Origin of the sequence: Klebsiella sp. WOUb02 (assembly GCF_050058015.1) — a bacterium.
Classification (GTDB): Bacteria; Pseudomonadota; Gammaproteobacteria; order Enterobacterales; family Enterobacteriaceae; genus Klebsiella.
Map to the genome: position 1 here is coordinate 1 of NZ_CP170109.1, position 55,434 is coordinate 55,434.

60 protein-coding genes and 6 pseudogenes (1 of these 66 only partly in view) are annotated in these 55,434 nt (G+C 53.8%); 33 read left to right on the forward strand and 33 right to left on the reverse strand.

The genetic code is table 11. From position 1 onward, the window contains the following. Window positions 1–30 precede the first annotated feature (30 nt). The 6 genes from tnpC (ABOC21_RS06365) to ABOC21_RS06390 all read right to left on the reverse strand — a co-directional run bounded on the left by tnpC (ABOC21_RS06365) (window position 31) and on the right by ABOC21_RS06390 (window position 6,643). Window positions 31–1,644 (reverse strand): IS66 family transposase, encoded by a 1,614-nt coding sequence (gene tnpC / locus ABOC21_RS06365; protein ID WP_426812645.1) that lies wholly within the window; start codon window positions 1,642–1,644, stop codon window positions 31–33. A 20-nt stretch (window positions 1,645–1,664) separates the two neighbouring features. Beyond that, window positions 1,665–2,012, reverse strand: a complete 348-nt coding sequence (gene tnpB / locus ABOC21_RS06370) for an IS66 family insertion sequence element accessory protein TnpB (RefSeq protein WP_426811792.1) — start codon at window positions 2,010–2,012, stop codon at window positions 1,665–1,667. Next, window positions 2,012–2,425 (reverse strand): transposase, encoded by a 414-nt coding sequence (locus ABOC21_RS06375; protein WP_426811791.1) that lies wholly within the window; start codon window positions 2,423–2,425, stop codon window positions 2,012–2,014. The genes tnpB (ABOC21_RS06370) and ABOC21_RS06375 overlap by 1 nt, the downstream gene beginning before the upstream one ends. Window positions 2,426–2,523: 98 nt before the next feature. Beyond that, a complete protein-coding gene (locus tag ABOC21_RS06380) occupies window positions 2,524–4,737 on the reverse strand; it encodes a peptidase domain-containing ABC transporter (RefSeq protein WP_426812646.1) in 2,214 nt (737 codons plus the stop codon). Further along, window positions 4,737–5,990 carry an HlyD family secretion protein gene (locus tag ABOC21_RS06385; RefSeq protein ID WP_426812666.1) on the reverse strand — a complete coding sequence of 418 codons (1,254 nt, stop codon included), beginning with the start codon at window positions 5,988–5,990 and terminating at the stop codon, window positions 4,737–4,739. The genes ABOC21_RS06380 and ABOC21_RS06385 overlap by 1 nt, the downstream gene beginning before the upstream one ends. A 2-nt stretch (window positions 5,991–5,992) precedes the next feature. Beyond that, on the reverse strand, window positions 5,993–6,643 hold the full coding sequence (locus ABOC21_RS06390) for a CPBP family intramembrane glutamic endopeptidase (RefSeq protein ID WP_426812647.1): 651 nt from the start codon (window positions 6,641–6,643) through the stop codon (window positions 5,993–5,995). Window positions 6,644–6,659: 16 nt separating this feature from the next. Between ABOC21_RS06390 and ABOC21_RS06395 the strand changes: the two genes are divergently transcribed. Then, a complete protein-coding gene (locus ABOC21_RS06395; RefSeq protein WP_426812648.1) occupies window positions 6,660–6,911 on the forward strand; it encodes a hypothetical protein in 252 nt (83 codons plus the stop codon). Here ABOC21_RS06395 and ABOC21_RS06400 read toward each other — a convergent pair. Beyond that, entirely contained in the window at window positions 6,876–7,277 is a 402-nt protein-coding gene (locus ABOC21_RS06400; RefSeq protein ID WP_426812649.1) for a hypothetical protein, read from the reverse strand. The two genes, ABOC21_RS06395 and ABOC21_RS06400, sit on opposite strands and share 36 nt — an antisense overlap. Before the next feature lie 320 nt (window positions 7,278–7,597). On the opposite strand from ABOC21_RS06400, the gene ABOC21_RS06405 reads away from it, so the two are divergent. From ABOC21_RS06405 to ABOC21_RS06425, 5 genes are all read left to right on the forward strand, one after another. Then, complete coding sequence (locus tag ABOC21_RS06405) at window positions 7,598–8,545, forward strand: IS30 family transposase (protein WP_426812650.1); 948 nt, start codon at window positions 7,598–7,600, stop codon at window positions 8,543–8,545. A gap of 315 nt (window positions 8,546–8,860) precedes the next feature. Further along, the gene (locus ABOC21_RS06410; RefSeq protein WP_426812651.1) at window positions 8,861–9,727 is read left to right on the forward strand and encodes a ParA family protein; all 867 of its coding nucleotides are present in this window, start codon (window positions 8,861–8,863) and stop codon (window positions 9,725–9,727) included. Continuing rightward, complete coding sequence (locus tag ABOC21_RS06415) at window positions 9,727–10,761, forward strand: ParB/RepB/Spo0J family partition protein (protein WP_426812652.1); 1,035 nt, start codon at window positions 9,727–9,729, stop codon at window positions 10,759–10,761. Before ABOC21_RS06410 ends, ABOC21_RS06415 begins: the two co-directional genes overlap by 1 nt. Continuing rightward, window positions 10,758–11,195, forward strand: coding sequence for a hypothetical protein (locus tag ABOC21_RS06420; RefSeq protein WP_426812653.1), 438 nt, complete (start codon window positions 10,758–10,760; stop codon window positions 11,193–11,195). The genes ABOC21_RS06415 and ABOC21_RS06420 overlap by 4 nt, the downstream gene beginning before the upstream one ends. After that, window positions 11,192–11,515 (forward strand): hypothetical protein, encoded by a 324-nt coding sequence (locus ABOC21_RS06425; RefSeq protein ID WP_426812654.1) that lies wholly within the window; start codon window positions 11,192–11,194, stop codon window positions 11,513–11,515. Before ABOC21_RS06420 ends, ABOC21_RS06425 begins: the two co-directional genes overlap by 4 nt. A 37-nt stretch (window positions 11,516–11,552) precedes the next feature. On the opposite strand, the pseudogene umuC reads toward ABOC21_RS06425, so the two are convergent. Together umuC and umuD are read right to left on the reverse strand one after the other, a co-directional pair. After that, window positions 11,553–12,829: pseudogene (gene umuC / locus ABOC21_RS06430) on the reverse strand (translesion error-prone DNA polymerase V subunit UmuC). Between the two features lie 14 nt (window positions 12,830–12,843). After that, window positions 12,844–13,299, reverse strand: a complete 456-nt coding sequence (gene umuD, locus ABOC21_RS06435) for a translesion error-prone DNA polymerase V autoproteolytic subunit (protein WP_426812655.1) — start codon at window positions 13,297–13,299, stop codon at window positions 12,844–12,846. Between the two features lie 139 nt (window positions 13,300–13,438). Between umuD and ABOC21_RS06440 the strand changes: the two genes are divergently transcribed. From ABOC21_RS06440 to ABOC21_RS06450, 3 genes are all read left to right on the forward strand, one after another. Then, complete coding sequence (locus ABOC21_RS06440) at window positions 13,439–13,957, forward strand: ClbS/DfsB family four-helix bundle protein (RefSeq protein WP_426811961.1); 519 nt, start codon at window positions 13,439–13,441, stop codon at window positions 13,955–13,957. An 18-nt stretch (window positions 13,958–13,975) separates the two neighbouring features. Continuing rightward, window positions 13,976–15,196, forward strand: a complete 1,221-nt coding sequence (locus ABOC21_RS06445) for an ISL3 family transposase (RefSeq protein ID WP_426811960.1) — start codon at window positions 13,976–13,978, stop codon at window positions 15,194–15,196. Between the two features lie 445 nt (window positions 15,197–15,641). Then, window positions 15,642–16,430 carry a DUF1281 domain-containing protein gene (locus ABOC21_RS06450; protein WP_426812656.1) on the forward strand — a complete coding sequence of 263 codons (789 nt, stop codon included), beginning with the start codon at window positions 15,642–15,644 and terminating at the stop codon, window positions 16,428–16,430. Here the strand turns inward: ABOC21_RS06450 and ABOC21_RS06455 are convergent. Genes ABOC21_RS06455 through ABOC21_RS06465 form a run of 3 tightly spaced genes read right to left on the reverse strand, consistent with a single transcriptional unit; the run spans window position 16,373 to window position 17,362 of the window. Continuing rightward, entirely contained in the window at window positions 16,373–16,807 is a 435-nt protein-coding gene (locus ABOC21_RS06455) for a helix-turn-helix domain-containing protein (protein WP_426812657.1), read from the reverse strand. The genes ABOC21_RS06450 and ABOC21_RS06455 overlap by 58 nt on opposite strands. Continuing rightward, window positions 16,758–16,895, reverse strand: coding sequence for a hypothetical protein (locus tag ABOC21_RS06460; RefSeq protein WP_426812672.1), 138 nt, complete (start codon window positions 16,893–16,895; stop codon window positions 16,758–16,760). The genes ABOC21_RS06455 and ABOC21_RS06460 overlap by 50 nt, the downstream gene beginning before the upstream one ends. Next, a complete protein-coding gene (locus ABOC21_RS06465; protein WP_426812608.1) occupies window positions 16,892–17,362 on the reverse strand; it encodes a transposase in 471 nt (156 codons plus the stop codon). The genes ABOC21_RS06460 and ABOC21_RS06465 overlap by 4 nt, the downstream gene beginning before the upstream one ends. A gap of 30 nt (window positions 17,363–17,392) precedes the next feature. On the opposite strand from ABOC21_RS06465, the pseudogene ABOC21_RS06470 reads away from it, so the two are divergent. Together ABOC21_RS06470 and traX are read left to right on the forward strand one after the other, a co-directional pair. Then, a pseudogene (locus tag ABOC21_RS06470) lies at window positions 17,393–19,241 on the forward strand (conjugative transfer relaxase/helicase TraI domain-containing protein); the annotation flags it as partial. Between the two features lie 124 nt (window positions 19,242–19,365). After that, window positions 19,366–20,088 (forward strand): type-F conjugative transfer system pilin acetylase TraX, encoded by a 723-nt coding sequence (traX, locus tag ABOC21_RS06475; RefSeq protein ID WP_426812667.1) that lies wholly within the window; start codon window positions 19,366–19,368, stop codon window positions 20,086–20,088. Here traX and ABOC21_RS06480 read toward each other — a convergent pair. Continuing rightward, window positions 19,990–20,298 (reverse strand): annotated as a pseudogene (locus tag ABOC21_RS06480) (transposase zinc-binding domain-containing protein); the annotation flags it as partial. The gene traX and the pseudogene ABOC21_RS06480 sit on opposite strands and share 99 nt — an antisense overlap. Window positions 20,299–20,696: 398 nt before the next feature. Here ABOC21_RS06480 and mrkA point away from each other — a divergent pair. From mrkA to ABOC21_RS06555, 15 genes are all read left to right on the forward strand, one after another. Continuing rightward, window positions 20,697–21,305, forward strand: a complete 609-nt coding sequence (gene mrkA / locus ABOC21_RS06485; RefSeq protein ID WP_426812658.1) for a type 3 fimbria major subunit MrkA — start codon at window positions 20,697–20,699, stop codon at window positions 21,303–21,305. Between the two features lie 221 nt (window positions 21,306–21,526). Continuing rightward, on the forward strand, window positions 21,527–22,228 hold the full coding sequence (locus ABOC21_RS06490; protein ID WP_426812659.1) for a fimbrial biogenesis chaperone: 702 nt from the start codon (window positions 21,527–21,529) through the stop codon (window positions 22,226–22,228). 11 nt (window positions 22,229–22,239) lie between these two features. Further along, on the forward strand, window positions 22,240–24,726 hold the full coding sequence (locus ABOC21_RS06495) for a fimbria/pilus outer membrane usher protein (protein ID WP_426812660.1): 2,487 nt from the start codon (window positions 22,240–22,242) through the stop codon (window positions 24,724–24,726). Continuing rightward, the gene (locus ABOC21_RS06500) at window positions 24,717–25,712 is read left to right on the forward strand and encodes a fimbrial protein (RefSeq protein ID WP_426812661.1); all 996 of its coding nucleotides are present in this window, start codon (window positions 24,717–24,719) and stop codon (window positions 25,710–25,712) included. The genes ABOC21_RS06495 and ABOC21_RS06500 overlap by 10 nt, the downstream gene beginning before the upstream one ends. Before the next feature lie 78 nt (window positions 25,713–25,790). Beyond that, window positions 25,791–26,378 carry a fimbrial protein gene (locus tag ABOC21_RS06505; RefSeq protein WP_426812668.1) on the forward strand — a complete coding sequence of 196 codons (588 nt, stop codon included), beginning with the start codon at window positions 25,791–25,793 and terminating at the stop codon, window positions 26,376–26,378. A gap of 41 nt (window positions 26,379–26,419) precedes the next feature. Next, window positions 26,420–26,653, forward strand: a complete 234-nt coding sequence (locus ABOC21_RS06510) for a TraX family protein (RefSeq protein WP_426812669.1) — start codon at window positions 26,420–26,422, stop codon at window positions 26,651–26,653. Between the two features lie 170 nt (window positions 26,654–26,823). Further along, the gene (locus tag ABOC21_RS06515) at window positions 26,824–27,420 is read left to right on the forward strand and encodes a fertility inhibition protein FinO (RefSeq protein WP_426812662.1); all 597 of its coding nucleotides are present in this window, start codon (window positions 26,824–26,826) and stop codon (window positions 27,418–27,420) included. 13 nt (window positions 27,421–27,433) lie between these two features. Continuing rightward, window positions 27,434–27,793: a DUF6404 family protein gene (locus ABOC21_RS06520; RefSeq protein WP_426812663.1), complete on the forward strand. Its 360-nt coding sequence runs from the start codon at window positions 27,434–27,436 to the stop codon at window positions 27,791–27,793. A 578-nt stretch (window positions 27,794–28,371) separates the two neighbouring features. After that, the gene (locus tag ABOC21_RS06525; RefSeq protein ID WP_426812664.1) at window positions 28,372–29,025 is read left to right on the forward strand and encodes a hypothetical protein; all 654 of its coding nucleotides are present in this window, start codon (window positions 28,372–28,374) and stop codon (window positions 29,023–29,025) included. A gap of 81 nt (window positions 29,026–29,106) precedes the next feature. Further along, on the forward strand, window positions 29,107–29,595 hold the full coding sequence (locus ABOC21_RS06530; protein ID WP_426812665.1) for a phospholipase D family protein: 489 nt from the start codon (window positions 29,107–29,109) through the stop codon (window positions 29,593–29,595). Between the two features lie 152 nt (window positions 29,596–29,747). Next, a complete protein-coding gene (locus tag ABOC21_RS06535; RefSeq protein ID WP_426812627.1) occupies window positions 29,748–30,002 on the forward strand; it encodes a replication regulatory protein RepA in 255 nt (84 codons plus the stop codon). Window positions 30,003–30,235: 233 nt separating this feature from the next. Beyond that, the gene (gene tap, locus ABOC21_RS06540; protein ID WP_342122744.1) at window positions 30,236–30,307 is read left to right on the forward strand and encodes a RepA leader peptide Tap; all 72 of its coding nucleotides are present in this window, start codon (window positions 30,236–30,238) and stop codon (window positions 30,305–30,307) included. Further along, window positions 30,300–31,163 (forward strand): incFII family plasmid replication initiator RepA, encoded by an 864-nt coding sequence (repA, locus tag ABOC21_RS06545; RefSeq protein ID WP_426812628.1) that lies wholly within the window; start codon window positions 30,300–30,302, stop codon window positions 31,161–31,163. Before tap ends, repA begins: the two co-directional genes overlap by 8 nt. A 978-nt stretch (window positions 31,164–32,141) precedes the next feature. Then, a complete protein-coding gene (locus ABOC21_RS06550; protein WP_426812629.1) occupies window positions 32,142–32,603 on the forward strand; it encodes a ProQ/FINO family protein in 462 nt (153 codons plus the stop codon). Further along, entirely contained in the window at window positions 32,590–33,192 is a 603-nt protein-coding gene (locus ABOC21_RS06555; RefSeq protein ID WP_426812630.1) for a DUF2913 family protein, read from the forward strand. Before ABOC21_RS06550 ends, ABOC21_RS06555 begins: the two co-directional genes overlap by 14 nt. Window positions 33,193–33,197: 5 nt before the next feature. Here ABOC21_RS06555 and ABOC21_RS06560 read toward each other — a convergent pair whose 3' ends face one another. From ABOC21_RS06560 to ABOC21_RS06600, 9 genes and pseudogenes are all read right to left on the reverse strand, one after another. Beyond that, the gene (locus ABOC21_RS06560) at window positions 33,198–34,121 is read right to left on the reverse strand and encodes an Rpn family recombination-promoting nuclease/putative transposase (RefSeq protein ID WP_426812631.1); all 924 of its coding nucleotides are present in this window, start codon (window positions 34,119–34,121) and stop codon (window positions 33,198–33,200) included. Between the two features lie 190 nt (window positions 34,122–34,311). Beyond that, window positions 34,312–34,662, reverse strand: coding sequence for a YfbU family protein (locus ABOC21_RS06565; RefSeq protein WP_426812632.1), 351 nt, complete (start codon window positions 34,660–34,662; stop codon window positions 34,312–34,314). Beyond that, window positions 34,622–34,867: a hypothetical protein gene (locus ABOC21_RS06570; RefSeq protein WP_426812633.1), complete on the reverse strand. Its 246-nt coding sequence runs from the start codon at window positions 34,865–34,867 to the stop codon at window positions 34,622–34,624. The genes ABOC21_RS06565 and ABOC21_RS06570 overlap by 41 nt, the downstream gene beginning before the upstream one ends. A 647-nt stretch (window positions 34,868–35,514) precedes the next feature. Continuing rightward, window positions 35,515–35,829 carry a TonB family protein gene (locus ABOC21_RS06575; RefSeq protein WP_426812634.1) on the reverse strand — a complete coding sequence of 105 codons (315 nt, stop codon included), beginning with the start codon at window positions 35,827–35,829 and terminating at the stop codon, window positions 35,515–35,517. Window positions 35,830–36,312: 483 nt separating this feature from the next. After that, on the reverse strand, window positions 36,313–37,527 hold the full coding sequence (locus ABOC21_RS06580) for an IS91 family transposase (RefSeq protein ID WP_426812635.1): 1,215 nt from the start codon (window positions 37,525–37,527) through the stop codon (window positions 36,313–36,315). Between the two features lie 78 nt (window positions 37,528–37,605). Further along, window positions 37,606–37,878: a hypothetical protein gene (locus ABOC21_RS06585; RefSeq protein ID WP_426812636.1), complete on the reverse strand. Its 273-nt coding sequence runs from the start codon at window positions 37,876–37,878 to the stop codon at window positions 37,606–37,608. 169 nt (window positions 37,879–38,047) lie between these two features. Continuing rightward, complete coding sequence (locus ABOC21_RS06590) at window positions 38,048–38,671, reverse strand: hypothetical protein (protein ID WP_426812637.1); 624 nt, start codon at window positions 38,669–38,671, stop codon at window positions 38,048–38,050. A 69-nt stretch (window positions 38,672–38,740) separates the two neighbouring features. Next, window positions 38,741–38,843: pseudogene (locus tag ABOC21_RS06595) on the reverse strand (transposase); the annotation flags it as partial. A gap of 65 nt (window positions 38,844–38,908) precedes the next feature. Beyond that, a complete protein-coding gene (locus tag ABOC21_RS06600; RefSeq protein WP_426812638.1) occupies window positions 38,909–40,111 on the reverse strand; it encodes a hypothetical protein in 1,203 nt (400 codons plus the stop codon). A gap of 394 nt (window positions 40,112–40,505) precedes the next feature. Here ABOC21_RS06600 and ABOC21_RS06605 point away from each other — a divergent pair, with 394 nt between their 5' ends. From ABOC21_RS06605 to ABOC21_RS06625, 5 genes are all read left to right on the forward strand, one after another. Further along, on the forward strand, window positions 40,506–41,072 hold the full coding sequence (locus tag ABOC21_RS06605; RefSeq protein ID WP_426812670.1) for a recombinase family protein: 567 nt from the start codon (window positions 40,506–40,508) through the stop codon (window positions 41,070–41,072). Between the two features lie 353 nt (window positions 41,073–41,425). Continuing rightward, entirely contained in the window at window positions 41,426–41,839 is a 414-nt protein-coding gene (locus ABOC21_RS06610) for a transposase (protein WP_426811791.1), read from the forward strand. Next, window positions 41,839–42,186, forward strand: a complete 348-nt coding sequence (tnpB, locus tag ABOC21_RS06615; RefSeq protein WP_426811792.1) for an IS66 family insertion sequence element accessory protein TnpB — start codon at window positions 41,839–41,841, stop codon at window positions 42,184–42,186. Before ABOC21_RS06610 ends, tnpB (ABOC21_RS06615) begins: the two co-directional genes overlap by 1 nt. Window positions 42,187–42,206: 20 nt before the next feature. Beyond that, on the forward strand, window positions 42,207–43,820 hold the full coding sequence (gene tnpC, locus ABOC21_RS06620) for an IS66 family transposase (protein ID WP_426811793.1): 1,614 nt from the start codon (window positions 42,207–42,209) through the stop codon (window positions 43,818–43,820). A gap of 72 nt (window positions 43,821–43,892) precedes the next feature. Beyond that, on the forward strand, window positions 43,893–44,675 hold the full coding sequence (locus ABOC21_RS06625) for a nucleotidyltransferase domain-containing protein (RefSeq protein WP_426812639.1): 783 nt from the start codon (window positions 43,893–43,895) through the stop codon (window positions 44,673–44,675). Window positions 44,676–44,803: 128 nt separating this feature from the next. On the opposite strand, the gene ABOC21_RS06630 is transcribed toward ABOC21_RS06625, so the two are convergent. From ABOC21_RS06630 to ABOC21_RS06670, 9 genes and pseudogenes are all read right to left on the reverse strand, one after another. Further along, entirely contained in the window at window positions 44,804–45,247 is a 444-nt protein-coding gene (locus ABOC21_RS06630) for a hypothetical protein (protein WP_426811780.1), read from the reverse strand. Further along, window positions 45,240–46,463 (reverse strand): MFS transporter, encoded by a 1,224-nt coding sequence (locus ABOC21_RS06635; protein WP_426812671.1) that lies wholly within the window; start codon window positions 46,461–46,463, stop codon window positions 45,240–45,242. The genes ABOC21_RS06630 and ABOC21_RS06635 overlap by 8 nt, the downstream gene beginning before the upstream one ends. Window positions 46,464–46,487: 24 nt before the next feature. Further along, entirely contained in the window at window positions 46,488–48,347 is a 1,860-nt protein-coding gene (locus ABOC21_RS06640; protein ID WP_426812640.1) for a TonB-dependent siderophore receptor, read from the reverse strand. Further along, window positions 48,233–48,916: a hypothetical protein gene (locus ABOC21_RS06645; protein WP_426812641.1), complete on the reverse strand. Its 684-nt coding sequence runs from the start codon at window positions 48,914–48,916 to the stop codon at window positions 48,233–48,235. The genes ABOC21_RS06640 and ABOC21_RS06645 overlap by 115 nt, the downstream gene beginning before the upstream one ends. 145 nt (window positions 48,917–49,061) lie before the next feature. Then, window positions 49,062–50,051 (reverse strand): FecR family protein, encoded by a 990-nt coding sequence (locus ABOC21_RS06650; protein WP_426811784.1) that lies wholly within the window; start codon window positions 50,049–50,051, stop codon window positions 49,062–49,064. After that, window positions 50,041–50,556 carry an RNA polymerase sigma factor gene (locus tag ABOC21_RS06655; RefSeq protein ID WP_426811785.1) on the reverse strand — a complete coding sequence of 172 codons (516 nt, stop codon included), beginning with the start codon at window positions 50,554–50,556 and terminating at the stop codon, window positions 50,041–50,043. Before ABOC21_RS06655 ends, ABOC21_RS06650 begins: the two co-directional genes overlap by 11 nt. A gap of 289 nt (window positions 50,557–50,845) precedes the next feature. Beyond that, entirely contained in the window at window positions 50,846–51,268 is a 423-nt protein-coding gene (locus tag ABOC21_RS06660) for a YidB family protein (RefSeq protein WP_426811834.1), read from the reverse strand. Window positions 51,269–51,278: 10 nt separating this feature from the next. After that, window positions 51,279–51,734 (reverse strand): peptidoglycan-binding protein LysM, encoded by a 456-nt coding sequence (gene lysM, locus ABOC21_RS06665; protein ID WP_426811786.1) that lies wholly within the window; start codon window positions 51,732–51,734, stop codon window positions 51,279–51,281. Window positions 51,735–51,937: 203 nt separating this feature from the next. Next, window positions 51,938–52,295 (reverse strand): annotated as a pseudogene (locus ABOC21_RS06670) (hypothetical protein). A gap of 414 nt (window positions 52,296–52,709) precedes the next feature. Here ABOC21_RS06670 and ABOC21_RS06675 point away from each other — a divergent pair. Next, entirely contained in the window at window positions 52,710–53,123 is a 414-nt protein-coding gene (locus tag ABOC21_RS06675) for a hypothetical protein (protein ID WP_426811788.1), read from the forward strand. A 23-nt stretch (window positions 53,124–53,146) separates the two neighbouring features. Here the strand turns inward: ABOC21_RS06675 and ABOC21_RS06680 are convergent, their stop codons facing one another. Further along, window positions 53,147–53,593 carry a regulatory protein RecX gene (locus ABOC21_RS06680; protein WP_426811789.1) on the reverse strand — a complete coding sequence of 149 codons (447 nt, stop codon included), beginning with the start codon at window positions 53,591–53,593 and terminating at the stop codon, window positions 53,147–53,149. Between the two features lie 375 nt (window positions 53,594–53,968). After that, window positions 53,969–54,915 (reverse strand): annotated as a pseudogene (locus ABOC21_RS06685) (IS30 family transposase). Between the two features lie 314 nt (window positions 54,916–55,229). Between ABOC21_RS06685 and ABOC21_RS06690 the strand changes: the two are divergent. After that, window positions 55,230–55,434, forward strand: partial view of a hypothetical protein gene (locus ABOC21_RS06690; protein ID WP_426812642.1) — the beginning only. The gene runs 368 nt beyond the window's last position; the window shows 205 of its 573 coding nt (coding positions 1–205); its start codon is at window positions 55,230–55,232; its stop codon lies beyond the right edge, outside the window.

Here is a 55,434-nt window from a genome sequence, read left to right on the forward strand (position 1 = left end):
AAGCGCCCCATAATGAACGTGGCGTAAGGATTATTTTACGGAGGATAGGTTCCAGGGCAGCAGCTCATGTACCCGGTTTGAAGGCCAGTCGTTGATCTTGCTTATCACCTCGCACAACCAACCTTCCGGCTCCACACCGTTCAGTTTGCAGGTGCCAAGCAGGCTGTAGATGATGGCTGCTGCCTCACCCCCGTTGTCAGAGCCGAAGAACAGGTAGTTCTTTCTGCCAACCGCCACCGCGCGCAGCGCGTTTTCTCCGATGTTATTGTCGATTTCCACCTGACCGTTACGGCAGTACTCATTCAGGGCGTGCCACTGTTTCAGTATGTACGCGAACGCCTTCGCCGTCTCCGCGTGAACCGACAGCGTCGTCATTTGCGCCTCTATCCACTCGTGCAGCGATGTCATCAGCGGAACCGACCGTGCTTTTCTTATCTGCAGCCGTTTCCCGGCCGGGCTGCCGCGTATTTCCGCCTCGATGGCATACAACGCACCTATACGGTTCAGCGCTTCATTCGTCATTTCTGTCGGGCGTCGAACATGCTCATCGTGGATTTTCCTTCTGGCATGCGCCATGCACGCTGCTTCTCTGATGTGCCCGGACTCATACAGCGTGTCGTAAGCACCGTACGCATCTGCCTGAAGCACGCCTCTGTACCCTGAGAGATGTCGCTGAGGATGTTCCCCCTTACGGTCCGCTGAGTACGAGAACCAGACTGCCGGCGGTTCTGGCACCCCGGCGTTACGGTCATCCCGGACGTAGACCCACAGCCGACCGGTTCGCGTTTTACCACTCCCGGGCTCCAGCACCCTGACCGGCGTGTCATCAGTGTGCACCTTGCCAGCCTGCATAACGTACTGGTTGAGCGCCTCATGCAGCGGACGAAGCCGGTTGCCCATCATCGCGACCCAGCGGACCATCGTGTTACGGCTCAGCGCCAGTCCATGACGGGCGTAGATTTCTGTCTGCCGGTACAGCGGCGTATGCTCCACATATTTTCCGACCAGGATGCGGGCCAGCAGGCTGCTGCCCACACGACTGCCTTCTACCGGCTTTGCCGGGAGCGGGGCCTGCACGATAACGTCGCACCGGCTGCACGCCAGCTTCGGTCGGACCGTTTCGATGATTTTAAAGGCGGTTTTGATGATCTCCAGTTGCTCAGAGAGAGTTTCTCCCATCACCTTCGACTCTCCACCACATGACAGGCAGACGCTGGTCGCTGGCAGTAAGGTCTGTGTTTCCCGAGGCAGGTCGGCTGGCAGCGGTTTTCGGGCGGTGTGGCGGGTGGGTTTTTCTGGCGTCGTTTGCGACACGACAACACTATCTGCTGGTATATCCGGTACCGGCTCGTTGCCATTCAGGCAGGTTTTTGCCGCCTCCAGTCGGCTTTCCAGCTCTGACAACCGTTTCTCTGCCTGGCGGATTTTGTTTTCCAGCTTATTACGGCTCTTTTCCGAACTCTGACCGAACAGCATTCGCCGTAGTTTATCCAGCTGTGCTTTCAGGCGGTTGATTTCCTGCTCATAACCCGCCACCTGGCCTGCATACTGGCGCAACCGGGTCTGCTGGTCGTTCAGCATCGCCCGCTGTTTACGCAGCATGGCTTTTAACTGGTCGATATCGTCAGGGAGTTCATTTTTCATACACCCGACATTACAACAGGTTACACCCGCAGGCCAGGACGTTGTGATGACTGTGGATGTTTCCAGTTGAGGCCTTCCAGCAGCATAGCCAGTTGCGCCGGGGTCAGATGGATCTTCCCGTCGCTGACAGCGGGCCAGACGAAGTGTCCACGCTCAAGACGTTTGATGAACAGGCACAGACCATCCTCATCGGACCACAGTAGCTTTACCATATCACCACGGCGCCCCCGGAAGATGAACAGGTGGCCGCTGAATGGGTCCTCGTTGAGGACATTCTGCACGCGGGAGGCCAGGCCGTTGAAGCCGTTTCTCATGTCGGTAACGCCCGTCACCAGCCAGATGCGGGAACCCGCAGGAAGGGATATCATCAGCCACCTCTCTTCAGTTCGCGAACCAGAGCCGACAGCATGGCCGGGGTGAGGTTGCCGGACAGCTTCAGGCGTGCACGGCCGATACTGACCTCACAGCATTGCCCGGCATCCGGTGGCAGGCTTTGCGCTGATGCTGCCGGGAGCTCGGGCAGCGCGGGTCGTGAGTATTCGGTGGTCACAACAGGAACGATATCGTCACTGATAATGGCCGGTGCTGGGGGTGTATCAGATGGCTCATCAACCAGATGACGATAGCGCTGACGCCAGGTGAACAGCAGGTTGTCATTAATCCCGTTCTGGCGGGCAAGCCGTGCCACGCAGGCACCGGGTTGCAGTGATCGCTGAACCAGGTCGAGTTTGAACGGCATGGAGTAGGTAGCCCGCTGGCGTGGGACTGTCGGTTGGGTCATTTGTGATAGAGTCCATTTAAAAATTAAGTGGACTCTATCATCACCGGATTAAAGGTACGTCGACAGACGTCGTTGCCGGGGCGCTTACCTTCCATTCGTTAAGGTTGATTTTTGAACTGCCTGTCATCAGTAAGATCACAACCTAGATCGGCATCATCGATGGTGTGCTTGTGCTCCAGCTCCGTAAAGAATCCGTCTGCCAGATACAGAACACGATCTGCAGATTTTATGGTTTCCGGACGATGGGCTATCAGCAGGACAGGAAGCCCCAACTGACGTAATGTCTGGCTTATACGAATTTCGCTCTCAACATCAAGGTGGCTGGTCGCTTCATCCAGTAAAAGAAATCCCGGTTTCTTGTACAACGCCCTTGCCAGCAGAATACGTTGTTTTTGCCCTCCGGAAAGCCCTCCGCCGGTTTCACCTATCAGCGTCTGATATCCCATCGGCATTGCCATAATATCGTTGTCGATAAATGCCAGTCTGGCGCACTGGATCATTCGTTCAAAATTGCGGTCTTCACTGAAAAAAATAATGTTATCGGCAACAGAACCTCTGAAAAGATGGTCATCCTGCAGTACGGTACCGATCCGCTGACGAACCTGAATATAATCCGGGTGCGTATGCAGTATACCAAATGTTCTGATCTTGCCTTCATCAGGGATGTGGATACCAAGGATAAGCTTCACCAGCGTCGATTTACCACATCCGGATTTACCTGTGACAGCGATCACTTCTCCGGGATGGAGTGTCAACGACACCCCGCGGATTATCGGGGTATTCCCACCTTTGTGGCTGAATGTAATGCACTCAAGGAAAAGCGGAGAAGGAGCATCTTCAGCCATCTCGCTCCGGAATACAGAAGGAAAGAGCAAAGTGTCGTTGTGCTCACGAAAAGACCGTTGTTGATGGCCTTCCGTCGGGGTAAGTACAATATCAGCCAGACGTTCGTTGTAGACATCAAGCATACGCCACGAAAAAAACTTATCGGTCAGGCTACTGATACTGGATGAAAAACGCATCTGGTAGGACAAATAAGCAACCAACATACCGACAGTGAAGGTGCCATTCAATACTTCCCCGGCGCCTTTCCACAAAATGATTGCCGATACCACGCTGCCGGTAAGGGTGTGAGCAATGTCATAGCACATCAGCAGACGGCTCTGTCGCAACTGCGTATTTCTGCGCGCGACGTTAAGGTTCAGCCAGGCGGCTTCACGATGCGCTGTCACGCCGTTAATTCTCAGGCTCAGGATCCCATTGAGGGTTTCAAGAAAATGTCCGGATTCCCTGGCACCTGCATCCCAGGCATCTTCTGCTGACTGTCGAAGGGAGGGATACCACAAAGCCCTCAGCACACCGTAGATAATGGCTGCAAGTACGGCTATCAGCGTCATTTCCGGACTGTACAGCAGCATCATGCAAAGTGCAGTCAGCACGAGTAACACATCCAGAATACCTTCCAGAACCTGAGTGGTCAGCGCCTGCTGGATGGTATCCACTGCCTCAAAACGGGCATTGATACTTCCCTGACTTCGTGCATCAAACCAGGACAGAGGGAGATGAACCAGATGATGGAAAACCCGTGCTGTCCACTGCATGTTAAAATTGACGGACAGATTAATACTGGCCCACTGGCTGGTCAGTGACAGCAACATCTGGGTCAGTGACAGCAGCAACAACGCAATAATAATGACGGTCAATAAACTCCGGTCAGCGGCAACCAGTACTTCATCAATCACCAATTGATTGAGAAGCGGGCTTCCCAGTGTCAGGATTTCCAGTGCCAGAGCAAAAACGATAATTCGCAACATTGACGGCAACAGACCCGGGGTCTTACCTGTCAGCTGGGACAGATGGATTTTTTTTCTTTCATCCCGGGCGGTAAAATCACTGGCTGGCGTCAGTTCCAGCGCGACACCAGTGAAATGTTTTCCTGCATCCTGCAGGGATAATGATACTTTTCCCTTGTCCGGATCGTGAATGACCAGCCTGCTCCCGCGAACTTTATGGAGTACGACGAAATGATTCATGTTCCAGTGAAGGATGCATGGGAGAGAAAGGGAGCTCAGGTCTTCAGGCTCCAGCCGGACTGCCCGGGAGGACAACCGGATACCAGCCGCACATTCAATCAGTCTCTGCAGGGTCATCCCCTGAGTACTGATACTGAAACGTTCGCGCAGTGTGGGTAAGTCCGTTTGCAGACCATGCCAGCATGCCATCATGACCAGACACGCCAGACCACATTCCGCTGACTCTGTCTGTCGGATGAGGGGAAGCTGTTTTCTCCCGGTCCATTTAAGTTTATCCATTACAGTTTTCCTTTCAGGCTCCAGAGTGGCTCGGTCAGCCACTCCCACAAATGGCGGGTATCCAGGCTGACATCCCCCTCAAGGGTCATGCCGGGTCGCAGGGGTTCTTTTTTTCCATAAGCCAGAATAAAGGGACTCTCAGGTTCGACGATGACGCGGTAGTGCCCTTCATTCTCCTTCCAGGTCACAGGGGATACGGAGAGTAAATCAGAAGGGGTCAGCGTAGTACGACTTATCTCACAGATAGTGCCGTACTGAACGCCAAACTTCTGAAAGGGGAAGGCAGCGAACCGTAGTGCAACACGCTGCCCCGGTTGAATAAAACCGGCGTTCTGACTGGTTGCATAGAGTTCTATCTGCAGACGAGAATTATCAGGTACAAGAGTCATGACTGGTTCAGATGCTCTGACAGACTGTCCCTGTCTGACCAGCACGGCAGCAACGGTTCCGGATACCGGTGACGTCAGCGTAAAGTTCTCCTGTCCGGCCAGTTCGTCCTGCTGTTGCCAGATCTCCTGCAACTGCCTGTCCAGCTCAGCTTTCCGGCTTTCCCCCTGAACGATGAGATGATTAAGGTCGTCTTCAGCGGCCTCAATTGCAGTGTGTAGCTGCAGAAGACCCTGACGCTGATCCTCAACGTTTTGCTGTGCCGTAGAAACATCAATTTGCTTTTGCTTGTATTCGATATCTGATATGTAATGCGTGCCAGCTAGCTTTTTATAGCGCTCCATGACGGACACGACCAGCAAAGCCTGATGCCCGGCAAGCGACAGGCGCTGCTCCGCACTTCTAATCTGTGGTTTCAGGGAGGCAATTCGCTGTTTTATGGCCTGCTGCTGCTGACTGTTGTCACGCAATTCCAGAGCCTGCTGAGAAGACAGCATGGCATACTGAGTCTTCAGGGACATGCTCATGGCAGCCAGCGTACCTGTGCCCTGTCCGTTGTAATGCTCGCCGCTGATATGGTAGAGAGGCTCACCGGCGGCTACGTGCTGACCTTCTGAAACACCCTGTCGGGTGACGTATCCGGCATATTGCGGTGTGATTTTTACCAGTCCTGATGAAGGCATCACGATACCTGTAAGATGAGCCTTGCGGGTATAACTACCATAATAAACGAATAATGCGACGCTCAGAAATATGAATAATGTAGCAATGGCGCATACTGAAATGCCAAATGAAGCGGGTAAGACAATATCTCCATACTCGTTATCACTGTGATGTTTTAATGCTTCCCCCCTGAATATACTCATGGTTATAAAATATTTTGAATGTTTAATAATATAACGAAAGCATTCATACATAAATGTATTAACATAGGATAAAAAAGAGATCTGCTTTTTATTCTAAGCCCAAATAACAACATTGATATAACAAAAAGGATTATCTGATCCAGAACATTATAATACTGTCCATGCATTAGGCAAAAAAACAAAGATGTTACCACACTAGGAATGATCAGATTCTTTCTGTAAATTGAGCATGCAACCCCGAAGGCACAAGCTCTGTAGACGATCTCTTCATAATAGGGTACGACCAGTGTCATTACTAAAATTGTTATCCAGTTTATCTGTGATGGTTCGTAATTATATAAATAGTCTCTGTAGCAGTAAACAGCTAACTGAATCAAAAGAATTACAAGAAGTGAGATGACTGAGAATTTAAGCGTGGCAGAATCCGCTTCTATTTTTATTCTACACTCAAAAAATCTCCTCAGATAAAATAAATAAACAAAAGTTGAAATTAAAATCTCTGCAATGAACACAATTGAAAATGCAATATCCAGCCCAACATAATACTGCGTAACGGCTGGTGATAATGTTACAAAAGTTGATGTAACAACCACTACCAGGAAAATAATAGCGCTGTGTTTGCTATATACAAACTGACTTGAGCGTTCATCCATTACAAGGCGTCACTTTATGAAGGTGGTTATTTTTGCTAAAACTATATCTGTAAATTTAGCAGTGGAAAATAAGGTGAGCAAGGTAATTACTATTTTTGAAAAACCCTCAGGTAACGAAAACCAGGATAAATCAATAATGGAGGAACCACTTAGTAGCGCAAAACCCAGTAATAAACTTAATATGAAAGACAATATTTTAACAACCATTGTAGTATCCTCCGTTGATACTTACTTATCGACTACAAGTACCACCGACGTTACTTCCTGAACAATGACTGGAACCAGCTTTATTTCCACCTCCGTTGCCATTTCCTCCACCGGAGAGACACTGGCCGTCAACTGCTCCACCAATAGTTCCTCTGGCCATTCCTACAACACCACCTTTGATGGCACCACCAACCATTCCACTAAAGACAGCATTACCACACTTAACTGTGCTCGGGTCACTGTAAATATGTGTAGGTGCATTTCTTCCCAGTGAGTTGCGGGGTCCAGAACCATTACCACGAGGCCCGTCACCATAATTACCGTTTCCATTTCCGCCACTGACTAACGCAATCTCGTCAAAACTCAATTCTCTGATATTTGACATAAAAATCCCTCTTATAAATTTAAACATAAAGTGCTTTTTCACTATCACATAGCTGGAATGTATGCATAAAGTGAATTTATGTAAATAAATGTAAGGATGAACTATTAACTGACTGAGCTGAGCTTGTATTTTTTAATGCGTATTGATTTTAGTCGCTGACTTATCACGATGACATGTCTGGATTCGGCAAACCAGTGGAGTGCTGTAGCCGGTCCGGGTTACCACGAACATTATTGATGATGCCCGCGGGTCCCAGCTGCGCGAATTCAGATAATAAGTGCAACGCTCGGTCATGTGGATGGAGGGACGGTTAGCTGCCGATAAGCTATCCTGCTCTTCCGACCAAAGATGAGCGAGTCACTATGAAATATCAGCAGCTAACCGAAGGGTTACGATACCAGATAGCCCTGTTGTGTGAAGATAAAGTGAGTCAGGCAGAGATTGCCCGCCGCTCAGGCGTGAGCAAATCAACGGTCTCGCGGGAACTGCGTCGTAATCGTTCTGTAGATGGCTACCAGCCAGCGGCAGCACAGAAGCTCAGTACCTGCCGCCGTAAAGGGGCCGGCAAACGCAGGATGCACGAGGATACGGTCTTCTTTGTTGAGGCTGCGCTAAACTGGCTGTGGAGTCCGGAACAGATCAGCGCCGTTGGCCGTATCATCGGCATGCCGGTTAGTCACGAGTGGATTTACCAGCATGTTCAGGCTGATAAAGCCAGTGGCGGCGAACTATACAGGCTCCTCCGGCAGGGTAAACGCCGCTATCGCAAAGGCTATGGTAAAAAGCGAAGTCCGATACCTGACGCCGTATCCATCGAGCAGAGACCGGCCGTTGTTGATGCTCGTACCCGACCGGGTGACCGGGAAGCGGATCTGGTTCCGGGTAAACAAGGCACCGGAGCCATCGTGACGCTGGTCGAGCGTAAAAGCCGTATTTATCTGACGAAAAAGGTGTTTTCGAAAGATTCAGCCGAAGTGGCCACAGCCATTATCTCGATGCTGAGCGGCTACAAAGATGTCTGCCATACCATCACGTTCGACAATGGCGGGGAGTTTACTCAGCACAAAGAGATCGCAGCGGCCCTGGAAACGGAAACCTACTTCGCTCACCTCTATGCTTCGTGGGAACGTGGGCTGAATGAGAATACCAATGGGCTGTTGAGGCAGTTTATCCCCAAAGGAACTGACCTGACAGCAGTGACGGATGATGAGCTCCGCAAGTACCAGGGAGCACAGAACAGCAGGCCACGAAAATGCCTCGAATTCCGGCAGCCTTCAGTGGTCTTTGCAGAGTTAAGAAAGGCGGCTTAGCGTTGCACTTCGAACTTGAATCCGCCCGTTGCACTTATTATCTGAATTCGCGTAGTAACTAAATTGTGATTTCGTATGCGAAATCTATTGCGTATCATTATTGATATTCTAATATTTCTCTGTATACTGTTTGTTTTGTCACTAAAGCACGACAACAAACGCAGTCGCAGATAGCTGCTTCTGCATCTGGCGAAACGCCTGACTCACAGGAGTGTGTATGAAATACCGCAAGCTCACCTCATTTCTGAAATACTCTCTCACGCCGTGCCGCCTCTTCTCAAACATTTCGCATGCGAAATGTTAAGGACTTGTTACATGACACTGAAAATTGGACCTGTCGGCAAACTTATCGTTGTATGTAGCCAGAAGGGCGGAATTGTTAAATCGCAGTCATCCAGTGAAATTGCACATGATCTTCGTAAAGCAGGTTTCCGTGTGCTTGAAATTGATATGGACTGGACAACCGGTCTGACGGAGAGAGCTTTCCCCGACAACTTACCTTATGAGATAGAACGAGAACCTTTAAGTAACAGTTTTACACCCGGGGAGGCGAATACATATCAGCTGTTCTTTCCGGACACTGAGGTTCGACCTATTGAGCTTCCTGGTGGGCGCTTCTTTATTGGTGCTACTAGTGAGCTTAATGAAATTAACTATCGCAATAGCGACTGCATGTTCGACTTCAGAGACCGTATTGAAGAACTGAAGAAACAGTTTGATTTTATTATTGCAGATTCAGCACCATCATATTCAAACGTTATGATCGCAGCGCATATGTCATCTGATTACCTTCTGATCCCTACCCTGTTAGAGAAGCAGTCCCGTAATGCCGTTGGTAAACAGCTTACTTATATGCAGAAAATTAAGCGGAACTATAATCCTTCGCTGCAGTTCATGGGGACTTATGTGACCCAGACACAGGTGAAAAATTATAGAAAGACGCTTAAAGAAGGATATCTGGGGCCTATTGATACACTGAACCTGAATCTTCTCATCGAGATCCTTCAGGAAAAAGGCTATTCCGAAGAATACATTCTCGCCTATATTTCCTTCGTACCTGCAGCAGCAAAAGAAGCGATCGAGCTTGGTCTCTCCTTTGATGAATATGACCCTAAGTGCCTACCAGCAATCCAGTATAAAGAACTTACCCAGAAAATTATTCTGCTCGCAGGAGGTAAGTAATGGCCAAGAAACCGTTTATGAAACGGCTCCAGGCGCAGCAGGAAATGAAAAAAAATGCTGCTGTTGTCTCTGATATTGAACATGTCATTACAAATAAACAGCCAGATGAACAGAGCCATGATATAGCAGCGCACCAGATTATGGCAGATATCGCCCGCCCGGATATCGAACCTGATGGACAGATAATCCGCGTCGATATAAATCTGGTTTATGCTGAAGAACAAGTGCGACCTGAAGAAGACTTCGAGGAAGAGGTTATCGATGGTATGTCTGATACTTTCGAAACTATAGGGATGCTGACCCCTCCTCGTTGTTATCCTCGCGACAGACGTGGATACCAGATATGGTTAGGCGAAACGCGTGTTCGTACTGCTCGCAAACGGGGTGATACCCATATTGATATTTATGTTGGAAAACCACCGCGTGAAAGAAAAGAACGCATCCTCGGTCAGCTTATTGAAAACCTTCAGCAGTCTGGTTTGAAACCATTAGCGACGGCAAAGTCGTTCTATGAACTCAAGCATCAGTTCAATATGACGGGTGAGCAGATCGCAAAAACGATGGGTAAACCTACCTCATTTGTGAGTAAACACCTTCGTCTCATTGATGCACCGGAAAATGTCACCGCCCTTCTTCGGGATAAAGTCACATCTGATATTGATCTGGCTTACACGCTGATCCAAGTAAATGAAAAGTCTCCCGAAGATGCCGAGAGGCTTATCGTGGCTGCGAGGGAGTATGGTATTTCACGCGCGCAGGTTAAAGCTGTTCTTGATGAAGTTAAGAATAAAAGAAAAGGTGAGATTTCGCATGCGAAATCTAAGGCTCAGAACAAAAAGCCAGCTAAGTCTTTGGATAACAATTCAGGTGTAAAAATCTGGCAGGTTGTTGTCGAGATAGAAGGTCAGCAAGGGGTAATAATGACTGACCACGCGCCAGAAGAAGATGGTTATGTGTGGGTGAAACTGGAAATTGGTGAGATTTCAGTTGAAGCTTCTGAGCTACGCGTCAAGGGGTTGCAGTCTCTGTTATGAAATCAACCCCGTTCACCGAAATGGCCACGGCATTCCGTGGCAAAATTGTCCGCCTCTGGGCGCAGCGAAATCCCGGAACCCAATCCGAAACTGCAGTTGCATTAACAGAGGCGGCTATCAATCTTGGATACATTACAAGAAGCAGACCCGTACCCGGAGCGGCGATACTCTCATGGACCTCAACCCCGGATGAAACTCCGTTGTGGGCGGCTCAGACGGCGTTAACGTTGATGCTCTACATCGGCTGGAAGCCAGAAAGTAACCAGGACTGGTGTGGAATGACGGCGCTGATATTCAGAGCTAATCGTACACTTTCGCTTGAGCGGCTTGTCGCTTCCTTGCCAGAGAGCATAGACAGGAAAACTGCTACCGGATGGTTCGTGGCTGCAATCGAAGAGGATGCCCACTACCGTTCCAACAGGAAATCCAGATGACCTTTCAAGATCTTGAAGCTTGTATCGCAGGTTCTGGCAGACGTTCTATCGCTTCAGCGTTAATCGCTTTTATTCTTGATGCACTTGATGTCGGACAGGACGGAGTTGATCTTGATACGTTTCAGAGCCACACGCGCTTCGTTCGCAATAATGTAACCACGGTAGCCAGCTATCTTCAGCTACATGGGATTATCCATGTACTGTATTACCGTGATGGTGCAGCTGAACGTCAGTATGAGTTCGTTAATAATTACGGCCGGTGGGCAAAGCAGCACTACCGTCTTTCTCAGGCTATTATTCAGCTGCATCGACGTGAATAAATAAAAAGATTTCGCATGCGAAATCTACGATGGTAGCTCATTTTATGACGGCAATCGGCAGTTCGTTCCACCGGGTTGTATATGCAGGCGAAAGCATCTCTCTTTTCATCTGCCAGCCGGTATCCACACCCTGACCCGCAAACCACACTTTCCCGAGCCCGGACTGGTTGATGCCGTCCAGCACCTTCATCAGCCGGGCGCTGTCCGGTCGCGGGCGGTCTTCACTGAACAGGTTCAGCTGGCTGACGCCGTTCGGGGTGAAGTCATCGAGCATCACGCCGGCCTTCATGTAACGGTGTCCTTCCTGCCAGATACGGTCCAGTGAACGCATGGCTACAGCGAGAATATCCCGGGTGTCCTGCGTGGGCAGCGTCAGCTTTTCGCCGGCGCTGTTGCCGTAGAAAGCCTCATTCACCGCGTGAGGAGAGGTGCGGATGAACACGCTGATGTGGCGGCAGAACTGCCGTTCGCCACGCAGTTTCTCTGCCGCCCGGGCGGCATACTGGCACAGGGCCTGCTGCATGGCGCTCTTCGTGGTGATGCGTTCGCCAAAGCTGCGGGAGCAGACTATCTGCTGTTTTGACGGCGGCAGCTCTTCAAGCGGAATACAGGACTCGCCGTTGAGCTCCCGCACGGTCCGCTCCAGCACCACGGTGAAGTTTTTACGGATAAACGCCGGATGGGTGCGCGCCAGTCTGCAGGGCGGTCTCAATCCCCATTGTGTTCAGCTTTTTGCCGATTTTCCGGCCCACACCCCAGATTTCCTCCACCGGCTGCCGGGCCAGCAGGGCTTCCGTGCGTTTCGGGTTGCCGGGCGTCAGCGCCAGCACGCCCCGGAACTGCGGCCACTCCCTGGATGCCCACTGCGCGGATTTGGCGAGCGTCTTCGTGGGACCCATGCCGACGCCCACGGTGAGACCGGTGATACGCAGGACATGGTCCCGCAGCCGGCGGCCGAAGTGCTCAAAATCCTCGCAGCCGTCAATCCCGGTCAGCTCCAGAAACATCTCGTCGATGCTGTACTGCTCGACCTTCGGCGTCATTTCCTCAAGGGCAGACATCACGCGCTGCGACATCGAATGATACAGCCCGTAGTTCGAACTGAAGATATGCACCTTCTCCGGGAAAGGGGTGTCCTTTATCTGAAACCACGGCACCCCCATTTTTATGCCCAGAACCTTCGCTGCGGCACTTCTTGCAATCACACAGCCGTCATTGTTACTGAGCACCACCACCGGTTTACCGCGTAAATCCGGGCGAAACAGGGCCTCACAGACTGGCATAGAAGCTGTTGACGTCCGCCAGTCCGAACATGGTCAGCGCCATCGTCATGTCCTCGCCCGCGTGCTGTGAAAAAACCACGTCACCACGCCGAGCAGCTGCAGTTCAGCCGGGTAAATAACCGGATACGCCGGATTCATCGGCAGCAGGGCAGGGCGGGGCAGCAGCTGCAGACGTTTGACGGTGAAGGCCCCGTCGACTTCCGCAATCACGATATCCCCCTCAGAGGGCGTCTCTGCCCGGTCAACCACCATCACGTCGCCGTCATACAGGCCCAGACCTTCCATGCTGCTGCCGCTGGCGCGCACGAAGAAGGTCGAGGCCCGGCGGCGGATGCAGAGGGCGTTCAGGTCCAGCTCATCCTCCACGTAATCAGCGGCCGGCGAGGGAAAGCCGGCGGCGCAGGTGTCAGCGAACAGCGGGATGGCCAGCTCAGGACTTCGGTCGGCCGGGCGCAGCAGGGTCAGGGCAGGGGTTTCTTCCGGGGTGGCGTGGCGTTTCATCAATACCTCACATCATTACCACAAATGACTGTATGTATATGGGTCTTCCCCTGTTGTGGTGGGTGGTACATAATTGATTGATTTTCAAACACCACACAGTGCCTTTATGGTGTCTCTTTTTACATGAGAGGGAATTCTTATGAGTGTGCCGCAAACAAAAGCTGAACTGCTTTTAGCTATTGATAAAAATTTTAGTAAATTAATTAGTTACCTCAACGCAATCCCACCAGAAATTACTTCAGATAAATCAATGGATGGACACGCCAAAGGAACGGAGATGAGTGTTCGTGATCTCGTTTCGTATCTGCTTGGATGGAATGCTCTTGTTGTAAAGTGGATCACTTCTGATGCTAAAGGTCTGCCTGTCGATTTTCCAGAAACTGGCTATAAATGGAATCAGCTTGGTCTTCTTGCTCAAAAATTTTACTCAGATTACAGTAAGTTAAGTTATGGATTGTTAGTGGCTGAACTTCAGACTGTAAAAAAAGAGATTGTGAACCTTATTGATGATCGTACCGATGATATTTTGTATGGAAGACCATGGTACACAAAATGGACGATGGGGAGAATGATCTCATTTAACACATCTTCGCCTTACGCCAACGCTAATGGAAGATTAAGAAAGTGGGCAAAAAATAATAATATCAGTTTGAAGTAAGCATCAGAGTGAAATTATATGGACGAAAAATCTCTCTATGCCCATATCCTTAACCTGACTGCTCCATGGCAGGTTAAATCCCTTATCCTCGATGAAAAGGCAGGTTTCGTTACTGTTACAGTCGGCATCGCTGAAAATACTCAGTTAACCTGTCCGACCTGCAGGAAATCCTGTTCTGTTCACGATCACCGACATCGTAAATGGCGCCATCTTGATACCTGCCAGTTCATGACATTAGTAGAAGCCGATGTTCCCCGCGTTATGTGCCCGGAGCATGGCTGCCAGACTCTGCCTGTACCGTGGGCAGGTCCCGGCAGTCGGTACACGCTGCTGTTCGAATCGTTCGTGCTCTCATGGCTAAAAATCAGCACCGTTGATGCGGTCAGGAAACAACTTAAACTTAGCTGGAATGCCGTTGACGGCATTATGACGCGCGCGGTTAAGCGCGGCCTGTCCCGGATTAAAAAGCCTTTATCAGCGCGTCATATGAATGTAGACGAAGTCGCCTTTAAAAAAGGGCATAGGTATATAACCGTGGTATCTGATCGCGACGGACGGGCGCTGGCATTAACCGATGATCGTGGCACAGAGAGTCTTGCCAGCTATCTCCGTTCGCTCACTGACAGTCAGTTGCTGGCCGTCAAAACACTCTCGATGGACATGAATGCGGGCTATATAAGAGCAGCGCGTATCCATTTACCCAATGCGGTCGAGAAAATCGCCTTCGATCGCTTCCATGTGGCCAAACAACTGGGCGAAGTGGTTGATAAAACCCGCCAGAATGAACATCCGCACCTCCCTGTTGAAAGTCGTCGTCAGGCAAAGGGGACGCGCTTCCTGTGGCAGTACAGCGATAAGTGGATGACGGAATCCAGGCAGGAGAAGCTGGTATGGCTGCGCGCACAGATGAAGCTGACGAGCCAATGTTGGGCGCTGAAAGAGCTGGCAAAGGACATCTGGAACAGCCCCTGGAGCGAGGAAAGACGGAATGACTGGCAGAGATGGCTGGCGCTGGCGGCTAACAGTGATGTTCCCCTGATGAAGAACGCGGCTAAGACGATAGGGAAAAGGCTGTACGGCATCCTGAATGCCATGCGGCATGGAGTCTCAAACGGAAACGCGGAGGCGCTGAACAGCAAGATCAGATTACTGAGAATAAAAGCCAGGGGATACCGCAACCGAGAGCGCTTTAAGCTGGGAGTAATGTTCCACTACGGGAAGCTGAATATGGCGTTCTGAGCTTTCCCACCATGATCGGGGAAGACCCATGTATATACAGTATCGGAAATTTACTCCCCTGTTGCAAGTCCCGCCCGGATGCCTGCGGACAGGTGCCTGATACCCGGGTGGATTCTGTTTGCCGGCGACGTGAGAAAAGGCTGTCGCTGCGCGCCGCTGTGGCCGGCGTACCGGCTTCGCCTGTCGCCGGGGTGGCGCTGACGCGCCGGAGGGTAAACCGTCACCGCCTGTGGGCTGCGCCGTGACTTCACGTTAGCCGGGGCGCTTCCCGGTCAAGGGTGCGTTTCACCTCTGTCGTCACCCGTTCCCCGCCGTGCGCGGGACATTCAGTCCGCTCCGGCGGCGCATGCGGCTTCCTCCTTCGCCCGTTGCCCGGTCCGCTCGCGGCCCGGCTGCGGTGTCGTCACGGCGCAGGAGCCGGAAACCCATTAACCGGGGAGTGATTATGCCGAACTGGTGTGCAAACAGGCTGTGCGTGACGGGGCGCAGCGAAGACATTGAGCAGGTCAGGGTGCTGACGGAAGGCGGACGTTATGCGTCATACGCGCGCGCGGCGGCGCAGGGCGTGCAGCTGTTTCTGGCGGGCTGCGCGGGCATGCTGAAAACCACGGAAGTGATGGCGTATCTGCCATATCCGGGGCTGACAGCTACAGGGCCGGGTGATGACACCCCGGAGAACCGCGCCTTCACGCAGTGGCTGGAGCACCTGCAGGCGGGTACGGCGCTGACGGATGCGGCGTGCGACGACCTGCATGCCCTGTGGCTGGCTGGCGGCCTGCGCGACCGGCGCCGGGATGACCTGACGGATGCGCAGCAGGAGTGCATCGCGGCCATGTTTACCGGACAGCGCCACGACGGGTACGGAAGTTTCTCCGCCACTTCCGTGCAGGCGTGGTGGGATGCGGTCTGTGACGGACTGCCGGGTCTGAAGGCGCAGCCCCTTGACCTGATGATGGTGCTGCCGTCGCGTCTGGATGTGGAAATCAACGGCTTTAACGGGCGTCTGCTGGACGGGGTGCCGTCCGGTTACAGCTGGTACGTGGAACGTTATGGCACCAAATGGCCGTGCGGATATGACCTGACGGTCTGTGACGGTGGTGCGGACTGGCTGTCGGTGGATTTCGACACCCCGTGGGCACCCCCGGCGGAAGCGGTGATGGCCGCACTGAGCGAGCGCTACGGCGTGACGGTGGAGCACTGGTATGCGGAGCAGGGTTGCGACTTCTGCGGGTAGAACCAGTGGCCCGCCGTCAGCGACTTCAGCCACGTGATGTCCCACGACCAGACCTGGTTCGGCGCTGTTGCCTTCCAGGTCGACAGCGGCCTGCTTTGTGGAGCCTGCTGACGTCCCCGGTGACTGACTTCGCCGTAACGCCGCAGTACCCGGTAAAACGTCGATTCACTGGCGATGTAACGACCTTCATCGGCCAGCACCGGGACGATTTGTGCCGGTGGCAGACTGGCGAACCGGGGTTCATGACAGACAGCCAGCACCAGCTGCTCCTCTTCAGCGCTGAGCCTGTTCTTCGGCACCGGCCGGGGGGCAGCGGGACGCCGGTCATCAGAGACTGCGTTGCCAGCGCTGGCGAGTCCGTTCGCTGATACCCACACACTGACAGGCTGCGTGCTGCCGGGCGCCGGCATCAAGGGCTTCCTGCACCATGGACATCAGCTGTAATCTGTCGGCCGCGGGTGTCATTCGTCCTCGCGTTCTTCGGCGAAGAACGCCTTCAGCTTTTTTTCCAGAATGAGCAGCGCCGCGGCTTCAGCCAGCGCCTTGTCCTTGCGGGCTATTTCACGGTTAAGTTGCTGAATTTCTTTTTTCTGCTTTTTAATCAAGGCTCTTTCTTCACGCTGACCGGGCTGCATAAATTCGTCCCTCCACTGCTGAATTTGCTCAGGATAAAGACCTTTACGGCGACAGTATTCAGCCACAGCATGAGCAGAAAGCGGTGCGGTTTCAACGAGAACGGCAAAGCGGGCGTCCTGCGACCATTCTGGCGTTGACTGACTTTCCGCTACACGAACGCCAGCCTGAGTACGCCAGGCATAAAGCGTATTGGCCGGGATCCCCTCAGAACGGGCTAACTGAACGACCGGTTGATTATGTGGCGGCATCATTCTGGCGATCAGAGCGGCTTTACGCTCAGGTGAATAAGTGTTCATTATTGTCCTCTCCGGCCCCCGGAAATTTTTCTGTCAGAGGCGACAACTACCCTGACATGGGGGGATATCCACGGGGCGCTGACCACGATTGAGCAGGTCTCGCCGGTTCAGGTGCCGCGACGCGACGGGGCATGGGTGCCGGAGGGCTCCGTGGTGGAATTCGGCGCGGAAAAAGAGAAAGCGATACAGACGGCATCGGATAAGGGGCAGTTGCTGCCTGACGGCAAACCGGTCTCGCTCTATGACGCCATCGTGAAGGACTACACCGGACGCACCCCGGAAGCGCAGGACCGGACGCTGATTATCACCCACCTGAATGCCGACCGCCGGGCGCTGAACAGTCTCATCCACGATGAGCGGCAGCGTAACGGTGAGACGGGCAGGGAGTCGGTCACCCTGCCGGTACTGGTCACGGCCAACATCCGCGACGGGGAGCTGCGCAAAACCGCCACATGGGCGGCCCATAAGGATGCGGTGGCGCTGCTGGATAACGTGTATCACCGGGTGGTGGCCGTCGATAAGGAAAACCAGCTTGTCACCCTGCGGGACGGCGAGGGGCATCAGCGGCTGCTCTCGCCGCGTGAGGCCTCAGCGGAGGGCGTCACCCTGTACCGGGAGGAGACCATCACGGTCTCTGCGGACGACCGGATGCGTTTCAGTAAAAGCGATGCTGAGCGCGGGTATGTGGCCAACAGCGTGTGGGCGGTGAAATCGGTGTCAGGTGACAGTGTCACCCTGTCGGACGGACGCAGCACCCGCACGCTCAGCCCCGCTAAGGACAATGCCCAGCGGCATATCGACCTGGCCTACGCCATCACCGCCCACGGCGCGCAGGGGGCCAGCGAGCCGTTTGCCATCGCGCTGGAGGGGGTGGAGCAGGGAAGAAAACAGATGGTGGGCTTTGAGTCGGCGTATGTGGCGCTCTCGCGGATGAAACAGCATGTGCAGGTGTACACCGACAGCCGGGAGGGCTGGACCACCGCCGTGACAAACTCAACACCGCAGGCCACCGCCCACGACATTCTGGCTCCGCGCAATGACCGGGCGGTGAGGGTGGCGGAGCAGCTGCTGCGTCAGGCCCGGCCGCTGACCGACACCGCTGCCGGGCGCGCCGCGCTGCAGCAGGCCGGTCTGGCGCAGGGCAGCCCGACCGGGAAGTTTATCGCGCCCGGTAAAAAGTACCCGCAGCCGCATGTGGCGCTGCCGGCGTTTGATAAAAACGGTAAAGCGGCCGGGGTGTGGCTGAGTCCGCTCACCCGCGCGGACGGGCAGGCTGCAGGGTATCGGGGGTGAAGGGCGCATGCTGGGCAATGACGAGGCGCGCTTTGTGGCGCTGCAGGGCAGCCGCAACGGCGAAAGCCTGCTGGCGGACGGGATGCAGGACGGCGTCAGGGTGGCCCGCGACCATCCGGACAGCGGGGTGGTGGTGCGGCTTGCCGGCGAGGACCGGCCGTGGAACCCCGGCAGCCTCACCGGCGGGCGGGTGTGGGCTGACCACACCGCACAGCCTCCGGCGGGGGCCACAGGTGAGCTGCCGCTGCCGGCGGAGGTGCTGGCGCAGCGGGCGGCGGAAGAGGCACAGCGGCAGGCGACGGAGAAGCAGGCGGCGCAGACCGCGAAGGAGATGGCCGGCGAGGGACGCGAAACAGATGAGCAGGCCGGGACAATCCGGGAGGTTATCGGCGACGTGGTCCGGGGGCTGGACGGTCAGAAGACACCGGACAGAAACATCACGCTCCCGGATGACCCGCTCACCCGCCGGCAGGAGACGGCGGTGCAGCAGGTGGCCTCAGAGCACCTTCAGCGCGAGCGGCTGCAGCAGACGGAGCGCGAGATGGTGCGCGACCTGCAGCGGGAGAAAACCCTCGGGGGCGACTGACGCGCCTGCGGCCTGTCAGCAGCGGCCGTCTCCCCGGCGGTCAGCCGGGCACCCCGCCGCCGCGCGGATATCAACACACAGCAGAAGGACTGATTCGGTGAGAACAAAAACGCAGACTACGTGGATGATGGCGGCCGACCGGCGGCTGCAGCAGATACTGACCCCGACACCGGGGCAGACTGACATGATAAAAACGGTGGCACTGGTGCTGATGGTCATCGACCATGCCGGCCTGCTGCTGGTCGGAGATAATGAGGTGATGCGCCTGCTGGGGCGGGGATGTTTTCCGCTGTTCGGTCTGGTGTGGGGGATGAATCTGGCCCGGCACGGCGACATCCGGCAGTCGCAGCTGAACAGTCTGTGGTGGTGGGCGGTGGTGGCGCAGGGGCCGTTTCTGCTGCTGGGATTTCCGTGGTGGCAGGGGAATATCCTGTTCGCCTTTGCGGTGACCGGTCAGGCGATACGCTGGTTCAGCCTGCGCACGCGCAACGACATGCTGCTGGCGGTGGCACTGGTGGTGGCATGGCTGCCGCTGTCGGCGGCGAGCTACGGCATTGCCGCGGTGTTCATGCTGATAAACAGCTGGCGGGTGTGCCGGGCGGAGAACATCACGGAGCGGGTGGGCTACGCCGTTCTGTGGGCGGTGATGGTGCTGCTGATGAATCCCGGGGATGCGCTGCAGTCCGTGGGCGGACTGGCCATCGCGGTGCTGGCGCTGGCGGTGTGTACGGACACCGGAAAGGCGCTTAAAGGTAATGTGCTGCCAGTCGCAGTCGGGAAGGATATGACTCTGCCGGGCTACCCACTGCTCAGTGGCTTTGAAGCCGCAGGAGCTGCAGGCCTTTGATTTGCAGCTCTGGCAGAAAAAGCGGGAATGGGTGCAGTCCGGTGATGCACAGCAGAAGCGGCGTACGCCCATGGTCGTGGTGCCGCAGGCGAGCATGCGTTCTACGCAGAGGCGGGTCCAGGGAGTGACGCGGTCACTGAATTTTCCGAGAAACGAATTCCAGCCGTCATCGACGGTGAAGAGCAATTTTGCGGGGCGTGGAATATACATGCTGCAGAGTATAAAACGGGGTTCAGGGCATGCAAAGCCCCGGAACCGCGAAGCGGTGACGCTCGCCCTGTAAGGGCGCTACTGTTCAATGTAAATAACAATGGCTTCGTTTCTTGCTATCAATCCAACATAATTAATAATTGCGTCCTATTTGTTACATTGATTAACAGTTTGTGAACATATGTATATTGTCAGCGAAAAATAGCATTCTTTGACGCCGGCAGCCTCGACGAATTCTTTCATTGAATTCGTTCCTGACGCCTTAAATATTGCGGCCTCCGGTCAGTCGAAGTTTCTATTAACAGTTGCACAAGTGAGCATCGCAAATCGCTTCTGACTTTTGTGCGTATTAACTGTTTGCTCATTGATACTTAATTCACTCTGACAAGGAAATGGCAATGAAAAAGGTTCTTCTCTCTGCTGCAATGGCAACTGCGTTTTTTGGTATGGCTGCGGCAAATGCTGCTGATACCAATGTAGGCGGCGGTCAGGTTAATTTCTTCGGTAAAGTTACCGACGTATCTTGTACTGTTTCCGTAAACGGCCAGGGCAGCGATGCGAACGTTTATCTGTCACCGGTGACTTTAACGGAAGTTAAAGCTGCCGCGGCGGATAGCTATCTGAAACCGAAATCTTTTACCATCGATGTTTCTGACTGCCAGGCTGCTGACGGCACCAAACAGGATGATGTCAGCAAGCTGGGCGTAAACTGGACCGGCGGTAACCTGCTGGCGGGCGCAACCGCTAAACAGCAGGGCTACCTGGCTAACACCGAAGCCGCCGGCGCGCAGAATATCCAGCTGGTTCTCTCCACCGACAACGCCACCGCGCTGACCAACAAAATCATCCCGGGCGACAGCACCCAGCCTAAAGCGGCCGGTGATGCCTCTGCCGTTCAGGATGGCGCGCGCTTCACTTACTACGTCGGCTACGCGACCAGCACCCCGACCACGGTTACCACCGGTGTGGTTAACAGCTACGCGACTTACGAAATTACTTATCAGTAATATCGTCTGAGAGATAAAGCCGCCTCGCGTCGGGGCGGTCTATACCCGTCATACTTCGAATGGCACAGGCGTTTGCTACGCTTGCTCACCCCAGTCACTTACTGGAGTAAGCCCCGGGGATTTACTCTCTTGCCGCCTTTATGCAATTCGAATTATTCAGGGTATACAACAATAATAAAACGGCCACTGCTGCCGCTTATTTTTTTTATTCTGAGGTCAGCATGAAACGTATTGCTCTTTTTTTCTGTTTCATTTTTAGTTTTGCGGTCCATGCCAATAATATTATTGTTAACGGTACCCGCTTTATTTATCCAGGAAATGAAAAAGAAATAACGGTGCAGCTCTCTAACACCGCCGACCGTCCGGCGCTGGCGCAAGCCTGGCTGGATAACGGTAATGCCGACGCGACGCCGGATACCATTACGACCCCCTTTATTATCACGCCGCCTATTTCCCGCGTTGATGCGAAAAGCGGTCAAACCCTGCGTATTAAGCTCGGCAGTAATGCAGGGCTGGCTAAAGATAAAGAGACGCTGTGGTGGCTGAACCTTCTGGAAATACCGCCGGTTGAGGCCAGCCAGAAAAACGAAGGGCAAAATATTCTGCAGCTGGCGATTCGTTCGCGCTTTAAGTTTATTTATCGCCCAGCCGGACTAGGCAATCGCGACGCTTCGGCAGAAAAACTGGCGCTCTCCGCTAACGGCAGCAGCCTGTCCGTCAGTAACCCGACGCCCTTTTATATCACCGTAAGCCGTATCTCCCGTAACGGCGGCAAAGCGCTCAACAGCAAAACGGTCATGTTTGCCCCACAGTCCAGCCAGACCATCGCCCTCTCTTCCGCAGTGAGCAAAGGTGAGATCCTGACCGTTAACAACATTAATGATTATGGCGCAGATGTCGCAGAGAAAGTTACCGTCAAATAAGGGAAACGATCATGAAGCAGAGGTCAATCTGCCCGGGAAGATTAAGCACGGCTATCGCGGTTGCGCTGTGCTGCTTTCCGCCATTTTCCAGCGGACAGGAAAACCCGGGAACGATCTATCAGTTTAACGATGGTTTTATCGTCGGCAGTCGCGAAAAGGTCGACCTGTCGCGTTTCTCGACCAGCGCGATTAGCGAAGGAGTCTACTCCCTTGATGTGTATACTAACGGCGAGTGGAAAGGGCGCTACGATCTGAAAATCACCGCCGGTAAAGATGGCAAAATGGGCGTCTGCTACACCAAAGCGATGCTGATGCAATATGGGATCTCGCCGGAAAAGTTTAACCCGCAGCTCAGCGCAAAAGAGGGCTTCTGCGGACGCCTGCAGGAGTGGCGCAACGAGGCCAACGTCAAAGACACGCTGATTCAGTCCTCCCTGAGACTGGATATTGCCGTACCGCAAATTTACGAAGATCAGCGCCTGAAAAATTTTGTCAGCCCGGAATTCTGGGATAAAGGCGTTGCGGCGCTGAATTTAGGCTGGATGGCCAACGCCTGGAACAGCCATATCTCCTCGGCCAACGGCTCCGATAACAGCAGCGCGTATCTTGGCGTTAACGCAGGCCTGTCGTGGGACGGCTGGCTGCTCAAGCATATCGGTAACCTGAACTGGCAGCAGCAGCAGGGGAAAGCGCACTGGAACAGCAACCAGACCTACCTGCAGCGGCCTATCCCGCAGATTAACTCGATAGTCAGCGGCGGGCAGATTTTTACCAACGGCGAGTTCTTTGACACCATCGGCCTGCGCGGGATAAATCTGGCGACCGATGACAATATGTTCCCGGACGGCATGCGCTCCTACGCCCCTGAAATTCGCGGCGTGGCGCAAAGCAACGCTCTGGTGACGGTGCGCCAGGGCAGCAATATTATCTATCAGACCACGGTGCCGCCGGGGCCATTTACCCTGCAGGATGTGTATCCTTCCGGCTACGGTAGCGACCTTGAAGTGTCGGTTAAAGAGGCCGATGGCTCGGTCGAGGTATTCAGCGTGCCTTACGCCTCGGTGGCGCAGCTGCTGCGTCCGGGGATGACTCGCTATGCGCTCTCTGCCGGTAAAGTCGACGATAGTTCGCTGCGTAATAAACCGATGCTCTACCAGGGAACCTGGCAGCACGGTATCAATAACCTGTTCACCGGCTATACCGGCGTCACCGGATTTGATGACTATCAGGCGTTCCTGCTGGGGACCGGGATGAATACCGGCATCGGCGCGCTGTCATTCGACGTCACCCATTCGCGGCTGAAGAGCGATACCCTCGACGAGCACGGCCAGAGCTATCGCGCCACCTTTAACCGCATGTTTACCGAAACCCAGACCAGCATCGTGCTGGCGGCGTATCGCTACTCCACCAAAGGTTACTACAACCTGAACGACGCTCTGTACGCTGTCGATCAGGAGAAGAACTACAGCAGTAACTACACCGTATGGCGGCAGAAAAACGGGATGACGTTTACCGTCAACCAGAACCTGCCGGACGGCTGGGGCGGCTTTTACCTGAGCGGTCGGGTAGCGGATTACTGGAACCGTTCGGGGACGGAAAAGCAGTATCAGTTTAGTTACAACAACATGTACGGTCGGATCTCGTGGTCGGTCAGCGCCCAGCGCGTCTATACCCCGGATAGCTCTGGCCACCGCCGCGACGATCGCGTTTCTCTCAACTTTAGCTACCCGCTGTGGTTCGGTGAAAACCGCACTGCTAACCTGACGTCGAATACCTCGTTTAATAATTCGCGTTTCGCCAGCTCGCAGATTGGCGTCAACGGTTCGCTGGATAGCGAAAACAACCTCAACTACGGCGTGTCGACGACCACCTCCACTGGCGGCCAGCACGATGTGGCGCTGAACGGCAGCTACCGTACCCCATGGACGACGCTGAACGGCAGCTATAGCCAGGGCGAAGGCTATCGCCAGAGCGGCGTGGGCGCCAGCGGGACGCTAATCGCGCATCAGCACGGCGTCGTATTCTCGCCGGAAAGCGGCACCACCATGGCGCTGATCGAAGCGAAAGACGCCGCGGGCGCGATGTTGCCTGGTTCGCCGGGGACCCGTATCGACAGCAACGGCTACGCCATTCTGCCGTATCTGCGGCCTTACCGGATTAACGCCGTTGAGATTGACCCGAAAGGCAGCAACGATGATGTCGCCTTCGGCAGTACCGTGGCGCAGGTTGTGCCGTGGGAAGGCAGCGTGGTCAAGGTCTCCTTCGATACCACGCTGCAGAGCAACGTCACTCTGCAGGCGCGTCAGGCAAACGGGCTGCCGCTACCGTTCGCCGCCACGATTTACAACCCCTCCGGGAAAGAGATCGGCGTGGTGGGCCAGGGCAGCATGATGTTTATCAGCGACGCCAGCGCGCCGAAGGCCAGGGTTAAGTGGAGCGGTGGACAGTGCTCGGTGGAATTAAGTCAGGAAAAAACAAAGGAAACGCTATGTCGCTAATGAAACAACTGACGCTTTTTATTGGCTTAATGGCGATGGGGGCCACGTCGGCATGGGCGTACTGTACGCGCCTGTCGCAGCCGACGGTTAGCCTCGACATGGTTGTGGGTCGGGTGGTGGTTCCGCCGGATCTGCCGGTAGGAGCGGTGATCGTGTCCCGCGACTGGACCATGTCGGCACCGGGCGGGGCCAGCTATAGCTGCAGCAGCGGCACTAACCGCTTTGTGGCCAAAATCGTCGTCCCCGGGGCGACCGATCTGGGCAATAAAATTTATTCCACCAACGTGCCCGGGATCGGCCTGCGGTTCAGCCGCGGCGGGGCGACGGTCAATATTATCTACCCTGACACGTTCTCCAGCTACGTCAGCCGGACCACGAATTACTCGCTGGAAGGCTCCCGCTTTACGCTGGAGGTGATTAAAACCGCGAGCGTGACCGGCAGCGGAACCCTGGCGGCAGGTAAGTACACCTCTTACGACTGGGAGAACGGCAATAACCCGATCCTCGAAACCCGCCTGAGCGCCAACGCTATCACCGTGGTATCGCCCTCATGTACCATCCTGAGCGGCAAAAATATGAACGTCGATGTCGGTACCATCAAGCGCAGCGATCTCAACGGCGTCGGCACCACCGCGGGCGGGAAGGATTTTAATATTGAGCTGCAGTGCAGCGGCGGGTTAAGCGAGTCGGGATACGCCAATATCCAGACCTCTTTCTCCGGCACGCTGGCCACCGGCACCACGGTGAGCCGGGGCGCGCTGCTGAACGAAAAATCCGGCTCCTCGCTGGCGAAAGGGATTGGTATCCAGGTCCTGAAAGAGAGCGTACCGCTGGAATTCAACAAGAAATACAGCGTCGGTACGCTGCGCACGCAAGAAACCCGATACATCACCCTGCCTCTGCATGCGCGTTTCTATCAATATGCGCCGACCACCAGTACCGGTGAGGTGGAGTCGCACATGATCTTTAACCTGACGTACGATTAATTCGGGAGGCGGGTATGCGTGATTCAGCACAATATAAAAATAGCAAACGACTCATTCAGTCTGGCTCTGATCAGCGGGATGCTGATGGCCTCCCCGGCGTCGGGTTTTGAGACCAACTACGATCGGGGGCGGGTGGATTTTGCCGGACGGGTGACGGATATCTCCTGTAGCGTGGCGCTGAACGGCGGCAACAACGCGGGGAGCGGCAGCGTCTGGCTGGCGCCGGTCAGCCTGGCCGAAGTACACGATCGCGGCGCCGGGGCATTTATGAAGCCGCAGCCTTTTACGCTGGAACTCTCGAACTGCCAGCTGCGTCACGACGGCGGCGCGGCGGATAAAGACGAGATCCGCCTGGTTAACGTGCGCTGGGTTGACGGATTTACGGTCAATGCGGTCAGCAATGAAGATGCTGGTTATCTGAGGAATACGCGGGCGGACGGCGCCAGCCATATTTTCCTCGCGCTGTCGACTAATGACAATAATACGCTGGATAAAAGTAATAAAATTGTTCCCGCCGACCCCTTGCAAAACCGGGTGCCGCTGGTAGAAAAAGCGGTGGATGGCGGCGTATTTACCTATTACATTGGCTACGTTACGCCAGCGCCGGAAAAAGCAACCAGCGGTCCGTTGACCAGCTGGGCGACCTGGGAACTTGTTTATAATTAAATCCGGTAAACCCCCGGCTTTGCCCTGTCTCTTATACACAAATCCTCTGGCAACATTTCTCACAGCTGAACAGCCTGTGGTGGTGGGCGGTAATGGTGCTGCTGATGAATCCCGGGGATGCGCTGCAGTCCGTGGGCGGACTGGCCATCGCGGTGCTGGCGCTGGCGGTGTGTACGGAGTCCGGAAAGACGCTTAAGCGTTTCTGGCCGCGTCACTTCTTTGCGGCGTTCTGTGCAGTGCATCTGGCGCTGCTGGGGGGGCTGGCGACGCTGTGATAAAAAAAAGGCCCGGCCAGAGACCGGGACACCAAAACGGAACAATGCTAAGAGCTTTTAATTGTTCTGGAGAACGGATTTATCATTCACTGGCGCGGTAGAATGAAGCGATAAAGCCGCTCGCGTATTATACACTTACCGAAACCGAATAAAAATTGAACTGTATCGCTATGTCAGAAGAAAAACGCCCTGTTCTGAGCCTGAAACGCAAACCGGCAGCGGATACCCCCGCAGCATCGCCGGAGTCTGACGCCGCGCGCGTGGTGCACCGCAAAAAGGTCATCACGGTGACCACGCCGCCGGCATGGAAGGTGAAAAAAGCGCAGCTGGCGAAGGCTAAGGCCGCTGCCCTGCCGGCCACGCCGGCACCGGTCGCCGCAGAGACGGTGAAAGCGCCGCCCCCGGTGCGCTACCTGACACTGTTACCCGCAGAGCAGGCCATCACCACCCTGAAAGCGTTCTGGCCGCAGCTGTTTGAGGGCGACAGGCCGCATCTGCTGGCGACGGGAACGCGGGAGGCGCTGTTTGCGGATATCGAACATCAGGCTCTGCCGCTGTCGCACAAGCTGGTCCTTATCTGCCTGAAGAGTCTCACCCGCGCGGATGTGTATCTGTCGCGGATGCGGACCGGGGCGGTGCGGGTGGATATCCACGGCAAGGTGGTCGCCACGGTCACGGCGGAGGAAGAAGCCTATGCCCGGGGGCGGATGGCGAAGCAGGCGCAGCGGCAGGCCCGGATGGCAGGCGCGCACGAACACACCGTTTAACAGGGAGGAAACAATGACGTCTGAGCAGTTTGAGCGAAGAAAACAAAAAGCCATTGCGCTGATGGACAGCCGGAAAATGTGGCGCAGCAACAGTATGCCCCCTCTGCTGCATGGTCTGTGGAAGCTGGGCCTGAAGATACCCCCGCTGCCGTTTTTGTCGTTCCGGCAGATGCTGGTGTGGATGACGATACTGTTCGGCGCGCTGTGGGGGCCGGTGATGTATTTCGGTACATGGCGGGCGCAGGGGATGCCGCCACTGGTTGCCTGTGGTCTCAGTCTCTGTGCTGGTCTGTTGTTTGGTTTCTTTATGGCGCTGTTTCACCTGTGGCGAAAAAAGGTCAACAACCTTCCTGACTGGAACGTGCTGGACTGAGGGGGCGCCCTTCCGGTCCCTGATTGTTTTGTTTCGTCGCTGAAATAACCCCGGCTGTCCGCTGATGTCGCTCATGACCGCAGCAGGCCGGGTCTCTTCGCATTACCCCACTCACGGTTAAACAAGGAACATCATGAAGCTGACACGCGCTTTGTGCATTGCTGCGTCTGTTATGACTCCCTGCTGGCGGCAAATACCGGGCTGCAGGTCCGGAAAACTCAGGGGCGGAGGCGTACCTCCGCTATCACCACGCCCTGTTTGCCGGCGGGTTAACGGAAGGCCGGCTGACGGACGCGGCGGTGGAAAAAGCGTCCGGGAAACTTCAGTTCACGCCTGCCGGCATCGGAGATATCAACGCCACGCTCACGGACATTAACGACATTGCCACCGCAACGGGCTTCACCGGTACCCGGGCATCACATTATGCCGGTCAGCGGAGCCGTCACAGAGAACACCACGGTGTTTGCCGGCATGACTGAGGCCGGACCGCTGCAGAAGGCCATTGATAAGGCCCGTCATCCATAGGCTATAAATTATACACCCGCTTAACATCTGCCTTACATAAAAAGGGATTCACCATGCTTCATTACTTCCTGTTGCGTCCGGCACAACAGCTTTTTTGTGGGGTGTACGGTCTGACACTGGCTATTTTTCTGGCTGCGCTGCTCTCGCTGTTCGGTAGCTTCTCCGTGCTGCTGTTCTTCTCCATGTTCATGCTGTCTGTCGCCCTGTTCTGGGGTGGTCTGGCTCTGTATGCGCGGCACACCGACCGGGTGAGGAGCATGATGGTGTCACCTGCTGTCGCTTTGCGCAGCGGCACGACGGTGGTGCTCACTCTTCCGCGTCATGAGAAAGCCCGGTACGAATGGATGGTGCTGCAGGATGATGCGGTGTTTATTCAACAGACAGCGGACCTGCTGCGGCTGATAGCGCACCTAATCAGGCGGGGCGTGCTGTCTGCACCTGCGGTCATTCTGGCGCTCGTGGCCTGTCTCGTCTGGTGGTTGCCGGAAGAAGGTGCGCAGGTAGTGACGCAACTGCGCAATGCCGAGCCGGAATACCTTGTGTACATGGCCGGAGGTCTGCTGAAGTTTGCGCTGGTTGTCTCCGCTCTGGCATGGCTGATGACTGAAATCATCGCAGACACCTTTTTGCCCAATTCTTTCAGGCGCGCCCTGCTCGCGAGGGCGATGGAAGCACATAAGGGTATTGTGATGAGGTCACGCCGGTGAATATACGGGATGTATGTTCGCCGGGGTCAGCGTATCCCGGCTCAGTCAATGCCGGCTGGCTGCTGTTGCCTGTCCTGACGGTTGTGGCCCTGCGCCGGCTGTGGCGCCCCTTCCGCTGAAGCCGGTTTTTCACCGGAGGGCAGCGGCCTGACGCTGGTCCTCGGCACTGTCGGCAGCGCGCAGCACAGTATCCGCCTGATGGGGTACTCCTTCACCTCCCCGGAGGTGGTCCGGGCGCTGGTACAGGCGCACCGGCGCGGCGTCGACGTGAAAGTGGTGCTGGATGACAAGGGCAACCGCAACAGAAGCGGTCAGGCGGCGATGAACACGCTGGTGAATGCCGGTATCCCGGTGAGAACCAACAGCCGTTACGCCATCCTGCACGACAAGGTGATGATTGTGGACGGTCGGACGGTGGAGACCGGGAGCATGAATTTCACCCGTTCCGGGGCGACCCGCAACTCAGAGAACGTGCTGGTTATCCGCGACATGCCGGCGCTGGCGCAGCAGTATCTGGCGCACTGGCAGTCACGATGGGACAGCGGCACCGCGTGGTCATCCGCGTACTGAGGTGACGCTGTTCAGTTATCCCCTCTTCTCCTTTTCAGTGTGAGCCCTGCGCCAACAGGGTTCACACTTCCGGTTAAAGTTAAGTCGCTGATTTGTGGAATCTGTAGTATGCTCTGCGAAACGATCCTTGTCTGAACCATGAGGAGGCAGAGATGTCGCAGATCGTAAATGCAAAAACTTCCTCATCTAAACGAGCATACAGAAAGGGAAATCCGCTCTCTGGTGCAGAAAAACAGAGAAGATCTGTTTTGCGGAAAAAAGAGACACATACTGCAATCAATGTCTTTATCCAGAACGAGCTAAAGAGTGTACTTCTGCAGCTCTGTGAGGATTCAGGTTTGACTCAGACAGAAATGATTGAGCGATGGATTTTAAAAGAGAAAGCTATGAAAACTAACGTTACCTAAGTGTAACTAAGTTACTTTCTTGATTCTTCCCCATGCTGATGCTAGATTACTGAACGACTGAAGAATTTCTGGCGGGCCACGCCGTAAGGTGGCAGGGAACTGAGGCGGTTAAATCATCCGGCTTCAGAAAAGCAAAAACCCCGATAATCTTTCTATGTTTGGCGACTGAGAAGATTAACGGGGCCTACTTAAACTGTACAGAAGCTGTTGCTCTGTACGGGGAGTATAGTGACATGCTCAGAAAACTGCAATACCTTCTGTGCTCGCTCCTTCTGCGCAACATAAGCGCAGGATGGTGTGACTGACCCGCAGACCCCGTTCACTCACTACCGGCAGGTGCGTAACCCGCATCCGGCGTTCGCGCCGGGCGAGGACAAAAAGACCCTGCCGTTCTGTCGCAGGCTGATGGAAAAAGCCGCCGGCTTCACCTCCCGTTTCGCGTTCCCGATGCACGTGGCGTTCATGCGCTCGCTGGGTAAACGCCACCGGCTGCCGCCGGTGCTGCGCCGCCGGGCGATTGACGCGCTGCTGCAGGGGATGTGCTTCCATTACGATCCGCTGGCCAACCGCGTGCAGCGTTCGGTGACCAACCTCGCCATTGAGTGCGGGCTGGCCACGGAGTCGCAGCGCGGCAACCTGTCGGTGACCCGGGCGACCCGGGCGCTGAAGTTTATGGCGGAGCTGGGGCTCATCACCTATGACACCGAGTATGATCCGCAGACCGGCTGCAATATCCCGACCGACATCACCTTCACCCCGGCGCTGTTTTCGGCGCTGGACGTGTCTGACGTGGCGGTGGCGGCGGCAAGACGCAGCCGGGTGGAGTGGGAGAACCGGCTGCGGGAGAAGCAGCAGCTGCCCCGGCTCGAAACGGATGAGCTGATAGCGAAGGCGTGGCGCTTTGTGCGCGAGCGTTTCCGGGCCTACCAGCGGGAGCGCAAAGCCCACGGCCAGCGGCGGGCCACCGCCCGCCGGGACGCAGAGCGCAGCCGCCGGGATATCGACACCCTCGTGAAGCGCCAGCTGACGCGGGACATCGCCGAAGGGCGGTTCACCGGCACGCTGGACGCCGTGAAGCGCGAGCAGGCGCGGCGGGTGAAGGAGCGCATGCTGCTGTCGCGCGGGAACAATTACACCCGGCTGGCGACCGTCCCGATATAACCTGCCCCCTGACATCATCCGGCTGACGCCGGAGGTTTTCGCACGTCCGTGGCCGGGCAACGCGCATTTTTCATCCGCATCACGGGCTCGGCCCCCCGGTTTTTCCCCTTTCCGCGCACATCACCGCCCCTGAACGGTCCCTTTCCGGCATCATTTTCCCGTCGCGGACGGTTATCCACGACTAAGTGCAAGGGAACTTTCCGTAAGGTTCAACCCGACCCGGTGATTAAGCGCCGGCCGTTCAGGTTTTAAGGTGCGTGGTTTCTTTTAAACCCCTGCTCAGAACCTCCTGTAAAAGACCTTTAATAACTTCATATAAAAATAAAACCTGTTCATCGCCTGCCCTGTGGACAGACGACAGAAAGGCCTGACCTGTGCAGCGGACTCCCGTCCGCGCGGTCAGAAAATCAAAAGTTCCTCCCGTCGCAAGCGACGGGCATAAGACCTCCGATGTACTTAGTTACAGCATTCGGATGAATCAGGCACAAAGCCGGCGCAGACCGGCACCCCGGTGCCCCTCCCCGCCACCGAACAGCGCCGCCTCCCCCGGCCCGCAGGGCCGGGAAAAGCATCGCTTTCAATGACGGATGTTGTAACTAGTGGTTTTGGGGTGGCTGTGAGAGGTGCTGCGGTCAGTTCCGGGGTACACGCCCGTAAGCGGCCCTGACGGCCCGCTAACGCGGAGATACGCCCCGGCGGCGGCGTTGCCTTGCCGGAGCCACTCCGGTGGCGCACAGCGGCTGCTGTGCGGTTTTAAGCGGGTCTGGCTGGTCAGGGCGAAGGGAGGTATCGGGGAAACCTTTCATCCCGGGCCGGCTGACGCCGGGCTGCGGCGGACTGACATCAGAGCCTGTCCTTAACTGAGCAGTGCCGCCTTTTATGCGCGGTTGCGCATCAAATAAAAGGGTTGAATTGTGTTGTATATCATCAGGATAGTGTATAATTAAGGCTACTGAATACATTCCGCATGAGGGCTGTATGCCGGAAAACATCTCTTCCGCTGACCCGGTGGTCACCGCGCCTGACACCGCAAAACCCGGGCTCAGCAAAAAGCAGCGCCGCACCGCCCGCTCCTGGGTTAATGTTGGCAAGGTGGCGACGGCATTCCCCCTGTTGTGGCCGGACGCCGGTGCCCGTCAGTTCCGGCCGGTGAAAACCGGTATTCATGCCGATGTCATCGCGTGGATTGCCGCGAATCCGCAGGCCGGGCTCTGCGAGGAGGAGTGGAAGCAGGCCATTCGCTTTCTGGTCAGCCGGCTGGAGTACCTGCGCACGGTGACAGCCGGCACCTCGCGGGTGGACCTCAGCGGCGAACCCGCCGGCACGGTCACCGCCTCCGAGGAGCAGCATGCCCGGCGCAACATCGCTGCCATCCGCGCCCGTTTTGCGAAAAAGCCCCGAAATTCTGAGAAGGACCCGTCCCGCCGTGACACAGACTGAACAGGCCGGTCATCTGGCATGGTGCGCCCTCGTCGCGCTGGGCATGGCCCGGCAGGACGGCACCCTGACCTCGCCGGCGCAGGAAAACCTGTTTCTCACCCGCTGGCTGGCCACCGCCCTGAAGCAGCGGCGCTTTTCCCGCGACGTCACCCCGGATATCGAATGGCTGCTGAAGCAGGGACGGCTGTACGGCGTGCGGGCGAACCTGCCCGGGAAGCTGGATTATTTCTGGCGCGCCTGCACCGGTGAACTCCGGGAGCAGAGTGACCTGTTCCGCCTGACGTATGCCGTCGAATCGTCAAGGGAAGCCGGCTGGGAGTACTGGCTGCTCAGCGACCGGGAGTGGTCAGGCCGTCATGCGGTGGTGCTGAGTGAGGCGGTGAATGCGGTGTATCTGCTGAAAACGAATCTGGACGCGGCATTTGACGGGAAAGGCAGGCAGACCGGGCCGGTGATGGCGCGCATCACCGGAAGAAGCGAAGGGATGGTGGAACTGCTGACCACGTTCGGCTGGCAGGCGGTGGCAGAAGGTGACGCCGTGTCGCGGCAGTACCGGCTGACCGCCGGGCAGGAAAAAGGTCAGGACTAAAACACTCAGTGGCGCAGCTGCGACAGGTCGTCCTCGGACAGGCCTGTCATTTTCATGACCGTGCTGCGGTCCAGACCGTTGTCCAGCATCGTGCGGGCCACGTCGAGTCGGGCTTCAAGTTTACCCTTTTCGATACCGCGCTGCTCGCCCAGCTGAATGCCCTTCTCGATGCCCTTCTGTTCCAGCTGCTGTGCAATTGTCATCAGTGTGTCCCCGTGCTGCGGCACCCGCTGTGCCAGTTGACGTACAAAGGCTTCGGCGTCGTCGGTCTCGCCGGCCTGTACCAGATAGTTTATCAGCGATATCAGCTGCTGTCCCGTGAGATGTCCGGTCAGCAGCACCGTGGCCAGCCGGTCGAGCAGGCCGGCCAGGTCACGCTGATGGATATGTTTCTGCAGCAACGTCAGCGCCGCCATGCTGCGGTGGGTCATGATGTCGTCGTCCGGAATGACGGTGACGTCAACCAGAGGAAAGGGCCCGGCATACAGCTGTCCGGCCAGCACCGGGTCATCAAACTCATCCAGCCAGCGGGTGGAGTACGGGTACGGGCTGCGCTTCCCGGTGTAGAACAGCACCGGAATGACCAGCGGCAGTTTTTTATGCCCCGCATCCAGATGGCGCTGCATCGCAGCCACAGCATAGCGCAGCAGGCGGAAGGCCATGTGTTTGTCCGGCGAACTCTGGTGCTCAATCAGGACGTGAATGTAGCCGTCGCCGGCGGTGGTCTTCAGGCTCCAGAGCACATCGCTGTAGTAGGCGCGGAGGCTCTCCTCGACAAAGCTGCCGGATTCGAGCTTCAGGGTGCTGAGGTCGCAGACGGCGCGCAGCTCTGCCGGGAGGTGAAGGGCGATGAAGTCCCGGGCGGTGTCGGGGTTTGTCAGGAAGGCCTTGAAGGCCGCATCATGCGGCACCGGGGTGGATTTTTTCATGCGCCTGTCTGGTCCATTCAGAAAAGACCAGCTTACCACACCGGCCGGCCTGATTCAGCGACAGTGCTTCGCGTTCTGCCTGCGAAATTCACACCTCGCCCGCGTGGAGGCATTACCCGTCCACCCATATGACCGGGCGTTGCACTTATTATCTGAATTCGCGCTCTTGCTAAAAATACATTTGCAATTCTTATGTTTTTGGATGTCTTCTGGCGTTCAAGATCCCTGCTATCTCATCGAGGTTTAAAGGACGATTGGGGTAGTTATCAAACCAAGGTTTAAAGACGGCATACATTCGCAAATAGCCAGCCATCGAAGGAATATGGGAATTGAAATCTCTACCATTAAAACGCTGGAAAAGATCCATTTTATTAACTAAGAACCGCGTAATACTCATTAACTTTGTTTCGTTGTTTCCATCGAATCCGGTAAATTTAACTTCTAGGCCAAATGGTGCCGCCTTCTCTACAAGCTGTCCTTTTTCATCCACCGACAGTTTATCAAAACCTTCCTCCAGGAACTCCCACCATATCCATAACATCGACAACCTGTGTAAGATCGGGGGGATCAACCACTTCTTCAAAGCCAAGAACATCAGAATATTTCCAGTCGATAGCCCACGTGTTACCAGATTCAAGTGCATCACTAATAAGTTTTGAGTTATAGCCAGTATTATTGAGCTTTAACGATGTATGTATTTCACAAACCATCGCTAATGTTAGCTTTTCAGCGTCTGATAACTTCATAACAATTTCCCTCGTAGTGACGAAATGTTAAGTACATTCTCTGGACCGATTGAGAAACTATCATTTACGGCGGATTCAAATCTTAAGTACAACGCTAAGTCGTCAGTCTAGCTTTGCAAAGACCACTAATTAAATCCGGTAACCCCCCGGATTTTTCGGGGGTTTACCGGATTTAATCATGGAGTGGGTCGGTGGCCACAACTGGCTCAGGCAACACCTGTAGGGTAGACTTGGACATGGCGTATCCTCTCTCTGTTGTTGAAATCCGGGAAGAAATCAATCAGCAGGATACGCCATCCTCTTCGAATCCCCATACACCACAAATGACCATAACCCGTTTGCTGCGATAAGTGCCAACTTTTCTTCATCTCACTGATGTGGTCGACTAAACAGGACACTAGGCTGTGTCCCTTAATCTCCCTTCATACCAAAAGATTCCGTAGGAATCTTTTCCGAAATGTGATTTCTGGTTGAGTATTGAGCGTTTTCGGACGTTCTTTAATAGCTTAAGAGCATTTTTTGGACAGCCATGCCAATGCTGAACTGTACAAAAAATAGTTACGGGACACTGAACCGCCCCGGTTTTCCGGGAGAGTGTTTTGTCTGTGAACTCAGGCTGCCAGATCACCGTTTACGATGGAAGCTTATTATCTGAATTCGCGGACTACTATTCTGAGGTTTTTTCCCGGTTTCCCTTTTTCATAGCGCCATTCATTAATTAAACTAATAACTTTTCGCTCAAACTCCGGAGTTGTTGTCGATTCAAGGATTTGTGTATTCTGAACTCTTCCGTCTACATCAACATCAAACTGTATCCGCAGCTTTCTGTTCTTATCGTGAGTGGTAATTGCTGTCGTTGCCGAAGAGACACTGCCAGATGATGTACTGTCACAAGCCTGTGTACCAGAGCAGACAACCAGAAGAAATGGCAGGATGAAAGTGAGTAGTCTGATAGATTTCATGAAGCGTCCGTGTCTTAAAATTAACCATATGGTTGCTACTACTGCTGTAAACCATGTCACACAAGCTAACAGCCAAATTTTCTTGGATAGAAACCGCCCAACATTATGAGGTCAGTTCACAGTAGGCGTTTTTTTCGTGCCCGCAGCTCGGCCGGATTTAGAGACTATCCCAGTAGGCGTAGATTGATGCAGCCAGTTTGGTCACGGACAGCGCGGAACAACCGGAGCGTACACGCAGTACATGAGGATTGTGAGCCACTGCCTGCGGCCAAAATGGAATACCATCGGAACCGCGAAGCGGTGACGCTCGCCCTGTAAGGGCGCTAATGTTCATGGTTAGGAATCTGGAAAAACGTTTTAAAAACTCACTGACCATGAACACAGGCTCCCGAAACGCAGTGATGGTATGTTGTCGGGGAAATCATGACAATAAAATACGGTTTTCGGTGTGTTTTTAACCGGAAACCCATTTTTCGGGCGCACTTATCGTGCGGCCTGTGTCAGAAGCCATCGTTTCCGGGCGATGTTATGCAGCCTTTCCGCCACTAATTCCGTGGCATGCCTGCCGGCCTGTGCGCTGACAAAGCGCAGCCGGTTGCCACAGAGGATGCATTGATACGGGTCCGTGCGCAGGAACCCTTTCAACAGCGAGGCGAAGCCGGGCTGTTCCGGTTTTTTCCGCGCTTCCGTCTGCAGGGCTTCATAGACTTTTGGCAGCAGCGAACCCCGTTTGCGGTTGGACAAAAAACCGTAGTAACGCACCATCTTAAAATGCTTTGCCGGCACGTGGCTGATATAGCGCCTGAGCATCTCTTCCTGGGTCAGCGACTGCTGGCGGTACTGCTGCGTGCGGTGGTCGTAGTAATGGTGTATCACTGCGCCGCCGCTGTAGTGCCTGAGCTTTGCCGCCGACACCGGCGGTCGCTTCAGGTAGCGGCCCAGGTATTTGACGCTCCGCCAGGCGCCCCGGGTCTTCTTCGCAAAATGCACCTTCCAGCGGCGCCCGTACTGCGCCTGCAGATAGCGCTGCCACTGCTTTTTGTCGCGGATATGCCCCAGCCCCGGCAGGCTGCCGGGATTTATCAGGTCATGGCTGTGGCGCAGCAGGCGGATGACGGCTCCGCGCCAGATTTCCTCGACGGCATGTTTCTTAAAGAAGAGGTCGCGCCAGACGCCATGCCTGATATCCAGCCCGCCGCGGGTGACGGAGAGGTGAATGTGCGGGTGCTGATTGAGCTGGCGGCCGTATGTATGCAGGGCGCAGAAGATCCCGACCTCCACGCCCTGTCTGCGGGCCCAGCGAAGCATGGCGCGGGTGGCGGCGCGGAAGAGTGCATTCAGTAATGGCCAGTTGTTGTTGAAAAAGGGCCAGAGGAGGTGGGGCATGGTAAAGGTAATGTGCTGCCAGTCGCAGTCGGGAAGGATATGACTCTGCCGGGCTACCCACTGCTCAGTGGCTTTGAAGCCGCAGGAGCTGCAGGCCTTTGATTTGCAGCTCTGGCAGAAAAAGCGGGAGTGGGTGCAGTCCGGTGATGCACAGCAGAAGCGGCGTACGCCCATGGTCGTGGTGCCGCAGGCGAGCATGCGTTCTACGCAGAGGCGGGTCCAGGGAGTGACGCGGTCACTGAATTTTCCGAGAAACGAATTCCAGCCGTCATCGACGGTGAAGAGCAATTTTGCGGGGCGTGGAATATACATGCTGCAGAGTATAAAACGGGGTTCAGGGCATGCAAAGCCCCGGAACCGCGAAGCGGTGACGCTCGCCCTGTAAGGGCGCTACTGTTCGCGTGCATCAAGCCGTTTTTCTACGATATGTTCCAGTTTATTTCTGAGAATACTTAGCGTGCCAATGATTGTCTCTTTAACCACGATCGACATTTCTGGTTCAGTAAAGCCCATGTGCAACTCCAGCAGAGCAACTGCTGCTTCAAGATTTTCACCGGCTTCAATCTCTGGAGTAGGATCTAATCTGAAGTCGCTTTCTAGCTCACGAAGGTCTGTAAGCGCTAAATCTCGGAAATTGGGTAACCCTTTAATTGCACGCGCCACTTTGCACGTATCCTCATAACTTCACATGATAGAGTAAATATAACATGTTTTCTCATGGGAGTGCTCGGTTAATAAGTAGCGAATAGCAGGTACCTTTATGGTCTATATCCCATTGAACTCACACCAAAAGTGGAATGGTGGTGATGTAATTCGGCACCAAATGTAATATTTATTTTTTAATAAACTCAAAGTTTGTCTTTCCAGCAATAATGGATAGCCTAATTATTTCTTTTGAATCTTTAACGCATAACGTCTCAATATCGAATGTATTTAAAATTTCTTCCAAAAATATAATGCTTTCTTTTATTGTTCTTGTAATGTATATAAGAAATCGTTTTCTGTCTGGAGGGTAAAATAGATCTGTTTCACTATCAAAAATTTTATGTTTCCCGTCTGCAGTAACGTAAGTATTTATAGCGGTATCAAGAATTAATATGTTATATGTATACATTACTTGACTATCTGACATGCGATCTATAAATAAGTGCATCTCAGGATGCCATTCTATCGATTTCTGTATTAGTTCAGATTTTATGTGCCCAATAAACTTATTTCTCAAATACTTGGCAAACTCAAATTCTTTTAAATTTTTACGGTAAATCTCACTGAGATCTTGATTCTCCTTGTATAGTTTTCTTATTGTTATTTCAAAATCAACAAGGTTGGCAATAGCTATTAATGCTTGCTTTAGCAATATCATCGAAAATAGGTCGCCAAAGCCTTTTTCCTCAAGCTTTCGGTCAATTTCTTTCAGGTCAGCCTGAATAAGTCGGGCTTTAATAAATGTGTTCATGCCATTAACTCCGTCTAAGCCATTTATAACGTGTAGGAAGTTCCATCTGGCAGTTGACAGCAACTCCTATGCTCATACCATGCTGGCGGCACAGTTCGGCCACTGGCGTTCCTACCTCCGCTTGCTTCAGGATGGCCATGATCTGGCTGTCGGTAAAACGCGACTTTTTCATAGAAATCTCCCCGGTTCAGAATACGAGAAAATTCTACTTATGAACACACCGGTTTTTCGGGGGGATTACCAATCCTTTTTCAATACCAACACACAGTAGTAAAGCGTTGTCTTGATCAGATGATTCAAGTTGTGAATCTCTCTGAACAAAAGCAGTGACTTACGAATGAATTCAATGAACGTAATTTCTTGTGATTTCTCTCTGTTCATCCCTTCTTTGAAAGGGTAATACGTGATGACCTGAGTAGACTCCTTGTACTCATATTTGTAATGGGCTATCCCGTTTCTTAGTCGATTATCAATTGCAGTTTCATCAACCTTGTAGAAGCAGCTATCAATAAACTGGAGTTTGGTTCCCAGGTCGGCATCGGCAAAAGCATTCAATGAAGCAGCCTCCCGACGCGGCTCATTCTTTCTCGTCACTTTCAAAGAAGGTTCAAATTCATTGTGATCACCGCGATGCAGAAGATTGTTAAGCCCCGCCAATAAGATCAACTGCCTAGAAAACACTTCTGCTAAGTCTTTATATAAGTTGTTACAGGTATCAAAATCTGCTGTTGAAATCCTTGCCGCGACCGTGCTGTATTCTCCATCTTTAACGTAGTCATAAAAGAACGTCGCGCGAAATGGCAGATTTAACTCGATAAGTTTAGGGTAAAGACTAAGGCAGTCTTGATGCAGATTTTGGAGGAAATTATTTGCCAGAATCTCATCGATGTAAGCGACAGTTTTGTCATGATGATGCGCGTTAAGCCATCTATAAAGACTAGGTAGTTCATTAGAAAGCTCTTCGTTTTGCCTATGAATAGTAAAAGGGGATGACATGATTGAAGTAGCTGAGTACAACGCCGCCAATACGTCTTGTTTCTTATGAGAACGCAATGTAACCCCGGGTATCTTGTTGCAGATCCCATCTAACTTATCGATGTCGCCACGTTTGTACTGGGTAATAATGCGCTGCAAGTCTCTTTGCATCGGAAGAAGTCGATTCAATACATCAAGGCGTTGAGCAAGATCAAAATATGCGTCTTGACCAAGTTCACTGAAAACCCGTAGGAATGTCGTTTTCCCCATTTCGTATTCGCCAAAGTAGACAGGGAAATCTAGATGCAAATCGACAAATGGGTTTTCACCTTTAAATGGCCCCTTAAAATCAACAATTTCCTTTGCCCCTTTTAACGCTCCATCAGGATGGCCAATAATGAAAGAAATACATTCCTCACATACCGGGCAACCAAACTGAAATGGTTGCACATCTTTGTTGGACATGCCAATCCTGCAATCGATCAATGTACCGCAGGTATCGCATTTGAAGCGTCTGCAGATGTTCATCCTTCCTCACCTTCATCTTTTTCGATTAGGCTGCAATTCTAGGATACTGCAACGATGTTGTCATGACGTAAGGCATGACCAGCCCCCCCTTAAACTAACATACCATGTAACAGCAATATCCGCTTCACGCACTGAGCAGACGTTAGACAGGCCACCTGAGTTTTGGGAAAGTGACTGGGCTGCTGCGGTAACTGTTAACTTTTCTTCGCCTCACCACGATGCATAAACGTTCGTTTGTGCAACTCCTCCCCTGCCAGCATAACGATGCGGCCTTGTGAGTTGCAAAAATATATTGCAAAATAACAACAAATGGCAACAGGAAATCGCAATCATGCTCATCGGTTATGCGCGGGTCTCGACACAGGAACAGGATACTCAGGCCCAGATAGCAGCACTAAAGTCAGCCGGGTGTGAACTGATATTCAAGGAAAAAGCATCCGGCGGAAGATGGGATCGCCCCGAGTTACAGCGACTTTTGCAGCAGCTACGAAAAGGTGATCAGGTCATTGTATGGAAACTGGACCGCCTTTCACGCTCGCTGAAGGATTTACTGGTGACGCTGGAGAAGATTGAAGACTCGGGGGCTGATTTCTGCAGCATTACCGAAAATATCGATACATCCACTCCGGCAGGAAGAATGATGATGCAGATCGTCGGTTCCTTTGCCGAATTTGAGCGTGCCATGCTTCGTGAGCGGACAAGGAACGGACTTGCTGCAGCCCGGCAGGATGGTCGTGTTGGTGGAAGGAGGCCCAAACTGACGCCACAGCAACAAAAAGAGATTGTCTCGCTTGTCTCATCGGGTCAGAAAACAGGCGCTGATGCCGCCCGCCTCTTCCGCGTACATCCTTCCACCGTGGTGCGGCTTCTCGCCAGACACCGGGTTAATGGGATTTAAAAGGAGGAGCGGCGTACTCCAGACAAAGCACTTTGCTCAAAAATTGGCGGTTCACAAAGCTGCCGGGTTAAAGTTTGAGGGGGCTGAGGTCAAAAAGGCGCGCAGTTAAGCCGGAATATGAATGGCGATGAGTGTATTAGCTCAGATTTGACCTGACAGTTTTCACTGTCAGCACACAATCAAAACTGACAGTATGCTTTGAGCGAGCGGACAAAATCCATGCAATTTATCGGCTATGATGTTCTCAAATTCCGGTTGTTTGTTGGTAAGCGCCCCGGCAACGACGTCTGTCGACGTACCTTTAATCCGGTGATGATAGAGTCCACTTAATTTTTAAATGGACTCTATCACAAATGACCCAACCGACAGTCCCACGCCAGCGGGCTACCTACTCCATGCCGTTCAAACTCGACCTGGTTCAGCGATCACTGCAACCCGGTGCCTGCGTGGCACGGCTTGCCCGCCAGAACGGGATTAATGACAACCTGCTGTTCACCTGGCGTCAGCGCTATCGTCATCTGGTTGATGAGCCATCTGATACACCCCCAGCACCGGCCATTATCAGTGACGATATCGTTCCTGTTGTGACCACCGAATACTCACGACCCGCGCTGCCCGAGCTCCCGGCAGCATCAGCGCAAAGCCTGCCACCGGATGCCGGGCAATGCTGTGAGGTCAGTATCGGCCGTGCACGCCTGAAGCTGTCCGGCAACCTCACCCCGGCCATGCTGTCGGCTCTGGTTCGCGAACTGAAGAGAGGTGGCTGATGATATCCCTTCCTGCGGGTTCCCGCATCTGGCTGGTGACGGGCGTTACCGACATGAGAAACGGCTTCAACGGCCTGGCCTCCCGCGTGCAGAATGTCCTCAACGAGGACCCATTCAGCGGCCACCTGTTCATCTTCCGGGGGCGCCGTGGTGATATGGTAAAGCTACTGTGGTCCGATGAGGATGGTCTGTGCCTGTTCATCAAACGTCTTGAGCGTGGACACTTCGTCTGGCCCGCTGTCAGCGACGGGAAGATCCATCTGACCCCGGCGCAACTGGCTATGCTGCTGGAAGGCCTCAACTGGAAACATCCACAGTCATCACAACGTCCTGGCCTGCGGGTGTAACCTGTTGTAATGTCGGGTGTATGAAAAATGAACTCCCTGACGATATCGACCAGTTAAAAGCCATGCTGCGTAAACAGCGGGCGATGCTGAACGACCAGCAGACCCGGTTGCGCCAGTATGCAGGCCAGGTGGCGGGTTATGAGCAGGAAATCAACCGCCTGAAAGCACAGCTGGATAAACTACGGCGAATGCTGTTCGGTCAGAGTTCGGAAAAGAGCCGTAATAAGCTGGAAAACAAAATCCGCCAGGCAGAGAAACGGTTGTCAGAGCTGGAAAGCCGACTGGAGGCGGCAAAAACCTGCCTGAATGGCAACGAGCCGGTACCGGATATACCAGCAGATAGTGTTGTCGTGTCGCAAACGACGCCAGAAAAACCCACCCGCCACACCGCCCGAAAACCGCTGCCAGCCGACCTGCCTCGGGAAACACAGACCTTACTGCCAGCGACCAGCGTCTGCCTGTCATGTGGTGGAGAGCTGAAGGTGATGGGAGAAACTCTCTCTGAGCAACTGGAGATCATCAAAACCGCCTTTAAAATCATCGAAACGGTCCGACCGAAGCTGGCGTGCAGCCGGTGCGACGTTATCGTGCAGGCCCCGCTCCCGGCAAAGCCGGTAGAAGGCAGTCGTGTGGGCAGCAGCCTGCTGGCCCGCATCCTGGTCGGAAAATATGTGGAGCATACGCCGCTGTACCGGCAGACAGAAATCTACGCCCGTCATGGACTGGCGCTGAGCCGTAACACGATGGTCCGCTGGGTCGCGATGATGGGCAACCGGCTTCGTCCGCTGCATGAGGCGCTCAACCAGTACGTTATGCAGGCTGGCAAGGTGCACACTGATGACACGCCGGTCAGGGTGCTGGAGCCCGGGAGTGGTAAAACGCGAACCGGTCGGCTGTGGGTCTACGTCCGGGATGACCGTAACGCCGGGGTGCCAGAACCGCCGGCAGTCTGGTTCTCGTACTCAGCGGACCGTAAGGGGGAACATCCTCAGCGACATCTCTCAGGGTACAGAGGCGTGCTTCAGGCAGATGCGTACGGTGCTTACGACACGCTGTATGAGTCCGGGCACATCAGAGAAGCAGCGTGCATGGCGCATGCCAGAAGGAAAATCCACGATGAGCATGTTCGACGCCCGACAGAAATGACGAATGAAGCGCTGAACCGTATAGGTGCGTTGTATGCCATCGAGGCGGAAATACGCGGCAGCCCGGCCGGGAAACGGCTGCAGATAAGAAAAGCACGGTCGGTTCCGCTGATGACATCGCTGCACGAGTGGATAGAGGCGCAAATGACGACGCTGTCGGTTCACGCGGAGACGGCGAAGGCGTTCGCGTACATACTGAAACAGTGGCACGCCCTGAATGAGTACTGCCGTAACGGTCAGGTGGAAATCGACAATAACATCGGAGAAAACGCGCTGCGCGCGGTGGCGGTTGGCAGAAAGAACTACCTGTTCTTCGGCTCTGACAACGGGGGTGAGGCAGCAGCCATCATCTACAGCCTGCTTGGCACCTGCAAACTGAACGGTGTGGAGCCGGAAGGTTGGTTGTGCGAGGTGATAAGCAAGATCAACGACTGGCCTTCAAACCGGGTACATGAGCTGCTGCCCTGGAACCTATCCTCCGTAAAATAATCCTTACGCCACGTTCATTATGGGGCGCTTACGTTTGTTGTCCTGGCTTAAAGTCATTAAAAGGAATAATAGATGGCAGTTGATTGCAACGGCTACATTACCTTGCCAAAACTCAATGAATTGCAACCCGAGTTCGCACTCGTAGTTGCACACGTGGTGAAAACGCTAACCCAATGCTTTCCTGAACGGATACATAGTCTTTATGTATATGGCAGCGTGTCTGAAGGCAGGGCAAAGACAGGGAAGTCCGACCTCGATATGACTGTCATATTCAACGATGAACTTGGTCAGGTCACTGAAGCGGAACTTACTGTGGTTCAGTGTGGACTGGAAAAAAGCCATCCTCTTGTCAGTAAAATCGATTTTGATTGTGGCCTGCTACATCAGGTACTGTACCCGGATAACAAACTTAGCTGGGGATACTGGCTCAAACATCATTGTGTTTGCGTCTACGGAGAAAACCTGAGCAACCGATTCCACCCTTTTAAACCTTCAAAAGAAATTGCTGTAGCTGTGAACGGTGATTTCCTGCCGGTACTGCGAGAATTAATTGCGCAAATGGAGTCATCTCCTGATGATAATAAAAAGTTACAGCTACAACGTGCAGCAGCAAGAAAAGCAATCAGAGCGACCAGTATTCTTCGTAGTGAACATGATAAAGACTGGCCGGAAACACTTGAAGAACACAGTATTAAGCTCAATGCCAGATATCCAGATAAAGCTGAGGTTATGGATTACTTATTGGCAGCAAGTCATGAGCCTCACGCCGACGTGGCCGATTTCAAAAAACGAATTATGGCTTTTGCTAACTGGCTTAACACAGAGTTTCATATCCAAAATAGCAGGCTATGTTAAAGCCTCTGTTGCTTCTGGCACTGAGCTGCCTGTCAGATTAGATTTGGCTCTGTGCCATAGGCGTGTCAGGTCAAATCTGAGCTAATACAGATGAAGTCCCGGCGGTCTGGATAGCGGGTTTTGCATGATCAGTCCTGTTTCACCGGCAAAGCCAGAAACTCTTGCGCCTTCGCGCAGGCATCTTCCCGATCATCCGCCAGGATTTTCGGGAACGGCATCATCTTCTTTAGTTTCGGGAACAGCACATTGAGGCTGGCACGTACTTCCGCATCGTTGGTCAGATAAACGTAGCCCGCGCACCAGTCACGCAGCTCGGTTTTATACTGCTTTACCCAGCCGCTGGCTTGTTTCTCCTCTTCGTTCGGTTCGCGATCGTGCCCGTGCCGCGCCGGTATCCAGACAAACACCACCCGCTGCTGCTGCTGCAGAAAATCGGTCAGGCCGTTTAGCAGGCGATTGGTTCTGTCCGGCATACCCAACTGCGGAAAGCGGATAAAAATGATCGGCCAGTGGCTGATATCAAAAATTTCGGCATCCGGCTCAGCACCGGTGTAAGCACTCTTATCACTCATGTTCTGTTTCCTTTTCTTCTACGGAACTGCGCAGTAATGCCATCACTGCTAGCAGCGCCAGCACACCGCACAAATAAAAGAGCGGCCAGCTTATCAGCGACACCATCTGCGCAAAGCCGATAGTGGCCAGGGTGCTGACAAAGCGCCCGACGCCATAATAAGTGGCGTAGTCGGTCGCGGGCTGTTCCCCACGCGACCAGCCTAGAATACGGGCGCTGAGCACAACATAAATTCCGCCGACCGCCGCGCCCATGGTTACCGCACCGGTTATTGCCAGCCACGGCAGTTCCAGCGAATAGCCCGCCACCATCGCCGCCAGGGCTAAGATCGCCAGCGCGGTAAACAGCCAGATTGCGCATGGCAAACCGAACCGGTGCATCAGCGGCGCGGCGATCCCAGCGGTAATCAGCATGGTGACCGGCCCCAGCGTGCCAACCACTCCGCCGATCACCTCCATCGACACCTGCATGTCGATCAGCATCAGGCGATTCAGCGCCGATAGCGGGAAGATGACGCAGCAGGTCAGGGTCAACAGCACCAGCCGCCTACATTGCAGCGGATTACGCAGCAGTCGCCGCAGGCTGGCTTTCTTTTGCGGTAATGCGGGCGGCGGAGCCGCTCCCGACTTCGTTTTGCTGACCAGCAACATTGGCACGATCAACAGCAGCAGACTGGCGGCATAGCACAGGAAGATAGTTGCCCAGCCAAAGCGCTGGAATAGTACCACAAACGCCCCGCCGCCGATCATCGCGCCGATGGACAGCGCCGCCAACTTGCAGGCTGCCGCACGCGGTCGCCAGGCACTTTCGATGCGCACCACCGCCAGGGCATCCAGCGCAATATCCATCGTCGCCATCGCGAAGGCGACAAAAAGCCCCATGGCAAACAGCAGGCGCAAGTCGGCCCCCTGCATCAGAGCGACTGCAGCCACTACCAGCGCTGAAGCCAGCTGCATCGGCACTATCCACGCCAACTCCACCGCCAGAAATGGCGGCCGCCAGCGATCAACCAGCGGCGACCACAGAAACGCCATGCCCAGCGGCAGGTAAAGCGCATATAGCCAGCCTACTGCTCCCAGACTCATCCCCTGCGCTCGCATAATGGCCGGGAATCCCCCCTGGATTAGCCCCATGGTCATACCGAAGCCGATATACAGCGCGCTGATTGCCAGCAGTACCGCCAGACTGTCCGCTGCCGGCGGGTGATCGACACGTATGTTGTTCCATTACCGTCAACGGCCTCACCAGCGATAGTTCACAGACAGGTTCACCACACGTTCGTTGCCGTAGTTACAGAAGTTGTTGGACAGGCAGGTGACATAGCTTTTATCAAACAGATTGTTGACGCTCAGGCGAGTACTTAAACCGCTGAGGTTGCCAAACCGCTTGCCGAAGTCGTAGCCGATCGCCGTATCAAACACCGCGTAGCCCGGCGCATCTAGGCGAACGGCACTGGTGCTATAGACGTTCGGTGAATAGCCCCCCACCGTTTCTCCCACGTAGCGCCCACCGCTGCCGACGGTCAGCCCCTGCATCAGACCACTGCGGAAGGTGTAATCGGCCCACAGCGAGGCGGTGTAATCCGGGATACCGATTGGCCGCTGACCGGCATCAGCCGCCAGGCTCTTGGTGACTTCTGCTCTGGTATAGGTGAAGGCGCCAGTCACATTAATGTTATCGCTGACCGCTATTTTGGTTTCAAACTCCAGCCCGCGCGAGCGCTGTTCCCCGGTCTGATACGAGGTCAGCGCGTTAGCGTAGGTCACCACATTCTTCTGAGTAATATCGAACCAGGCGAGGGTAAACAGCGCATCCAGACCGGGTGGCTGAAACTTCACACCAACCTCATGCTGTTGTGCGGTATTGGGCTTAAAAGCGTTACCGTTTTTGTCGGTGCCAGTCACCGGCAAAAATGAGGTGGAATAGCTGACGTACGGCGCAACGCCGTTATCGAAGTTGTAAATCAGGCCGATCTTGCCACTTACTGCTTCATCATCCTGAACGCTGTGCGAGGCGCTGAGATAGTTATCGATACGGGTGCGCATGGTGTCGTAGCGCCCTCCCGCCACCAGAGTCCAGTTATCCAGCTCGATTTGATCCTGCAGATAATACCCGGCTTGGGTGATGTGCTGTTTCTGATTGGTGATCCGAGACAGCGCCAGGTTGGTCGCTACACCGTAAACCGGATTGAGATAATCAATAGACGGTGCCGCACCGTAGTCGCGGATCTGCCGCCATGAGGACTCCTGATAGTCGAATCCGGTAATGGTGGTATGTGAAAAGCGCCCGGTATCAAATTCCGCCTGTAGTTGCAGATCGGACGTTATCCCCCGCAGAGATTCATCAGTGCCCAGCGCATAGCGGGAAATAGTATGCCCGTCGGTGGCCAGCGCAGAAGTCACGACGCTTTTGGTCACTGTGGTCAGATCGAGGTAACGTAGATTATGGCGCACCGTCCATGTGTCGTTAAAACGGTGTTCAAACTGATAGCCCACCGCCGTTTGTGTGCGGCTGAACTCATCATATTCCGGATCGCCATCGTTAAAATTACGGGCGATCTGCCCAGCCGGACTGGACCACAGGCTGCCAACCGTCGGTATAACCCCGTAGTAGCCCCCTTCTGGATCGCGCTGATAGCTCATACTGAGGGTAAAAGACGTATTGACATCGGGTATCCAGGTCAGCGACGGCGCAACGAAAAGCCGCTCTTCTTTAGTGTTAACCACCTGGGTATTCGATTGCCGGCCAAGGGCAATCACCCGGTACAGGAGGGAATTATCGTCGACCAGCGGCCCGGTGGAATCGAGCCCCAACTGCATGCGCTTGTGGCTGCCGTAGAGGAACTCTACCGAGTTCTGCGCTTCGCTGGATGGCGCTTTAGATACCGCATTAACCAGCCCGCCGGGATTCACTCCACCGTACAGTGTCGAGGAAGGCCCCTTGAGAAACTCAATGCGCTCAATGCCGAAGGTTTCAATCTGCGGAATCACGTAGCCGCCCCCGCGCAGCAGACGCAGTCCATCAAGATACTGGTTGCTATCGGTAGGCGATCCAAAGCCACGAATATAGGGCAGATCGTAGCGTGATGCCGATCCGCGCACTTCCGCCGAGACCCCACTGAATAGCGAAGCGTCTGGGTCAGGTTCTGTGCCCCCTGCATATCCACTTGATCGCGGGTGATCACGCTAACCGACTGCGGGTTTTTCATCAGCGGCGTGTTGGTTTTTGTCCCCGCGGTGCTGTTGCTGGCAACATAGCCGTTCACCGGCCCGAGCCTGCCGTTAGCCGAGGCTATGACAACTATGGTACTGGCATCAGCAGCCAGCTCCGGCGGCAGCCGATAAATCTGTACGGTACTGTCGTTGCTGAAGGAGTAACCCATCCCGGTGCCGCTCAGCAGAATGGTCAGCGCCTGCTTAACACTCATCCGGCCCTGCACCGGCCTGCCTGTCCCTTCAATCGCCGTGTCTTCAGGGAACACCACGGAAAGACCGGCAATCCTGCCAATCTCATTGACGGCCTGGGTGAGCGGCTTTGCTGGAATAGTAAAACTAAACTGCTGAACCTGAGGTTGCTGTACGGCGGACACCGCCGTACCCGTTGCACCGGTACCTGCCAGCAGTGCAGAGGCTAATACATAGCCAGCGCGACGAACTTTCTTGTTGTTCATTAAAGTGCCCTATATCCGATAAGACGATCGCAATTAAACGGAAATGATATTTATTATCACTACGATCACGCATCAGCAGGTGCACCACTGAACCTGAAAACGAAAATTTTTTTACGGAAAAATCATAAACAACTATAAATCAAGCTTATGGCGTGATTATCACCAGATAACTGGTCACTTTCCGCATGCGAAAGCCGATGCTGGCCTGTAACGAGTCCAGCGCTTTGTCGGTGTCGGCAAGGGATAAACTGCCGGTGACCCGCTGATTCGCCAGCGCAGAATATGGAATCACCACCCGGCCCGGTCGATAGCGCTCCAACTCGCGCATCACATCTCCCAGTCGCGCGCGATAGAAAATATAGCGACCACCGTGCCACGCCATTGCATCCTCAACGTTTACACTGGCCGGGGCAGAAACCCCGTTCGGGCTGAACGCCACCTGTTGCCCGGGTTTAATCATCGTTGGCTGCGGCTGGCCTTTGCTGCTGACGGCTACGCTACCGCGCGCCAGCGTCACCACACCACTGTTCTCCTGCAGGCGCACGTCAAACTGCGTACCCAGTACACGAACGCTGCCCGCGTGGGTATCAACAATAAACGGAGTTTTTGAAGGAACCACATCAAAAAAAGCCCCGCCACGCAGCAGATGAATACGGCGAGCGAACGGGGTGAAATCGACGCCGAAGGCACTATCGGCATCCAACAGCACTTTCGAACCGTCGGCCAGCAGAACCTCGCGCCGCTCACCTTTTGCCGCCACCTGATCGGCAGATAAATTCTGTATCCACGATGGATTTTTCAGCCACAGACCAGTCAGCATCACCAGCATCATGCACAACGCAATGGCCGAGCTAACGCGGCGACGTGTCGCCTTTCGCGTCCGGTTTTTGCCCATCTCCGCCAGATAGCCGGACAGCACATTTGCCTCTTTTTCTGCCAGTTGCTGACCCGGTGCAGCGCTGTCTTGCCAGGCTGACTCAATCGTCTGCCAGGCTTCTTCGTGCGCCGGATGCGCATCACGCCACTTACCGCAGGCGGCCTTCTGACGACGCGACGGAGAGTTTTGCATAGCCAGAAACAAACGACGTGCTTTTGCACGGACTGTAGCATCACCAGAAATCGATTTAATCGACATTTTTCACTCCATTCGCGGATGCGACTTCACATGCGGAAACTGCTCGTGCCATATGCTTTGCCACCGCGCGAGATGATATCCCCATAACACAGGCGATGTCAGAAAAACTGCGGCCGTGAACACGGTTCAGAAGAAAGATATGGCGTGTTTTTTCCGGCAGAGAACCCAGCACCTCTTCGATATGGCGGAAATTCTGCTCGGCGGTAAGGATCTCCTGCGGCGACAGGGGAGGCTCGAAAAACGGGTCTGACAGCACGCCCTTCAAATACGCTTCGCGGGTTTTCTCGGCGCGCAGATGATCGATGGCGGCGTTGCGCGCGCAGCGGCTTAAATAGGCAGCAGAATCTCCTTTCCACTCTACGGCTTTTTCCCACAACCGCAGAAAAATGTCCTGCACCAGATCGCTGGCCGTGCTGCGACAGCCCACTTTGCGGTCTATCTGACGCTCCAGTCGTTTACGTTCGGAAAGATATAATGCTGTGAGATCCTTGCCTTTATCGGCCATAAGATCGAGTCCCGGAAGGTAAAACATCAAATGTACTGAAATACACAACGATCCTGTGTCATCAGTCTTCGCCGCTGGTCTGTTGATCGGGGATTATTATTCAGCTTTTAGGATATTTCTAGTAAGAAATGGTTTTGTTGAATAAATCAGACTCAGGGCGAGCGTATCTGAACTGGACTGACCCCGCTCCGGTTGACCATTTCCGGGTAGCTGCACTGCAGGCCAACTACCCGGGAGGTGGCACTTCAGGCCCCGACTTTTTTAGGAGCAATGCTTTAACGGCAGGCCTTTAACCAAATAATTTACCTTTCAGCAGATTAAGCCCTGCGGAAACCAGATCACCCTGAGCCGCCGTTTCGCCCTGTGGCGAGAGACCATCGACGATTTTTGGCAGGTATTCAGAAATCAGTGCCGAAGCAGTTTGCGGATCGATGCCCAGTTTCGCCCCGAGCTCCTGAAGTGCAGGCGAACCGAATACCGAGGTGATCTGCTCGCTGCTCACCGGGATGTTACTCTGCTGGCTAATCCATGATTCGACGATTTCACCTAAGCCGCCATTGCGGAATTTTTCCATTATGCCCTGAATCCCGCCCTGCTGCTCAATCCAGGTCATGATCGTCTGAAGCTGTTCAGCTTTACCTGGCTGCCCGTCAGACATGCCGCCAATTATCTCTAATAACCCCATTACAGACTCCTTAAAAATATTGCTGATACACCCGGATTCACGGCTTACCTGCAGGAATAATCAGCACCTGCCCCGGATAGATTTTATCGGGATGTGTCAGCATCGGTTTATTGGCTTCAAAAATATGCTGATAGTCACTGGCTGTGCCATACATTGCTTTCGCAATGGCGCTCAGGGTGTCACCGGATTTCACCGTGTAATAGCGGCTTTCTGCTCCGCTCTGCGTGACAGTAACGCTGTCATTGACCTGCCCGACCCCAGCCACGTTACCTACGGCCACCAGAATTTTTTCCTTATCTTCCTGTGAGCCGACATCGCCGGTTACCGTCGCGCTACCATCTTCCGCCACAGCAATACTGACGTTCTCAGCTCCGGGAAGGTTAAGACTACCAATATGTTTTTTCAGCTTTTCAGCCTGATCTTCCTTACTTCCGCCAGAAACGGCATCCAGAATTTTCTCGCCCGCCTCTTTCACAAAACTTAATAATCCCATTTTTCATTGCCTCTGTTACTGTTCATGATGAATATCTTAATCATGAACCGGTAAAAATAGCGTATAAATGCCAGGTATCTGAGGAAGCGGCAATTTCCGACGTCTGAGCAGTTGCATCTGTAATGTCGCAAAATACACACCAGACTGCTGCAGGCAAAATCATCCGCCAGTATCGGCCGGCGGCTTCCGGGCAGTAAATTATGTTATCCGGTTACTTTCTTTTTAAGTGATTCAGCCCCTTCCTTGGTTTTGTTCCATCCCTTCTCAGCCCCTTCTTTGGTTGTATCCCAGCCTTTTTCGGTGCCCTCTTTGGTTTTATGCCAGGCTTTCTGGGTACCTTCGCTGATTTTGCTGCCGGTGCTGTTGCTTTCTCCTTCCGCAGCATGTTTTGCTTTCAGTTTCAGACTCTTCACCTTCATTCTGCGCCTGATGCAGTTTCTCCTTTGCGGTGTTCGCGCTCTCGTTTGCTGTGGCGACCGTTTTGTCAGTAGCATGGGTGGTAGTGGCGAGCACTGGAGTGGCCAGCAGAAATGCAGAGAATGCGATGGCTGTCTTTTTCATACAAAATCCTCGTTAAGGTTATAAGTCCTGACTTCACAGACAAGCGTGGCATGTAAATTAAAAAATGCTTTAAGAATTCGCCTTAAATACAGTCATCAGTGACCGATATCGGGCGTTATGCTGGGGTTTGAAGGCTAGGGTCGGAAGGACAACGGAACGAAAACGTACGTTAGTGAAGTAACTATCTGATATATAGAAATATATTAGACAAAAAGAAAAAACCTTAAAACGGTGTATTTTTAATCGAAAAATGGCATTTATCGGACACTATTGTCTTCGAATCGATTTTTCAGACAGATGCTTATCTCTTACCGTTCGTTTTCGTACGGTAAGTGTTCCCCGGCAGCGACGGAAGATACTTGCTCTTATAAAATAAGCTGGCTGTGATAAAGTGTGAGGCCAGATACATCAGCAATGGACTTAAATGACATGTCCCGCAATCCAGGATATCACGGAAAATCCGGGCTGAAACCGCGCACGGTTCAGGAACTGGTCAACACGCTGAGCGAAAGTGAACTCCTCGCGCTGAATCAGTGTGTTGTGGAGCGCCTTCGGATACTGCAACAGCAGCGTGCCCAGCAGAACATGACTCAGTTTCGGCTGGGGGACGTTGTGAGTTTCATCGACAATGACGGCAGGGAAATCGCCGGCGTTATTATCCGCCTCAATAAAAAAACGGTCTCTGTACACTCTGAAACAGGTGGCCGGTGGACGGTATCACCACATTTTCTGACGCTAATCAAACGCCCTGCTATCAATGAGGGAGCGCCGCCGGAAGCATCTTTTATCTGTGATATACCGGACCCGCTTAACAAACAGACGCACTGAAAACCGGCACAGAATCAGACCCGTCAGTCCGCCTGTGAAGTCATGGCTTCGTTAATCATATCCATCGTAAACCCGCGACTCTGAAGATACCGCATCTGTCGTATTTTCTCGTTAACGTCTGCGGGCTGCTCATCACCGAATTTTTTTGTCCGGCTGTCAGAGGCCATCTGGAACCAGTCAACACCGCTGTCGCTGATGGCTTTATCCGCGACATCCTGTTCTATGCCCTTCTGCCGAAGCTCCAGTCTGATCCGGAGCGGACCATACTGTTTTCGCAGCAGACGTGAGACCATATTTTCCGCCATCCGCTGGTCGTTAAGATAGTTGTTGTCACCAAGGCGGACAATAACCTCTTCAACCGTCATTCCGTCATCTGACAAATGGTGCAAGGCCCTGCGCATTCCGTTGTTGCTGTAGTCCTTGCGCGAAAGAAGACTGACAGCATGTTGATAGAGTTCTTCGGATCTCATCAGGTCCCCCTCATCTATTTTTTCTCATTATCAGGGATTGCGCTCAAGGAGTGAAGTCATTGAGTTTGATGAGGAGTGGTAACACTTAGGTGGTCGTTTTAATTGTGGTATCGCTAATGTGGTCACATTGATATGTTCAGGCGCCGAAATGTAAGGTAACTCAGAGGTATACTATAAATTTACCATCGTAAAGACCTACCCCGGAATGAAGTGGCTGAAATTTACCCACTATTCGATTCATATGCCGCAGGGTAAGCCAGTGCTCCGCAGGCTGGTGATGATTTGTGCTTTTTCTGGTTGTTTTTCAGGTTTTCAGCGGATGGCTGGCAGTTCAAACTGACAAGCAAGAGGCGGATTCAAGTTCGAAGTGCAACGCTAAGCCGCCTTTCTTAACTCTGCAAAGACCACTGAAGGCTGCCGGAATTCGAGGCATTTTCGTGGCCTGCTGTTCAGTGCTCCCTGGTACTTGCGGAGCTCATCATCCGTCACTGCTGTCAGGTCAGTTCCTTTGGGGATAAACTGCCTCAACAGCCCGTTGGTATTCTCATTTAGCCCACGTTCCCACGAAGCATAGGGGTGAGCGAAGCAGGTTTCCGTTTCCAGGGCCGCTGCGATCTCTTTGTGCTGAGTAAACTCCCCGCCATTGTCGAACGTGATGGTATGGCAGACATCTTTGTAGCCGCTCAGCATCGAGATAATGGCTGTGGCCACTTCGGCTGAATCTTTCGAAAACACCTTTTTCGTCAGATAAATACGGCTTTTACGCTCGACCAGCGTCACGATGGCTCCGGTGCCTTGTTTACCCGGAACCAGAGCCGCTTCCCGGTCACCCGGTCGGGTACGAGCATCAACAACGGCCGGTCTCTGCTCGATGGATACGGCGTCAGGTATCGGACTTCGCTTTTTACCATAGCCTTTGCGATAGCGGCGTTTACCCTGCCGGAGGAGCCTGTATAGTTCGCCGCCACTGGCTTTATCAGCCTGAACATGCTGGTAAATCCACTCGTGACTAACCGGCCTGCGATGATACGGCCAACGGCGCTGATCTGTTCCGGACTCCACAGCCAGTTTAGCGCAGCCTCAACAAAGAAGACCGTATCCTCGTGCATCCTGCGTTTGCCGGCCGCTTTACGGCGGCTGGTACTGAGCTTCTGTGCCGCGGCTGGCTGGTAGCCATCTACAGAACGATTGCGAAGCAGTTCCCGCGAGACCGTTGATTTGCTGACGCCTGAGCGGCGGGCAATCTCTGCCTGACTCACTTTATCTTCACACAACAGGGCTATCTGGTATCGTAACCCTTCGGTTAGCTGCTGATATTTCATAGTGACTCGCTCATCTTTGGTCGGAAGAGCAGGATAGCTTATCGGCAGCTAACCGTCCCTCCATCCACATGACCGAGCGTTGCACTTATTATCTGAATTCGCGAGATAGCTTAATGGAAGCGGTTCTTTGTCTCAAAGAATAGATTTGCGCAATTTATGTACAAAAGCTAAGGGTAGCCCATGCAATACAACATTATTCCTTTTACATCAGCAATTTGCTGGATTTCATTCTGGTTAGGCTCAGTGTTAACTGGGGCATCTTGGATTTACGCTAGACTACAAGAAAAGGATTTTATAATTGGATTATCAAAAGGATGGATAAATCTGACATCGCCAGACAGTACCATAGCACTGATGCTATCCATAGGAATAATGTTGATCGCAATTGGGCTAATATTCGTACCGATATATTACTCAGCGATTTTCGTTACAGCCATTGTGAAAGTGTTAACCCGGAAGCCAATAAGGATCTAGTCAAAATCGGCTTGGCATGGCCTGATAACCCGTACTTATCCCGAG

Bases quoted from the DNA above. Each gene is read 5' to 3' on its own strand.
- tnpC (WP_426812645.1), bottom strand. From the start codon at position 1,644: ATGAAAAATGAACTCCCTGACGATATCGACCAGTTAAAAGCCATGCTG.
- ABOC21_RS06645 (WP_426812641.1), bottom strand. From the start codon at position 48,916: ATGAACAACAAGAAAGTTCGTCGCGCTGGCTATGTATTAGCCTCTGCA.
- ABOC21_RS06515 (WP_426812662.1), top strand. From the start codon at position 26,824: ATGTCAGAAGAAAAACGCCCTGTTCTGAGCCTGAAACGCAAACCGGCA.
- ABOC21_RS06450 (WP_426812656.1), top strand. From the start codon at position 15,642: ATGCCGAACTGGTGTGCAAACAGGCTGTGCGTGACGGGGCGCAGCGAA.
- ABOC21_RS06520 (WP_426812663.1), top strand. From the start codon at position 27,434: ATGACGTCTGAGCAGTTTGAGCGAAGAAAACAAAAAGCCATTGCGCTG.
- tnpC (WP_426811793.1), top strand. From the start codon at position 42,207: ATGAAAAATGAACTCCCTGACGATATCGACCAGTTAAAAGCCATGCTG.
- traX (WP_426812667.1), top strand. From the start codon at position 19,366: ATGATGGCGGCCGACCGGCGGCTGCAGCAGATACTGACCCCGACACCG.
- ABOC21_RS06565 (WP_426812632.1), bottom strand. From the start codon at position 34,662: ATGTTATGGATATGGTGGGAGTTCCTGGAGGAAGGTTTTGATAAACTG.
- ABOC21_RS06390 (WP_426812647.1), bottom strand. From the start codon at position 6,643: ATGGATGAACGCTCAAGTCAGTTTGTATATAGCAAACACAGCGCTATT.
- ABOC21_RS06580 (WP_426812635.1), bottom strand. From the start codon at position 37,527: ATGTATATTCCACGCCCCGCAAAATTGCTCTTCACCGTCGATGACGGC.
- umuD (WP_426812655.1), bottom strand. From the start codon at position 13,299: ATGAAACGCCACGCCACCCCGGAAGAAACCCCTGCCCTGACCCTGCTG.
- ABOC21_RS06550 (WP_426812629.1), top strand. From the start codon at position 32,142: ATGCCGGAAAACATCTCTTCCGCTGACCCGGTGGTCACCGCGCCTGAC.
- ABOC21_RS06625 (WP_426812639.1), top strand. From the start codon at position 43,893: ATGGCAGTTGATTGCAACGGCTACATTACCTTGCCAAAACTCAATGAA.
- ABOC21_RS06525 (WP_426812664.1), top strand. From the start codon at position 28,372: ATGCTTCATTACTTCCTGTTGCGTCCGGCACAACAGCTTTTTTGTGGG.
- lysM (WP_426811786.1), bottom strand. From the start codon at position 51,734: ATGGGATTATTAAGTTTTGTGAAAGAGGCGGGCGAGAAAATTCTGGAT.
- ABOC21_RS06415 (WP_426812652.1), top strand. From the start codon at position 9,727: ATGGCCAAGAAACCGTTTATGAAACGGCTCCAGGCGCAGCAGGAAATG.
- ABOC21_RS06425 (WP_426812654.1), top strand. From the start codon at position 11,192: ATGACCTTTCAAGATCTTGAAGCTTGTATCGCAGGTTCTGGCAGACGT.
- ABOC21_RS06405 (WP_426812650.1), top strand. From the start codon at position 7,598: ATGAAATATCAGCAGCTAACCGAAGGGTTACGATACCAGATAGCCCTG.
- ABOC21_RS06410 (WP_426812651.1), top strand. From the start codon at position 8,861: ATGACACTGAAAATTGGACCTGTCGGCAAACTTATCGTTGTATGTAGC.
- ABOC21_RS06505 (WP_426812668.1), top strand. From the start codon at position 25,791: ATGCTGATGGCCTCCCCGGCGTCGGGTTTTGAGACCAACTACGATCGG.
- ABOC21_RS06380 (WP_426812646.1), bottom strand. From the start codon at position 4,737: ATGGATAAACTTAAATGGACCGGGAGAAAACAGCTTCCCCTCATCCGA.
- ABOC21_RS06655 (WP_426811785.1), bottom strand. From the start codon at position 50,556: ATGGCCGATAAAGGCAAGGATCTCACAGCATTATATCTTTCCGAACGT.
- ABOC21_RS06440 (WP_426811961.1), top strand. From the start codon at position 13,439: ATGAGTGTGCCGCAAACAAAAGCTGAACTGCTTTTAGCTATTGATAAA.
- ABOC21_RS06395 (WP_426812648.1), top strand. From the start codon at position 6,660: ATGAAGGTGGTTATTTTTGCTAAAACTATATCTGTAAATTTAGCAGTG.
- ABOC21_RS06605 (WP_426812670.1), top strand. From the start codon at position 40,506: ATGCTCATCGGTTATGCGCGGGTCTCGACACAGGAACAGGATACTCAG.
- mrkA (WP_426812658.1), top strand. From the start codon at position 20,697: ATGAAAAAGGTTCTTCTCTCTGCTGCAATGGCAACTGCGTTTTTTGGT.
- ABOC21_RS06590 (WP_426812637.1), bottom strand. From the start codon at position 38,671: ATGAACACATTTATTAAAGCCCGACTTATTCAGGCTGACCTGAAAGAA.
- ABOC21_RS06600 (WP_426812638.1), bottom strand. From the start codon at position 40,111: ATGTCCAACAAAGATGTGCAACCATTTCAGTTTGGTTGCCCGGTATGT.
- ABOC21_RS06460 (WP_426812672.1), bottom strand. From the start codon at position 16,895: ATGACACCCGCGGCCGACAGATTACAGCTGATGTCCATGGTGCAGGAA.
- ABOC21_RS06465 (WP_426812608.1), bottom strand. From the start codon at position 17,362: ATGAACACTTATTCACCTGAGCGTAAAGCCGCTCTGATCGCCAGAATG.
- ABOC21_RS06535 (WP_426812627.1), top strand. From the start codon at position 29,748: ATGTCGCAGATCGTAAATGCAAAAACTTCCTCATCTAAACGAGCATAC.
- tnpB (WP_426811792.1), bottom strand. From the start codon at position 2,012: ATGATATCCCTTCCTGCGGGTTCCCGCATCTGGCTGGTGACGGGCGTT.
- ABOC21_RS06630 (WP_426811780.1), bottom strand. From the start codon at position 45,247: ATGAGTGATAAGAGTGCTTACACCGGTGCTGAGCCGGATGCCGAAATT.
- ABOC21_RS06495 (WP_426812660.1), top strand. From the start codon at position 22,240: ATGAAGCAGAGGTCAATCTGCCCGGGAAGATTAAGCACGGCTATCGCG.
- ABOC21_RS06575 (WP_426812634.1), bottom strand. From the start codon at position 35,829: ATGAAATCTATCAGACTACTCACTTTCATCCTGCCATTTCTTCTGGTT.
- ABOC21_RS06500 (WP_426812661.1), top strand. From the start codon at position 24,717: ATGTCGCTAATGAAACAACTGACGCTTTTTATTGGCTTAATGGCGATG.
- ABOC21_RS06570 (WP_426812633.1), bottom strand. From the start codon at position 34,867: ATGAAGTTATCAGACGCTGAAAAGCTAACATTAGCGATGGTTTGTGAA.
- ABOC21_RS06650 (WP_426811784.1), bottom strand. From the start codon at position 50,051: ATGTCGATTAAATCGATTTCTGGTGATGCTACAGTCCGTGCAAAAGCA.
- ABOC21_RS06385 (WP_426812666.1), bottom strand. From the start codon at position 5,990: ATGAGTATATTCAGGGGGGAAGCATTAAAACATCACAGTGATAACGAG.
- ABOC21_RS06375 (WP_426811791.1), bottom strand. From the start codon at position 2,425: ATGACCCAACCGACAGTCCCACGCCAGCGGGCTACCTACTCCATGCCG.
- ABOC21_RS06490 (WP_426812659.1), top strand. From the start codon at position 21,527: ATGAAACGTATTGCTCTTTTTTTCTGTTTCATTTTTAGTTTTGCGGTC.
- ABOC21_RS06680 (WP_426811789.1), bottom strand. From the start codon at position 53,593: ATGAGATCCGAAGAACTCTATCAACATGCTGTCAGTCTTCTTTCGCGC.
- ABOC21_RS06675 (WP_426811788.1), top strand. From the start codon at position 52,710: ATGGACTTAAATGACATGTCCCGCAATCCAGGATATCACGGAAAATCC.
- ABOC21_RS06445 (WP_426811960.1), top strand. From the start codon at position 13,976: ATGGACGAAAAATCTCTCTATGCCCATATCCTTAACCTGACTGCTCCA.
- tnpB (WP_426811792.1), top strand. From the start codon at position 41,839: ATGATATCCCTTCCTGCGGGTTCCCGCATCTGGCTGGTGACGGGCGTT.
- ABOC21_RS06610 (WP_426811791.1), top strand. From the start codon at position 41,426: ATGACCCAACCGACAGTCCCACGCCAGCGGGCTACCTACTCCATGCCG.
- ABOC21_RS06420 (WP_426812653.1), top strand. From the start codon at position 10,758: ATGAAATCAACCCCGTTCACCGAAATGGCCACGGCATTCCGTGGCAAA.
- ABOC21_RS06560 (WP_426812631.1), bottom strand. From the start codon at position 34,121: ATGAAAAAATCCACCCCGGTGCCGCATGATGCGGCCTTCAAGGCCTTC.